Here is a 57,671-nt window from a genome sequence, read left to right as displayed (position 1 = left end):
TGGCAGATCTCCGGCGGCAATGGTCAATCGCTGGTCGCCCAGTTTGCCCACGAACAGGCACGCGAAGTGGCCGACCTGGCGTACTTCGAAGCACTGGTGCACGGCGTGCTCGACAACCGTCGTGATATCGACCAGGCGCTCGCGCCGTACCTGGACCGCACCATCGAAGAAGTCGATGCGATCGAACGGGCGGTGCTGCGGCTGTCGGCTTACGAACTGCGTTTCCGCGCCGACGTACCGTACCGTGTGGTGATCAACGAGGCCATCGAATCGGCCAAGCGTTTCGGGTCCGAACACGGTCACACCTATGTCAACGGCGTGCTGGATCGTGCCGCCGTGGAATGGCGAAAGACCGAAAGCGGAAACTGAGCGCCGCTGACATCCGATGTCGTTCGCCGAATTCGCCCTGATCGATCGTATCCGCGCCCGCAGCAAGGGGCGCGATGACATCGTACTCGGCATCGGCGACGATGCGGCGCTGCTGCAGCCGCTGGCCGGCCACTGGCTGGCAGTGACTGCCGATACGCTCAACAGCGGCGTGCACTTTCCGCCTGAAACGCTGCCTGCCGACATCGGCTGGAAGACCCTGGCGGTGAATCTTTCCGATCTTGCCGCAATGGGCGCCACCCCGGCCTGGGGCACGCTGGCCTTGTCCCTGCCGGAAGCCAGCGAAGCATGGATCGATGCCTTCGCCGACGGGTTCTTCGCACTGGCCGATGCGCATGAGTGGCGGCTGATCGGCGGCGACACCACGCGTGGCCCGCTTTCGCTGTCGGTCACCGCCTTCGGGCAGGTCCCGCACGGGCAGGCGCTGCGCCGCGATGGCGCGCAGGGCGGCGATGACATCTGGGTCAGCGGCACGCTGGGTGATGCCGCCGCTGCGCTGCACCTGTGGCAACGCGGCGAACTCGATGTCACTGCAGTCGCGCAGGATGCTGATCGCGAGTTCCTGCGCCAGCGCCTGCTGCGGCCCACGCCGCGCGTCGGCGTGGGCCTGGCCCTGAGCGGCATTGCGACAGCCGCCGTGGATGTGTCGGATGGCCTGCTGGCCGATGTCGGCCATATTGCGGCACGCAGCAGCCTGCGGGCCTGTGTGGAGCCGGATCGGCTGCCCCTGTCACCTGCGCTGCAGCGCACGATGACGCTTGAACGTGCGCGTTCGAGCGCGCTTGCCGGTGGCGACGACTACGAACTGTGTTTCTGCGCACCTGCGGCGAACCGCTCGCGACTGCATGCCATGGCGGAGCAGCTGGGCACCCCGTTGACCCGCATCGGCCGGATGGTCGACGGTGCCGGCGTCGACTGTCCCGGCATGCCGGTCGCTCAGGGCTACGTGCACTTCAGCAACGCTCACGCGCAAGGCGTTCAGCGGTAATCGGCAGTCAGTATCGCCTGGCCCTGTACGGAGCCTGGCAGCAACGCACCGGCGGTGCGCAGGTAGCGCGCGGCCAGGTCGATGGTCTGTTCGCCGGCGTGTGGCAGCGGCGGTGTCCACGTGCTGCCCAAGCGTACCGGTGCGTTGTCACGCATCAACTGCACCGCAATGCCCGCGCTTGCATGCCCTGCCACCGGCGTGAGCGTGCTTCCCGTGTTGCTGCGGTCCACGGCATCGCGCAGCGTCAGATCGACCCTGATCCCATCGCGGGGGCACTGCATCTTCACACGCAAGGGCATTTCGCCCGCTGATTGTCCCACCCGGAGCAGCGCATCGGCCGGCACCGGCGCAAGCTGCAGGTCCGTGTCGGACAGTGTGCAGGTGCGGGCGGGAATGACCAGACTGAACGACAGGGAATGGTGCATGGGCCCATTGCCAGGGAAGCCCGGCGTCGTGGTGACGGCTGACAGCATCACCGGGTCGACGGGTGACATCGGGCCGCCGCGCGAGTAAATGGTGTAGCCGAGGCCCATATGCATTGCAAAGCCGCCGCCGTGTCCCGTCGTGACCTGAATCCTGTTCGCCTGATCCGCCCTGAAGGGTGTGTTGTCCGTACCCGGCGGAGCACCCGGACTGTACTTGTGCAGGTTGAACACAATGAGCGGCGAGGTCGGGTGCCAGCCGAAGGCTGGATAGTCTTGCCCGTCGTATCGGATATTCCTGACGTAGGTCAGGCCAGGCATGGCGGGAATACTTTCAATGTCTACCCGCTGCACCCGCGGGCAGTTGATGAACTCCAATCCGCTACGGTCGTTGCCTCCCTGATGCAGGATGATGTCGGGCCGCATTTCGTCGGGAATCAGAATCTGTCCTTCGGCAACCGCATCGGCACGTTTTGTCACGGCGCAGGCTGAAACGTCCGTGCTGAGCAGGCCCAGCAGCGTGCCGGCAATGAGAACGGCCGGTAAGGCTGCGGGGCGATCATCGCCTTGGGCGCAAGGAGGGAACGCACTGCTCACGGTGCGGGCGCCGCGTTGATGGGGCCGCGGCCCTCGCGTTGCGCACCGTAATCGTCCAGCCACGAGTACGTGACCGTGGCAGGCAGGCGCGGGGGCTGATGCATGGGTACATCCACCGTACTGAACGGGGCGATCATGTCCACCGGCGGTGACGTGCCGTCTTCCAGCGTGATGTGGTCCAGGCTGACGTGAAATGCCGACGCGTTGTGGATGCGCAGCGTGCCGCGGTCGGCGCCGACACTCCAGCGCAGGCTGGCTGGTGCGTCTTCTGCTTTGCCGGCCAGGCCCTGCGGGCGATGGAACAGCTTGATGCGCGTGCGTACCGCGAATTGCAGCAGGTTCGCCTGCTCCGCGCCGGCAGGCGCCGGCGGAATATCCAGCAGATTGAAATAGAACACCGACTCGCGATCGCGGGGCAACGCCGGGTCGGACGGGCGCGGTGCATAAGTGATGCGATAGGCCTGTCCTTGGTGGGGCTGCAGCAGGCGAGGGTCGGCCGGGGTCAGGCGGAACGGCGTGCGGATGTCTTCAGGACGCGCACGACCGTCACCGTCGTCGATCCACACTTGGGTCAGTGCGGGCTGGTCGCCGGTATTGGCGGCGCGGAGCGTCGCATCACGGCCTTTGCCGGCGTCATGCACGATACGGGTGGCCTGCAGTGTCACGGCGGCCGATACCGGCGCAATCGCCACGAGGGAGCAGAGCAGGATGCTGTAACGCAGGTCATTGAGTTTCATCGGGGGTGCCTCGTTGAGCGGCAGTGCGCGATGCCGGTAGCGGATCGCGGCAGGTAGGTCGGTGGGTTCATCGGTAGAGGACCACCACGCTGGCCTGCGCATTGGCAGTCCCTGCGGTGGCGTTCCTGAAGGGTGCGGCATACCACGCGCTGTAATCGAGGCGGCCCTGTCCATTGGCCGCGATCAGGACGGCGGTCGTGGGTGAGCCGTCGATTTTCTGGTGCCGGCCATCAACGTCGTAAAGCGCCACGCCCACGTTGGTCGCGGTGGATGACGGGGTCAGCGCCAGGTTGCCGGTCAGGCCGTGCGGGGCGCCGCTGAAGCGCACCGCGACCGTCTGCGCTGCGCCCGATCCCCTGCAGTCCAGATGCAGGCTGAAATTCTGCTGGCCGGCGCGTGCAAGGGTATTGACCGAAGCCAGATCGACCTTGCCCATCCGCACGCTGACGGTGCCGTCGATCACCTGCACCACGCAGGTGGAAGGAGTCAGTTCACCGGTAATCTCCAGGCGCTCGGCGAGCGCGGTGGGGATGCCGGTGATGAGCAGGGTGCAACAGAGAAAGGGGCGTTGAATAAGGGTCACAAGGTTCTCTTGAATCTGCAGGACGAATACGCAAGGGCGAACGGAAAAGCGCGATGCGCATAGCGTTACCGCGGATGATCCGTGTTGCCATGGGAGAAACTGTATTCGGTCATCATTCCATCTGATGGTTTTGTGCGCTGCACAAAATACAGTTTTCCCGATGGTGCGGACGCGGCTGGGCACCTAACGTCGCACTCCTTCCAACGCGACGGGCTGCGTGCCCGATACGTAATGTCCACCAAGTGCGCAGATTCAATTCAACAGTTAAATCGACTTGCCGTCGCAATTGCGTGGTTGCTGGCCGGGTCCCCCGTAAGCGCAGCAACCGTCCCCCCGCCGCAGTTCAGCGGAGGATTCATGCTGGGTGGGAAATCAATCGACACGCAGCATTATCTTGACCAAGCTCGATTTGCCGATGGCGTGCACGCACTCGACGTCGTGATCAATGGGAAATGGCATGCGACCGCTGACATCGCGTTTGAGAGCGGCGAACCCTGCATAGGCCTGTCCATCATCGAGAGTCTTGGATTGAAGGCCGATCAGTTGGAAAAGCTGATCGCACACCCTGAGGGGTGCAGTCCGCTGGGGCAGCTGATCGAGGGCGCCACCGTCGTCGTGGACCAGGCAGAGCTGGCGCTGCGCATCGGCATCCCGCAGGCGGCGCTCGCCTCCAGCGGGCGCGGCGACGTACCGGTGCGGCAGCGCGATCAGGGAATCACCGCGGGATTCATCGATTACAGTTTCAATGAAAGTCGCAGCCAGCGTCGCAGTGCACGCTATCTGGCGCTGCGGACCGGGGTGAATGCCGGCGCCTGGCGGCTGCGGCACAGGGTCGCGCTCAGCCGGGATCCCGCCTCCACGCGCTACGCCGTGCTGGGCACCGAGCTGCAGCGCGACCTGCCCGACTGGAACAGCCAGCTGGTGATCGGCCAGGCCCACACCGGCGGCGAACTGTTCGCTGCGGTTCGCTTCACCGGCGTGCGCTTAGCTACCGACGAACGCATGCTGCCGGACGCGCTCCGGGGCTATGCGCCGGCCGTTCGGGGCGTCGCCAACAGTAACGCGCGGGTCAGCATTCATCAGAATGGTCGGTTGATCCATGAAGTTCACGTCGCCCCGGGGCCGTTCCTGATCGACGATCTCTATCCAACCAGTTTCGGCGGTGACCTTCAGGTCACCGTTACCGAGACCGACGGACGCGAGCAGCGGTTCAACGTGGGATTTTCCGCGGCGGCGCAGGCGCTGCGACCCGGCGCGACGCGGCTCAGCGCGGCCGCCGGCACGCTGCGTGAAACGGGAGGTCGGGCACACCACTGGCGTTTCGTAGAGGCTACCTATGCACGCGGCATCAGCAATCCATTGACCCTGCTCGCCGGCACGCAGCTTGCTGATCACTATGGCGCGGCGCTGTTGGGTGCAGCGTTCGCGACACCGTTGGGTGCAGTGGGACTGGACCTGACCCGGTCACGGATGTCGTGGCCGGGGCATGGACCGGTTACCGGCAACAGCATCCGCCTGAACTATCAGCGCTATATCCGGGCTACCGCCAGCCATGTGGCGATGACGGCCTATCGCTACGGCCGCAGCGGCTTTGTGACGTTGGCTGAAGCGGCGCGTGCGGATGCCGACTGCGGGGCCGCGCGATCATGTCCGCGGCAGCGCTACCAGGCGACGCTGTCGCAGCAGCTGGGGTCACGGGGCTCGCTGTTCTTCAGCGGCGGGCGCTCCACCTACGGGAGCGAAGGACGTCCACGCAGCGATATGCAGCTTGGCTTCCAGAGTACGTTCGGCCACCTCACCTATGGCGTTTCGGTCATGCGCTACCTGGCTGCACAATCGCAGCAGACGACCCACTATGCGCTCACCGCCAGCCTGCCGCTGGGCAGCAGCGCCGGCGCACCGCATGCGCACGCCCTGCTGAACCCCGCGCAGCGGGGTTCACGGTTGCAGCTTGGGCTGAGCGGAACCGCCGGCGATACACACAACCTCAACTACAGCGCGTCTGCGCATGCCGCGAGCGGGCAGGCGCGCAGTTTCAGCAGCAACGCGGCCTACCGCACCAGCGCCGGCACGCTGTCGGCCGGTTACAGCCAGCAGGGGGACAGCCGCAGCGGCAACCTGGGGGTAGCGGGTAGCGTGGTCATCCATGACGGCGGTGTCACCGCAGGGCCATCAGTGGGCGACGGGTTCGCGTTGATCCAGGCCAAGGGTGCACGCGGTGCACGGGTCGGCAGCGCGGATGGCATCCGCGTCTCGCGCGACGGCTTCGCGGTGCTGCCGCATATCAGCCCCTACCGCTGGAACCAGATCGAGCTGGAGCCGGCCGACCTGCCACTGGACGTTGAACTGCAGCAGACCGCGCAGCGCGTCGCGCCGACCGCAGGCAGCATCGTGCGGGTGACCTTCACTACGCGCGCGGACCGCACGCTGTTCATCGATGCGACCGACGCCGCAGGCCAGCCGCTTCCCTTCGCCGCCGCGCTGCAGGACGAGTACGGGCACGCGAAGGGCGCAGTGGGGCAGGGCGGCGTCATCCAGCTGCGCGGTGCGTCGCACGCCGGCGTGCTGATCGTGGATCCACATGGACCGCATCGTTGCCGTCTGCAGTACCGCATCCCCACCACCGCCGATGCCTACGGACTGCTGTGGGATGCGGCGCAATGCCTGCCTTTTGCGTCTGCGGACACTTCAACCCCCAGCGCGTCCGCAGCGCGATGACCTTGATTTCTTTCAACCCACAATGGAGTTCTCCATGAATCGTTTCGCTCGATCCACCGCCTGTGCACTGCTGCCGTTCAGCCTGCTTGTCCTCGCTTCCGCCAGCCGTGCCGATACCGCCAAACTGAGCATTTCCGGCCGGGTGAACCCTGGCACCTGCACCCTGGTTGCAGCGCCGATCCAACTCGCCCCCTTGCGTGCAGACGAGTTGAACCAGGGCGACAATGCGATCAAGACGGGTGCGCTGGAACTGAAGAACTGTGTCGGCGTATCCACTGCAACCCTGAGCTTTGATGGCACGGCGGCTGATGGCGATGCAGAACGGTGGAAAAACACCGCGGGCAAGACACCTGCGGCGGGAGTGACCATTGCGCTGCTGTCCGGTACCACCGGCACCACCTATCTGAAAAAGGGCGACAGCGTTGCGGTGCCGGTCGCCGGGGCTGCCGGCAAGCTGGATATCCGCAGCGGCTACCATCTCGCCGGAGCCCCGGCGGGCTTGGCACCGGGGGCGGTCAGCACCGAAATCACCATCACCGCGGATTACAAATGAGCAGGAGCGCAGTGCTGGCACCTGGGCATCTGCCCAGGTCTGCCAGTGGATTGATGCTTGCTGCTGCCCTGCTGGTGGCGACCGGAGCAGCGTCTGCATGCAGCCGCGTAGTCCGCCACGATGCGTCGAGCGACGCTGTCACGATACGTAATGAGACCAATCCGGATGTAGAGCTGACCGGTTGGCGTGGTGCTCCCTCGTTGAGGTCGGGCGAGTTCGATGGGTGTCCTCACACGCGTGATGTTGAGGTCGAGTTCACCCCGAACTTTCCACGACTTGAACTGGTTCGTACGGTTCGAATAGACGGGGAGATATATCCGGCGTACGGATGGAGCAGAACCTCGCCACTGGTCGTTTTCAGATTGGTCTCGTTCGCTTGGGCTTCAGGAGTGAGCCGCCATGCCGCTGTCTGGATAGACCGGAAGCTGCGCATGCCGGCCAGAACCGGAGGGACGGGTCTGGGCAACAGCAACGATCTATTTGCCGGCCTTGGTTACAAACTGATTGCACGCGGTGGCCCCATGTCCGGCGGCGCCATGCCCGCGATGCAGGGCTCCACCCGTATCCTTGCCTACCCTGGCGCAGGGAACGTCCAGCACAGCCACACCGCCGACGTTCTGGTCCCGGCGCTGCCATGCGCGTTGTCGGACACCACGCTGGTGCTGCCGACGATCACTGCGGCTGATATCGTCCAGCCGGGCGCGACGGCAGCGACACGCCCGCTGGAGGTGACCATGCGCTGCCCCTCGGCGGGAAGCAACGTGCGCCTGACGTTGGAAGATGCAAATGGCAACAGCGCACGCATCGGTGAGCTGGTACCGGCCGCAGGTTCCAACGTAAAGGGGGTACGGCTGCGCATGCTGCGCAACGGCCAGCCAGTGGCATTCGGCGTGCCGTGGGATCACGGCACGCGGCAGGACGGTACCAATACGATCCGCTTGGAGGCGCAATACATACGCACCGACGGCGTGTTGCAACCCGGCGCACTGCGCGGCGAGGCGCGGCTGACCGCCGACTATCCCTGAAGCGATCAGACCCCCCACCGTGCCTCGCCTTGCGGGGGCGCGTTCAGTCCGGCCCGGGCAGCACCTTGCCTGGATTGAGGATGCCGTCCGGATCCAGCGCGGCCTTGATCGCGCGCATTGCTGTCAGGGTCTCCGGGGTGAAGGCCTGCGCCATGAAATCACGCTTGGCCAGGCCGATGCCATGCTCGCCGGACAGCGTGCCCTCCAGTGCAAGGGTCAGCGCGAAGATACGTGGCAGCGCGGCGTGGGCACGCGCGCTTTCGTGCGCATCGTCCGGGTGATACAGGATGTTCACGTGCAGGTTGCCGTTGCCGGCATGGCCGAAGGTCACGATGGTCAGGTCGAACTCGGCGGCCAGGGCCTGCACGCCGCTGACCAGTTCCGGAATGCGCGAAACCGGCACCACCACGTCTTCGTTGATCTTGCCCGGCGCGATGCTGCGCAGCGCCGGCGACAGCGCCTTGCGTGCCGCCCAGAGCTTCTCGCGCGCTGCGCCTTCCATCGCCACGTCCAGCGTGATCATGCCATCGCCTTCGGCGGCGTTGGCCAATGCCTGCAGCAGGTAGGGCAAGGTATCGTGGTCGCCGTCGGCTTCGATCAGCAGCATGGCCCCGGCGTCGGGTACATCGGCGCCATTGAGGCGCAGCAGCTGCAGGCTGCGCGCGTCCATGAACTCCAGTCGCGTCGGCACCACCGGCTGCCCCATCACCCGCGATACCGCCTGCGCGGCGGCATCGGCATCGCGGTACAGCACCCGCAGGCCGGCCTGGGCGACTGCCACCGGGGTCAGCTTCAGGGTGGCCTCCACGATGATCGCCAGCGTGCCCTCACTGCCCACCAGCAGATGGGTCAGGTCGTATCCGGTGGCATCCTTGGTGTAGGCGCCACCGCAGCGGATCAGGTCGCCGGTGCCGGTCACCGCCACCAGGCCGAGCACGTTGTCGCGGCTGGTGCCGTACTTCACCGCGCGCGGCCCACCGGCATTGCAGGCCAGGTTGCCGCCGATGCTGCAGATGTCGGCGCTGGACGGGTCCGGCGGCCAGAACAGGCCGTGCGGCGCAAGCACCTGCTGCAGGTCGCCATTGAGCACGCCCGGCTCCACCACCGCACAGCGATCGCCTGCATGTACTTCGAGGATCCGCGCCATGCGTGCCAGCGACAGCACCACGCTGCCCTGCAGCGGGACGGCGGCGCCGGTAGTGCCGGTGCCTGCGCCGCGTGCGACCACGGCCACCCGATGCCTGCGGCAGGCACGGACGATGGCCTGCACCTGCTCGCGGGTGGACGGCAGCGCGACCGCCAACGGCAACTGGCGGCGCCAGGAATTGTCCTGCGCGTTTGCATCCCGCGCAGCGGCGTCGGTTCGCCAGCCGTCCGTACCGAGCAGCAGGGACAGTTCGGCAACCAGCGCGGCGGGCAGTTCGGTGTTCATGTTGATTCCAGCAGAAGCAAGGGGAGGGGCGCTCAGCCGTCCAGCCGGAACGCGTCACGCAGCCACTGCAGGCGCGGCGGTTCACCGCTGGCCTGCACCACGTCGAAGCGGCACGGCTGGTTGCACAGCGCCGGGTGCGCCTGCAGGTACAGCTGCGCGGCCAGCACCAGCCGCTGCTGCTTGCGGCTGTCCACCGACGCGGCGGCGCCGCCGAAATCGGCGCGGGCGCGGTAGCGCACTTCGACGAACACCACGGTGCCACCGTCGTCCATTACCCGGTCCAGCTCACCGCCGCGGAAGTTCACGTTGCGGTCCAGCACCGTCAGGCCGGCCTCGCACAGCAGGCGCTCGGCGGCCGCTTCGACCGCCGCGCCACGCCGGGCCCTGTCAGTTGGCACTGGCGATCGGCATCGGCCGCCCGCCGCTGAAGGTCGACCACGCCGGCACGCGCAGGATGTTGCCACCGCCGTCCAGGTACAAGGTGCCGGTGGCGCCGGACAGTCCGCCCTGGGCGGCCAGCGATTCCATGTACGCGCTGATCTTCCACGCATCGAAACCGAAGGCGAACAGGCGACCGGCCGCACCACGTGCGCTGGGCAGCATCTGGCCGGCGGTGCCGGCGCTGGGCAGGCCGGCCACGCCGCGCACGTTCCAGGCCTCGTTCGGATAGATGATGCCATCCAGCGCCACGTCTTCTTCCGGCTTGCCGCTGCCCACGGTCAGCTGCGAAGTGCCTACGCGGGTGCCGCCGCCGACGCCGGCCAGGGCCAGCTGCGGGGCCAGCTGGCGGGCCTGCGGGGCACGCACCGCCAGCAGGACGCCGTCGGCCTGTCCGGCAGCGCGCAGGCGCGCGCTGATGTCGCCCACGGTGTCCGCCACGCCGATCGTGGCCAGCACCTGCCCGCCGCGCTGGGTGAAGCGTTCGGCGAACGCGGCGGCGGTGCGGCGGCCGGTGTCATCACCGCTGTGCAGCACGATCACCTTGGCGCGCTCACGGCCGCGCAGGTACTCGGCGGCCATCACGCCGTCGTCTTCCGGCGCCAGCGAGAAGCCGGCGCTGCCGGCTGGCGGTGCATCCTTGCCGCGGTTCAGCGCCAGCACCGGTACCGGCAACTGCGCGCGGCCGTAGACGGCATCCACTTCGTCGCGCCCCAGCGGGCCGACGATGAAGTCCGCACCGCTGCTCACGGCCCGGTCATAGGCCGACAGCGCGCCGGCCGCAGTACCGGCGGTATCGATGAAATCAATTTCCGGCTTGCGCCGGGTTTCGCCGTAGTAACCGGTCAGCAGGCCATCGCGCACCGGCTGCGCGGCGGTGGCCAGGCGGCCGGTCAGCGGCAGCAGCACGGCCAGCTTCACCGGCGGCCGGTAGCCATCGCTCATCGCCGGCGGGCGCTTGCTGGTGTCGAACTGCGCGGTGGCTGCATCGCGGTCGAACGGACGCGGCAGCGGCAGGCCGCGTGCGATCAACGCACGGCCGGCGAAGTTGTACAGCGGATCGTTGGCCGGCAGCGCGGCGGCGCGCGCCTGCAGGGTCGCGTCATCCAGCGTGCCGAGCAGGCCGATGATCGCCGACTGGTTGTCGGTGCGCGGCTTGCCGGACAGGCCGACATTGGCGCGGGCGCGTTCCTGCGCGGCACCGAAGGCGTCCCCGGTGGCCTGCAGGGCAGCGGCGCGGGCCAGCTGCCAGCGCGGTGCCAGTGCCGGCAACAGCTCGGTGGCCGGTTCGGACAGGGCGGCCAGCGCCTGCGCGGGTTGCTTGTCGGCCAGTGCCAGTTCGGCGGTGGTCAGCAGGTAGCGCTGGCGGCTGGCGGCGGACAACTGGCGCGGCTGCAGCTGGGACAGCAGGCTGCGCGCGCGCGTTGCATCGCCGGCTTCATGCCAGGCGAACGCGGCATCGGCCAGCGCATTGCTGCGTGCGGCGCCGCGCAGGGTGCCTGCCAGGCCTTCCAGCTGCATCGCCGCATCGCGCGGCCGGCCCTGTTCGATCAGCAGCAGGGCCTGCCCTTGGGCCGGTGACTCCGGTGCGCTGGTGAGGCTGGTCGTGGCGCAGCCAGCCAGCAGCAGCAGCGACAAGGACAGGGCGGAGATCCGGACGACAGGCTTGTTCATGATCAGGTCCATGCAGTAAGGGCAGCGGCCGTGGCCGGGTACACGCTAGGATTCTACCCTTGACCTTGGAGTGCCGCTGAAATGACCGTTGCCACGCTGTATGTCGTCGCCACCCCGATCGGCAACCTTGCCGACCTGAGCCCGCGCGGGCAGGAGGTGCTGCGCACGGTGGCGGCAATCTGTGCCGAAGACACCCGGCGTACCGGCCAGTTGCTGTCGCATTTCGGCATCTCCCAGCCGCTGGTGGCCCTGCACGACCACAATGAAGAGCTGCTGGCGCAGCGCATCGTGGCCCGCCTTCAGGCCGGCGAGTCGCTGGCGCTGGTCAGCGATGCCGGCACCCCGCTGGTCAGCGACCCGGGCTTCCGGCTGGTGCGCGCGGCGCGCCAGGCCGGGATACGGGTCAGCCCGATCCCCGGTGCGTGCGCGGCGATCGCCGCACTCAGCGTGGCCGGCCTGCCCAGTGATCGCTTCACGTTTGAAGGCTTCCTGCCGGCCAAGGCCAGTGGCCGTCGTGATCGGCTGCAGGGCCTGGCCGGGGAACTGCGCACGATGGTGTTCTACGAATCCTCGCACCGCATCACCGAGTCGCTGGCCGACATGGCCGCGGTATTCGGCGGGGAGCGCCCGGCGGTGCTGGCGCGTGAGCTGACCAAGCTGTTTGAAACCGTGCTCGACGGGGACCTGCGCAGCCTGCAGCAGCAGGTGGACGCCGACGAGAACCAGCGCAAGGGCGAGTTCGTGGTGATGGTGCAGGGCGCGGCCGATGACGAACAGGCACAGCTGGCCGAAGGCCGTCGGGTCTATGCCACGCTCAGCGAGCACCTGCCGCCGTCCACTGCGGCCAAGCTGGCGGCCGAACTGACCGGTGCCCCGCGCAAGGCGCTGTACGGCAGCTGATCATCGCCGCCCCCGGAAACGGGCGGATATGGGAGAATGCACGCGGCGGAGTCGGCCAGACAGTCGCGTCATCCTTCGGGATGCCGAGGAAAGTCCGGGCTCCACAGGGCAAGGTGCCAGGTAACGCCTGGGCGGCGCAAGCCGACGGAAAGTGCAACAGAGAGATACCGCCGAACGGCCTTCGGGCGCGTGGTAAGGGTGAAATGGTGCGGTAAGAGCGCACCGCGAGTCTGGCAACAGACCGGTACGGCAAACCCCACCTGGAGCAAGACCAAATAGGGACCTCATGGCGCGGCCCGCGTCGGGTCCGGGTAGGTTGCTTGAGCGTTGCGGTGACGTAACGCCTAGAGGAATGACTGTCCACGACAGAACCCGGCTTATCGGCCGGCTCCGCCACCTTTCATCGCATTGGCGATGAAGCGCCCCTGGTTTGCTGCGCAAGCCATGGGGCCCGGCGGCACCGTGCCCCCAATCCCCGCGCCTGTCGGCGCGCCCCCTTTTACCAAAGGCGGCTCTGGACCCAGATGCGTTATTGGAAACTGAGCTGATCCTGGCCCAAGGCGGCGCCCTGCGGCCCGAACCGTCGTTCGTGGATTGCACCCCGGCCGTCGTGGTCGATGAGGATCAGGGTACTGGCGCGGGTGCCGTAGTCGTCGCCGCGGATGAAGGCCGGGCTGAGCCAGCGTTCGCGTTCCAGTCCGATCCCGGTGTCCGGGAGGTCGGCATCGGCAGGCCGGTGTTCATCGGCCAATGCCGTCCACAAGGGCTCCAGCGACGACGTGCCGCTATCGATCCACGTGCCCAGCGCGTCCATCAGCCGTCGCGTCTTCGGCCACGGTGCGTCGAGCGCCCCATTGGAAAGGCCGTGGATGCCGGGTGCCAGCTGCTGCTGTTCGGATGGGTGGTTGCCGAGGAAGTGCAGGGCCTGCGCATCTGCCAGCAGCAGGTTGAACGGGGCGTACGTCGCGGCGACGCGCGACAGCCGGTCGGCGTGCACGCCAGCCGCTGCGCTGCCGCGCAGGTAATCGGCGACCAGCGCGCCGCGTGAGGGCCCGGTCTGCGAGGCCAGTGGATCGCGCACGTTGGTCACCACCGCCATCCGCGCGCCGGCACCGACGCCTGTCCACCCACCGCCTGAACGCAGGTCGCGCCCGCCCATCACCTGCGGCGCGTCGGTCCAGCGTGACAGCGGCGCGGTCGGCCGGGCGTGGAACTCATCGCGGTTGCCGGCCATCACCAGGCGCCAGCGCGGGTGGTGCAGCCAGGCCAAAGCAAGCAGGCACATGCGTTCCATTGTGCTGTTTTGCGCAGTTGCCCGCTACGCAATCCGCACGATCAATGAATGCGAGGCGAAGGTTTCACGCCCCCTACACACCCCTGAACTTCGACGAAATCTCAAAATTTGAGACGAAACAGCCACTTGTGGATAAGCCTTGAACAAGTCTCTAAAGATCGCTGCAAGCTATTGATGAGACAGGCGATTTCCTGTTCCAAAAGTTGTTGACAACCCTTTGACCGCTGATAAGGTGGGCAACAGAGGGAAAACCGGGTCTTTTGTGGTTTTTCGTGGTTCAATGTTTCATCACGCTGAAGGAAAGGTGCACGCGTCGTGTTTCAGGGCGAGACGGCCATCACAGTTGACGACAAAGGGCGCATGGCGGTTCCAACCGTTCATCGCGACCTGGTCGCGCGCGTGAGCAACAACCGCTTGGTCCTGACCTACAACCCCTTCGAATCCGGCTGCCTGTGGCTGTACGCCGAATCGGAGTGGGAGCGTGTCCGTGACGACGTCATGGCCAAGCCGAACACGCAGCGGGTAGTGCGCCTGCTGCAACAGAAACTGGTCGGTTCGGCCGCACATCTGGAGCTGGACGGCAATGGCCGCATCAGCATCCCCGCCAGCCACCGCGGCGCGGTGGGCATCGAAAAAAAGGCGGTATTGCTGGGCATGGGTGACAAATTTGAACTGTGGAGCGAGCAGGCACACCGCGCATTGATCCAGCAGACGTTGTCTGACGAGGATCTGGGCGATGGGCTTCTCGACCTGAAATTGTGAGCCGGGGTGCCCGGGTGCGCGGAGCAGCGCAGACCGGTCACCTCCCGGTGTCGCAGTCGCCGGCGGGTCATCTGCCGGTGCTGTACACCCAGGTCCTCGACGGCCTGAGGGTGATCGAAAACGGAACCTACCTGGACGGCACGTTCGGCCGCGGCGGTCATGCGCGTGGCGTGCTGGAGCAGCTCGGCGCGGGTGGCCGGCTGCTGGTCATGGACAAGGACCCGGACGCCATCGCGGTGGCCGAGCGCGACTTCGCGCCGGACCCGCGCGTGTCCATTTTCCGTGGCAGCTTCGCCCAGCTGCTGCAGTGGGAGGCAACCGCCGCCGGCCTGGATGGGGTGCTGTTCGATCTCGGGGTGTCTTCGCCGCAGCTGGACGTTGCCGAGCGCGGTTTCAGCTTCGGCAAGGACGGCCCGCTGGACATGCGGATGGACCCGGACAGCGGTGAAAGCGCGGCGCAGTGGCTGGCGCGCGCCGACGACACCGAAATCGCCGACGTGCTGTGGACCTATGGCGAAGAGCGCCAGAGCCGCCGCATCGCGCGCGCCCTGGTCGCCCGCCGGCAGAAGCAGGCCTTCACCCGCACCGCCGAACTGGCCGATGCCATCGCTTCGGTGATGCCGCGTGGCAAGGACAAGATTCATCCCGCGACCCGCAGCTTCCAGGCGATCCGCATCCACATCAACCGCGAACTGGCCGACCTCGAGGCCGGGCTGGATGCGGCGGTGGAACGGCTCAAGCCCGGTGGCCGGCTGGCCGTGATCAGCTTCCATTCGCTGGAAGACCGCATCGTCAAGCAATTCATGAACCGGTTGGCCAAAGCGCCTCCGAGCAATCGTCGCCTGCCCGAACAGCAGGTCTTCGTGCCTACGCTGGACCTGATCGGCGGTGCCATCAAGGCCAACGACGACGAACTGTCCGGCAACCCGCGCGCCCGCAGTGCAGTGCTGCGCGTGGCGCAGAAGCGTGAGGTCGCCGGATGAGCCGGTTGATTTTGATCGTGCTGCTGGCCTGCACGGTCGCTTCGGCGATCGGGGTGGTGTTCGTGCGCCATCGCCATCGCCAGACCTTCATCGAACTGGCCCGCGCCGAGCGCGTGCGCGATGAGCTGAACATCGAATTCGGCCGGTTGCAGCTGGAACAGGCGACCCTGGCCGAGGCCAACCGGGTCGACCAGGTGGCGCGTGAAAAACTCGGCATGAAGTTCCCGGAAGCCGCCGACGTGGTGGTGGTCCGTCCATGAACAAGACCGGCCGCAACCGTCCCCGCAACGCCTTCAACCTGCGCCAGCGCCTGCGCTGGGTGGCGCTGGCGCTTGGCCTGTGTTCGGTGTCGCTGGTCGGTCGTGCCGCCTACGTGCAGTTGATCAACAGCGATTTCTACCAGCGCCAGGGCGAGGCGCGCTACCTGCGCGAACTGCCGATCAAGACCTCGCGCGGGATGATCACCGACCGCAACGGCGAGCCGGTGGCGGTCTCCACCCCGGTCGCTTCGATCTGGGTCAACCCGCAGGAACTGCTGCGCACGCCGGATCGCATTCCGGAGCTGGCGACCGCGCTGGGCCTTTCGGTGGACGACCTGAGCAGCCGCCTGAGCCAGAAGGCGGACAAAGAGTTCATGTACCTGCGTCGGCGCATCAACCCGGACGATGCGGAAAAAGTGGTCGCGCTGAAGATTCCCGGCGTTGCCGCGCAGCGCGAGTTCCGCCGCTTCTACCCGCAGGGCGAAGCGATGGCGCACGTGCTCGGCTTCACCAACATCGACGACCGCGGCCAGGAAGGACTGGAGCTGGCCTTCGACGAATGGCTGCGCGGCGAAGCCGGTGCCAAGCGGGTGATCCGCAACCGCAAGGGCGAAACGGTGGAAAGCGATCTGCTGCGCGCCGCCACGCCGGGCAAGGACCTGACCCTGAGCATCGATCGCCGGATCCAGTTCCTGGCCTACCGCGAACTGCGCAATGCGCTGGTTGCCAACAAGGCGGCGGGCGGTTCGATCGTGATCATGGACGTGGCCACCGGCGAAGTGCTGGCGATGGTCAACCTGCCCACCTACAACCCGAACTCGCTCGATGGCGCGGTGCCGGACACGCGCCGCAACCGCGCGGTGACCGATCTGGTCGAGCCGGGCTCGACGATGAAGCCGCTGACGATTGCGTCCGCGCTGCAGGCCGGCGTGGTCACCAAGGACACCATCATCGACACCAACCCCGGCTACATGTCGCTGGGGCGGTACACCATCCGCGACGTGCCGCGTAACAACGGCGTGCTCAACGTCACCGGCGTGATCACCCGCAGTTCGAACGTCGGCGCGGCCAAGGTCGTGGCCAAGATGACCGACCAGGTGTTCTACGATTCGGTGCACAACTTCGGTTACGGCAGCCGTCCCGGCAGCGGCTTCCCCGGTGAATCCGGTGGCGTGCTGCCGCGCCCGGCGCGCTGGAGTGGCTCGTCCAAGACCACCATGTCCTACGGCTACGGCCTGTCGGTGACCCCGCTGCAGATCGCCACGGCGTATTCGGCGCTGGGCAACGGCGGAAAGCTGATCCCGCCGACCTTCGTCAAGGGCCAGCACAACGAAGCGCGCCAGGTGGTCGATGCGGAAGTCGCCAAGGAAGTGGTGGCGATGATGGAGACCGTGGTCACCCAGGGCGGCGCCAAGCAGGCGGCGGTGCTCGGTTACCACGTGGCCGGCAAGACCGGTACCGCACGCAAGGCCGGCCCCGGTGGTTACGAACGCGGCCATTACAACGCGCTGTTCGCCGGCGTGGTGCCGGCCAGCAATCCCCGCTTCGCCACGGTGATCGTCATCAACGATCCGCAGGCGGGCAAGTATTACGGCGGCCTGGTGTCGGCGCCGGTGTTCCACAACGTCATGGACGGCGCGCTGCGCCTGATGGACGTGCCGCCGGATGACATCCAGTCCTGGTTGACCGCGCAGCAGTCGGGCAAGACCGGGCATTCGGCCTCGGTGCTGCCGACGCCGCCGGCGGACGTGGTGTTGCCGGCCGATGCCGCCGCTGAATTCGACGCCGCGCTGCCGACCGCCGCGCAGGCCCCCGCGCCGGCCCCCGCACCGACGGGAGGCACGCAATGAGCCGTAGCATGCTGCTTTCGACCCTGCTTCCCGATGTCGCCCTGGGCGGCCGCGAGGTGACCATCACCGGCCTGGTGATGGACAGCCGCGCGGTGCGTGCCGGCGATGCGTTCGTGGCCATCGCCGGCTTCGGCGCGCATGGCCTCGGTTTCGTCGACCAGGCGCGTGGCGCTGGTGCGTCGGCGATCCTGTTCGAACCCCCTGCGCCACAGGAGCTGCCCGCACCGGCCGATGCCATCGCCGTGCCCGGGCTGCGCGCGCGCATGGGCGCGATGGCCGACCAGTTCCACGGCGCGCCATCGCGCGCGATGCGCATGGTCGGGGTGACCGGCACCAACGGCAAGACCTCCACCGTGCAGCTGCTGGCCCAGGCCTGGCACCTGCTGGGCACCCGCAGCGGCAGCATCGGCACGCTGGGCGCCGGGCTGTTCGGCGATGTGCAGCCGACCGGCTTCACCACCCCGCTGGTGCTGCAGATGCATGCGCTGCTGGCCGGGCTGCGTGACGCCGGCGCGCAGGCGGTGGCGATGGAAGTCAGCTCGCACGCATTGGACCAGGGCCGCGTCGATGCCGTGCACTATGACGTGGCGGTGTTCACCAACCTCACCCGCGACCACCTGGATTACCACGGCGACATGGACACCTATGGCGCGGCGAAGGAGCGGTTGTTCCACCGCCCGGGCCTGCGTGCATCGGTGGTCAACCTCGACGATGCCTTCGGCCGCGTGCTGCATGCGCGCCTGCCGGCCGGCCAGCAGGCGATCGGCGTGAGTTCGCGCGATGCCGCCGGCGCTGCCGTACGCGCGCGCGACATCGTGCTGGACGGGCAGGGCCTGGCGTTCACCCTGCAGATCGCGAACGACACCGCAGAGGTGCGCTCGCCGCTGCTGGGTCGCTTCAACGTGGACAACCTGCTGGCCGTGGCGGGCACCCTGCACGCGCTGGGCCATCCGCTGGCCACTATCGCGGCGGTGCTGGGCCAGCTGCAGCCGATCCACGGGCGGATGAACCGCCTCGGCGGCGCGGCGGGCCAGCCCACCGTGGTCATCGATTACGCGCATACCCCGGATGCCCTGGAACAAGCGTTGTCCAGCCTGCGCGGCCATGTCGCCGGCCAGTTGGCCTGCGTGTTCGGCTGCGGCGGCGAGCGTGATGCCGGCAAGCGCCCGCAGATGGCGGCGATCGCCGAACGCCTCGCCGACCGGGTGACGGTGACCGACGACAACCCGCGCGGTGAAGACGGTGACCGCATCGTGGCCGACATCCTGGCCGGTTTCAGTGATCTTTCGGCGGTGCACGTGCAGCGCGACCGCGCGCGTGCCATCGCTGCGGCCGTTGCCGCGGCAGGCGACGGCGACATCGTGCTGATTGCCGGCAAGGGCCATGAGCCCTACCAGGAGATCAACGGCGTCCGCCACGCCTTCGATGACACCGACGTGGCTGCGGCAGCGTTGGCGTCACGTGCGCACGTGGAGGGCGTGGCATGAGGCGCACCCTGCTTTCGCTGATCGCGCATTGGGCCGGTGGCGAAATCCATGGCGACGACGTCGCCATCGATGCCATCAGCAATGACACCCGGCAGATGAGCTCCGGCAGCCTGTACGTGGCGCTGCGCGGCGAGCGCTTCGACGGGCATGATTTCGGCACCGATGCGCAGGCGCGCGGCGCGAGTGCGCTGCTGGTCGAGCGCCTGCTGCCGCTGAACCTGCCGCAGGTGCTGGTCGCCGACAGCGAACTGGCGCTGGCCCGCATCGCCGCCGGCATGCAGCGCGATCGCAGCGCTGGCGTGTTCGCCATCACCGGCAGCAACGGCAAGACCAGCGTGAAGACCCTGCTGCTGGATATCCTGCGCCAGCATGCCCAGGCGGCACACAAGGTGGTGTATGCCAATCCGGGCAACTTCAACAACGAAATCGGCCTGCCGCTGGCGGTGATCGCCGCGCCGGAAGATGCGGATTTCGCTGTCTATGAAATGGGCGCCGGCAAGCCCGGCGACATCGCCTACCTGACCGACATCGTGCGTCCGCGCTGGTCGCTGGTGAACAACATCGCCGCCGCGCACCTGGAGCGGATGGGCAGCCTGCAGGGCGTGGCCAGCACCAAGGGTGCGATCTACGCCGCGCTGCCGGCCGATGGCGTAGCGGTGATCAACGCCGACGACGCCTTCGCGCCGTGGTTCGAACAGCATTTCATCGGTACCCCGCCGCGTTGCGGCGTGCTGCGTTTCGGCCTGGACTACAGCGCGGACGTGAGCGCATCGGCGATCCGCTTCGACGCTGCGGGCAGCCACTTCGTGCTGCACACGCCGGCCGGCGAGGCGTCGGTATCGCTGCCGTTGCCGGGCCGCCACAACATCGGCAATGCGCTGGCAGCCACTGCGCTGGCACTGGCGGCGGGCATCCCGCTGCAGCAGGTCGTGGCCGCGCTGGCCGTCACTGAACCGGTGCCGGGCCGCCAGATCGCCCATCGCCTGCCCAATGGCGCGGTGCTGGTGGATGACAGCTACAACGCCAATCCCGGCTCGCTGGCGGCGGCCATCGATGCCCTTGCCGGCAGCGGCCAGGACGGCTGGCTGGTGCTGGGCGACATGCGCGAACTCGGCCCGGACGCGGTGGCACTGCATGCGCAGGCCGGCCAGCGCGCGCGCCAGGGCGGCATCAAGCGCCTGTATACGCTGGGTCCGCTCAGCGCTGCCGCGTCGGCTGCATTCGGCGACGGTGGACGACATTTCGAAACCCATGACGCCCTGGCGCGCGCGCTGCAGGACGACCTGCAGGCCGGCGTGCGCTGCCTGGTCAAGGGATCCCGTGGCAGCGCCATGGACAAGATCGTGAAAGCGCTGCTCGCGCAAGGAGAGGAAGCCCCCCATGTTGTATGAACTGGCTCGATGGTTGCAGCAGCTGGAGAGCTCGTTCGGGCTGTTCAACTACCAGACGTTCCGCGCCATCCTGGCGGCGCTGACGGCGCTGTTCCTGTCGCTGTGGATGGGCCCTGCGGTGATCCGCCGGCTGGCCCAGTTCAAGGGCGGCCAGCCGATCCGCACCGATGGCCCGCAGACCCACTTCGCCAAGGCCGGCACGCCGACCATGGGCGGCTCGCTGATCCTGCTCACCGTCACCTTGGCCGTGCTGGCCTGGGCCGACCTGAGCAACCGCTACGTGTGGCTGGTGCTGGCGGTGATGATCTGCTTCGGTGCCATCGGCTGGTACGACGACTGGATCAAGATCGTGCGCCGCGACCCGAACGGCCTGAAGTCGCGCTACAAATACCTGCTGCAGTCGATCTTCGGCCTGGCGGCGGGCCTGTTCCTGTACTTCACCGCCGACGTGCCGTCCGCGCTCACCTTCTACATCCCGATGTTCAAGTCGGTGGCGCTTCCGCTGGCCGGCATCAGCTTCGTGGCCATCGCCTATTTCTGGATCGTCGGCTTCTCCAACGCGGTCAACCTGACCGACGGCCTGGATGGCCTGGCGATCATGCCGACCGTGCTGGTGGCGTGCGCGCTGGGTGTGTTCGCCTATGCATCGGGCAACGTGGTGTTCTCCAACTACCTGCAGATCCCGCAGATCCCGGGTGCGGGCGAGCTGGTGATCATCTGCGCGGCGATCGCCGGCGCCGGTCTGGGCTTCCTGTGGTTCAACACCTATCCGGCCATGGTGTTCATGGGTGACATCGGCGCGCTGGCGCTGGGTGCGGTGCTGGGCACCATCGCGGTGATCGTGCGCCAGGAACTGGTGCTGGTGATCATGGGCGGCGTGTTCGTGGTCGAGACGCTGTCGGTGATGATCCAGGTCGCCTCGTTCAAGCTTACCGGCAAGCGGGTGTTCCGCATGGCCCCCATCCACCACCACTTCGAACTGAAGGGCTGGCCGGAGCCGCGCGTGATCGTGCGCTTCTGGATCATCTCGGTGGTGCTGGTGCTGGTCGGCCTGGCCACGTTGAAGGTGCGCTGATGAATGACCTGTCGCGCCAGGCAACACGCCTTGAAGCCATCGGAGGCCACTTCGACAAGTGGCTGCTCGGCGCGATCATCGCGCTGACCGGGCTGGGCGTGGTGATGGTCGCGTCCAGTTCGATCGCGCTGATGAGCAGCCCGTTCTACTACCTCAACCGCCACCTGATCTTCCTGGCGGTGGGCATCGTGCTGGCCGGGCTGGCCATGCGCACCGAACTGAAAACCATCGAGCAGTACAACCAGTTGCTGCTGCTGGGCTGCTTCGCGCTGCTGATCGTGGTGTTCATCCCCGGCCTCGGCAGCAGCGTCAACGGCGCCCGGCGCTGGATCAACCTCGGCGTTTCCAAGTTCCAGACCGTCGAAGCGGTCAAGGTGCTGTACATCGTGTGGCTGTCCAGCTACCTGGTGCGCTTCCGCGATGAGGTCAACGCCACGTGGCCGGCGATGCTCAAGCCGCTCGGCGTGGCCGGTGCGCTGGTGGTGCTGATGCTGCTGCAGCCGGACTTCGGCTCGTCCACCCTGCTGCTGGCGATCACCGCCGGCATGCTGGTGCTGGGCGGTGTGAACATGCCGCGCATGTCCATGCCGATCATCTTCGGCATGATCGGCATGACCGCGCTGGCGATCTTCGAACCCTACCGCATGCGCCGCATCACCTCGTTCCTGGATCCGTGGGCCGACCAGCAGGGCGACGGCTACCAGCTGTCCAACGCGCTGATGGCCGTGGGCCGCGGCGAATGGACCGGCGTCGGCCTGGGCAATTCGGTGCAGAAGCTGTACTACCTGCCTGAAGCCCATACGGACTTCATCTTTTCGGTGACCGCCGAAGAGCTGGGCTTCATCGGCACCTGCCTGATCGTGGCGCTGTATGCGCTGCTGGTGGGGCGCACGATGTGGCTGGGCATGCGCTGCGTGGAAATGAAGCGGCACTTCTCCGGCTACATCGCCTTCGGCATCGGGCTGTGGATCAGCATGCAGAGCTTCGTGTCGATCGGCGTCAACCTGGGCATCCTGCCGACCAAGGGCCTGACCCTGCCGTTGATCTCGTCGGGCGGTTCCAGCGTGCTGATGACCTGCGTGGCAATGGGCCTGCTGCTGCGCGTGTCCTATGAACTGGACCGCGCCGAGCGCCGCCACGCGGTGCGCATGGGCGGTGGCGACGATGCCAGCGAGGACGTGGTGCGCGCACCGGCCGGCGCCGCGCCTGCCGCCGTTCCCGGGCGCGTGGCCAACGTCGCCGGCCGCCAGCAGACGAGCACGCACGCACCGGCGCAGGACACCGCTCCGCGTGGCACCAGCCGCCTGCAGACGCGTATCGAGCCGACCTTCGGGAGGCTGTCATGAGCGCGCGCGCTTCTGCCGATCGCCCGGTGATGATCCTGGCCGGTGGCACCGGCGGCCACATCTTCCCGGGACTGGCCGTGGCCCGCGTGCTGCGCGAACGCGGCATCCCGGTGACCTGGCTGGGGGCCGTGGGCCAGATGGAAACGCGCCTGGTGCCGCAGCATGACGTGCCGATCGACACGCTGGACATCGCCGGCCTGCGCGGCAAGGGCAAGCTGGCCCTGCTGGGCGCGCCGTGGCGACTGCTGCGCGCAATCCGCCAGGCTGGCTTCATCCTGCGTGACCGCCATCCGCGCGCGGTGATCGCATTCGGCGGTTATGCCTCCGGACCCGGCGGTCTCGCCGCGCGGCTGCATGGCCTGCCACTGCTGGTACACGAACAGAACCGTGCCCCCGGCATGACCAACCGCTTCCTGTCGCGCTTCGCGCAGCGCGTGCTGACCGGTTTTCCCGGCAGCTTCGCCGCACGCGAAGAAGCCGTGGGCAACCCGGTGCGTGCCGAGATCGCTGCCATCGCGCCGCCCGAACAGCGCTTCGCCGGCCGCAGCGGTCCGCTGCGCGTGCTGGTGGTGGGCGGCAGCCAGGGCGCGCGCGCACTCAACACCGGCGTGCCGCAGGCGATCGCCGCGCTGGGTGCAGCGTATCCGGTGACGGTGCGTCACCAGAGCGGCGAAAAAATGCACGGCGAAGCCGTGGATGCGTACGCCAAGGCTGCCGTCGAGGCAGAGATCACCCCCTTCATCGCCGACATGGCCGATGCCTTCGCATGGGCGGACGTGGTGGTCTGCCGTTCCGGTGCTTCCACCCTGGCCGAACTGTGCGCGGTCGGCGTGGGCAGTGTGCTGGTGCCGTTCCCGGCCGCCGTCGACGACCACCAGACCCGCAATGCCGAGTACCTGGTCGAGCGCGATGCCGCCGTGCTGTTGAAGCAGGGCGACGCGCTGGTGACCGGCATCACGTCACTGTTGCGTGAACTATCCGAAAATCCCGCCCGCCGCATGCAGATGGCGAAAGCCGCACGTGCGCTGGCCAAGGTCGATGCCGCAGAGCGCATCGCCGATATCATCCTCGAGGAAGCTGTATGAACAACGTGCCGCGCCACCGCGCCGACACCACGCGGAGCTGCGCATGATCCGCCGCCTGCACGACACCAACGACCTGGTGCGCGCGTTCCCGCGCGTGCATTTCGTCGGCATCGGTGGCACCGGCATGAGCGGCATCGCCGAAGTGATGCTGACGCTGGGCTATGAAGTGTCCGGTTCGGACAACGCCGACAACACCGCGACCCGTCGCCTGGCCGGCCTCGGCGCGCGCATCATGCGCGGGCACTCCGCTGCCAACGTGCTCGGCACCGACTGCGTGGTGGTGTCCAGCGCGATCCGCGAAGACAACCCGGAACTGATGGAAGCGCGCAGCCAGCGCATCCCGATCATGCCGCGCGCGGCCATGCTGGCCGAACTGATGCGCTTCCGCCGCGGCATCGCGGTGGCCGGCACGCACGGCAAGACCACCACCACCAGCCTCACCGCGGCGGTGCTGAGCGAAGGTGGACTGGATCCGACCTTCGTCATCGGTGGCCAGCTGCTGGCGGCCGGAGCAAACGCCAAGCTGGGCAGTGGCCAGTGGCTGGTGGCCGAGGCCGACGAAAGCGATGGCAGCTTCCTGCGCCTGAATCCGCTGATGTCGATCATCACCAACATCGATGCCGACCACTTGGAAAACTACGGCAACGACTTTGCCCGGGTGCAGGCAGCGTTCGCCGAATTCCTGCAGCGGCTGCCGTTCTACGGCCTGGCCGTGCTTTGCATCGATGACCCGGAAGTGGCCGCGCTGGCGGCGAAGACACCGCGCCACGTGATGAGCTACGGCCTCAGCGACCACGCCGACGTGCGCGCCGAAAACGTGGTGCAGGAAGGGGCGCGGATGCGCTTCACCCTGCGCCTGCCGCAGGGCACCAGCCAGGAAGTGCTGCTGGCGCTGCCGGGCAGGCACAACGTGCTCAACGCGCTGGCCGCCGCCGCGGTCGGCTGGCAGCTGGGCGTGGCCCCGGATGCCATCGCGCGCGCGCTGGAAAGCTTCGCCGGCGTCGGTCGCCGCTTCAACGACCTGGGTGAAGTCACCACCGCCAGCGGCGCCAGGGTCCAGGTCATCGATGATTACGGACACCATCCCAGCGAGCTGGAGGCGGTGTTCGCCGCCGCCCGCGGCGGCTGGGCCGACAAGCGCCTGGTGGTGGCCTTCCAGCCGCACCGCTACAGCCGTACCCGCGACCAGTTCGACAAGTTCGCCGCGGTGCTGTCCAGCGTCGATGCGCTGGTGCTGAGCGAGGTCTACCCGGCCGGTGAAGAACCGATCGCCGGCGCCGACTCCGAAGCGCTGGCGCGCGCCATCCGCGCACGCGGCCGTGGTGAACCGGTGGTGGTCGGCAAGGCCGCCGAGCTGGCACACGTGCTGCCCGATGTACTGCAGGACGGTGACCTGCTGCTGATGATGGGCGCAGGTGACATCGGCGCGGTGGCACAGCAGATCGCCACCGAAGGCTTCAGCGTGGAGGGCCAGGCATGAGCGGCTTTACTTTCCCGGCGCCGCGCAGCAGCGATCCGGCCGACTTCGGTCGGGTCGGCGTGCTGCTCGGCGGCACCTCCAGCGAGCGTGAAGTGTCGCTTGATTCCGGCCGCAACGTGCTCGAGGCGCTGCAGGCGCGCGGGGTGAACGCGTTCGCCATCGATGGCATCCCGGCGCTGTCCAGGGCGCTGGTCGCCGGCGAGGTCGATCGTGTGTTCAACATCCTGCACGGCCACAACGGCGGGGGCGAGGACGGCATCGTGCAGGGCCTGCTGGAAGCCTTCGGCGTGCCGTACACCGGCTCTGACGTGCTGGGTTCGGCGTTGAGCATGGACAAGATCCGCACCAAGCAGGTGTGGCTGTCGGTCGGACTGCCGACCCCGCAGTACCGCAAGGTGACCGCAGCGGACGTGCATGCGCAGGCCGCCGAGCTGGGCCTGCCGGTGGTGGTCAAGCCGGCCAACGAAGGCTCCAGCGTCGGCATCAGCCGGGTCTTCGACGACGCCGGCCTGGACGAAGCGGTGGCGCTGGCCACCCGCTACGACGGCCAGCTGCTGATGGAACAGATGGTGGTCGGCGACGAGCTCACCGTCGGCATCCTCGGCGATGTCGCGCTGCCGTCGATTCGTATCGTGCCGAAAGGCCAGTGGTACGACTACGACGCCAAGTACAAGGCCGACGACACCCAGTACCTGTGCCCCGGCCTGGACGGTGCGGACGAAGAGGCCATCCGGCAGCTCGCGCTGGCCGCCTTCCGCGCCGCCGGCTGCCGCGGCTGGGGCCGGGTGGACGTGATGCGTGACCGCAGCACCGGCCGCCTGTTCCTGCTGGAAGTGAACACCGCCCCGGGCATGACCAGCCACTCGCTGGTGCCCAAGGCGGCCGGGCAGGCTGGTATTGGTTTCGAAGAGCTGGTCTGGCGCGTGCTGGAACAGACCCTGGCCGACCCGTCGCAGGAGAATCGCCACGCATGAACGCGGTGCTGCGCATCTTCGTCTGGCTGATCGCCCTGTCCGTGGTGGCACTGCCCGTGGTGGCCGTGCTCAACGGCTGGGTGGGCGCCGAACGCTGGCCGCTGGCCAAGCTGCGCGTGCACGGTGAGTTCAAGCGGGTGCCGGCCGAACAGCTGCAGAAGGTACTGCTGCCGTATGCGCACGCCGGCTTCTTCGCGGTGCGCCTGCAGGACGCCCAGGACAGCATCGAGCGCCTGCCGTGGGTGGAAAGCGCCCGCGTGCGCAAGCAGTGGCCGGACGTGCTGGAAGTGACGCTGGTCGAACACAAGCCGTTCGCGCGCTGGGGCAACGACCGCCTGCTGTCCGAGCAGGGCAAGCTGTTCCCCACGCCGAAGAAGCTGGCCGACCTGCAGCTGCCGCAGCTGGATGGCCCGGACAGCCAGACCGAAGAAGTGGTGACGCTGTACAACGAGGCGCGTTCGATGTTCGCCCCGTCCGGGCTGGACGTGACCCGGCTGAGCATGGACGCGCGTGGCAGCTGGTCGCTGCTGCTGAGCAACGGCACCGAAGTGGTGGTGGGGCGCGATGATGCGCGTTCGCGCCTGCAGCGCTATGTACGTGTGTTGCCGCAGTTGGCCAGCCAGGCCGCGCCGATCGAGCGCGCCGACCTCCGATACACCAATGGCTTCACCCTCAGCTGGGGTGAACCGCCGGCCGCAGCGCCGAAGAAAACGCAGGACAGGACATGAATCGCAAGGGTGACAAATCGTTGATCGTCGGCCTCGACATCGGCACCTCCAAGGTGGTGGCGCTGGTGGGTGAGTACTCGCCGGGCAACCCGATCGAGGTGATCGGCATCGGATCGCACGAATCGCGTGGCCTCAAGCGCGGCGTGGTGGTGGACATCGAATCGACGGTGCAGTCGATCCAGCGGGCGGTGGAAGAAGCCGAGCTGATGGCCGGCTGCGAGATCCGTTCGGTGTATGCCTCGATCTCCGGCAACCACGTGCAGTGCAAGAACTCGCCCGGCATCGTGCCGATCCGCGATGGCGAAGTGACCTGGGGCGACCTGGACCGGGTGCTCGACGCGGCCAAGGCCGTGGCGATCCCGGCCGACCAGAAGATCCTGCATGCCATCCCGCGCGAATACGTGCTGGACGATTCGCAGGAAGGCATCCGCAATCCGGTCGGCATGACCGGCGTGCGCCTGGAAGTACACGCCCACCTGGTGGTCTGCGCGCAGTCCGCTGCGGCCAACATCAGCAAGTGCGTGCAGCGCTGCGGCCTGCAGGTGGACGACCTGGTGCTGTCTTCGCTGGCCTCCAGCGTGGCGGTGTTGACCGCCGACGAGCGCGAACTGGGCGTGGTGCTGGTGGACATGGGCGCTGGCACCACCGACATCGCGGTGTTCGTGCAGGGTGCGATCTGCCACACCGCCTCGCTGCCGATCGCCGGTGACCACGTCACCAATGACATCGCCCACATGCTGCGCACGCCGACCCCGGAAGCGGAGCAGATCAAGGTGCGTTACGCCTGTGCGCTGGCCCAGCTGGCCACCGCCGAGGAAAGCATCCAGGTGCCGAGCGTCGGTGACCGCCCGCCGCGCCGCATGCCGCGCCATGCACTCGCCCAGGCCGTGCAGGGGCGTTACGAGGAAATCTTTGAAATGGTGCAGGCCGAACTGCGCCGTTCCGGCTTCGAAGAACTGGTGCGCGCCGGCATGGTGCTCACCGGCGGTGCTTCGAAGATGGAAGGCGTGGTCGAACTGGCCGAGGAAATGCTGCAGATGCCGGTACGCGTGGGCATTCCGCAGCACGTCACCGGGCTGGGCGAAGTGGTCGGCAACCCCGTCCACGCGACCGGCGTCGGCCTGCTGCTGATGGGCAGCCAGATCGAGCATCCGCGCCGGCCGTCACTGCCGGCCGGGCGCGCGGGAAGCATGTTCAAGAAACTGAAAACGTGGTTCCGCGGCGAGTTCTGACCGCGGCAATGCCGGCCCCGGCCGGCTGCTTTGAGACGCAACACCGCAACACCGCAACACATCGCAACAACACACCACTACAGCCGCAACGGCGGCATGCAGCGGAAGGCAGGATGCCTCCCCCGCAACATGCCAAAGGAAGCGGATACAACCGAGGACACGGACATGGCGCATTTTGAACTGATCGAAAAGATGGCACCCAATGCGGTGATCAAGGTCGTTGGCGTGGGCGGCGGCGGCGGCAACGCCGTGGCGCACATGGTCAACTCTGCGGTGGACGGGGTGGAATTCATCACCGCCAACACCGATTCGCAGGCCATCAAGAACTGCGGTGCGAAGCTGCAGCTGCAGCTGGGCACCAACGTCACCAAGGGCCTGGGCGCTGGCGCCAATCCGGAAGTCGGCCGCCAGGCCGCGCTGGAAGACCGCGAACGCATCATGGACGCGCTGCAGGGTGCGGACATGGTCTTCATCACCGCCGGCATGGGCGGCGGCACCGGTACCGGCGCTGCGCCGGTGGTGGCACAGCTGGCAAAGGAAATGGGCATCCTGACCGTGGCCGTGGTCACCAAGCCGTTCCCGTTCGAAGGCCGTCGCCGCATGCAGGTCGCGCTGAAGGGCATCGAGGAGCTGAGCCAGCATTGCGACTCGCTGATCACCATCCCGAACGAAAAGCTGATCACCGTGCTGGGCCGCAACGCCACCATGATCCAGGCCTTCCGTGCCGCCAACGACGTGCTGCAGGGCGCCGTGCAGGGCATCGCCGACCTGATCGTGCGTCCGGGCCTGATCAACGTCGACTTCGCCGACGTGCGCACCGTGATGTCGGAAATGGGCCTGGCGATGATGGGCACCGGCACCGCCCGCGGCGATGACCGCGCGCAGGCCGCGGCCGAATCGGCCATCCAGAACCCGCTGCTGGACGATGTGAACCTGGCCGGCGCCAACGGCATCCTGGTCAACATCACCGCCGGCGCGGACTTCACCATGGCCGAATTCGACGAGATCGGCCGCACCATCGACGGCTTCGCATCGGAAGACGCCACCGTCGTGGTCGGCACCGTGCTGGATCCGGACATGCAGGACGAAGTACGCGTCACCGTGGTCGCCACTGGCCTGAACCGCGTCGTTGCCGGCAAGACCCAGCGTCCGGGCGAGCGTGCGCCGATCAAGCTGGTCCGCAACGCCACCACCGGCCAGCCGGAGTTCTCCGACTTCGACAACGGCGGCGACGCCGTATCCAAGGCCGTCGGCGGCGTGGGCCTGGGCCTGCGTCGGGCAAGCAGCGACAGCGTTGCGACCTCCTCGGCTCCCTCGTCGTCGGCGTCCAGCAGCGCCACCACGCCGACCGCCGAACTGCCCAACGACTACCTGGACATCCCGGCGTTCCTGCGCCGCCAGGCGGACTGATCGCCGACGCCGGGGTTGTCCTCCCCGGCGGCAAGCACCATGTCCTGCATTGCAGGCGCCGGGCCAGGATGGGCCCGGCCGCCCTGTCATGCGTGAGCTGCACCTGCATCGCGCCGTGACCCGCCTGGCTTCAGCCGGGGTAGGGGCGGTCGCGTGTTAATCTGTCCCACCCCCTGGGCAGGCCATCGCGGCCCGCCGCATGCACCTGGCCACACCCCATGATCCCGCAACGTACCCTCAAGAACACGATCCGTGCCACCGGCGTTGGCCTGCACAGTGGTGACAAGGTCTACATGACCCTGCGCCCGGCACCGGTCAACCATGGCATCGTGTTCCGTCGCGTGGACCTGGACCCGGTGGTCGACGTGCCGGCCAAGGCGGAGCTGGTCACCGAGGTCACCCTGTGCACCGGCCTGACCTGCAACGATGCCAAGATCCAGACCGTCGAACACCTGATGTCGGCGTTGGCCGGCCTCGGTGTGGACAACATCATCGTCGAACTGTCGTCGGCCGAACTGCCGATCATGGACGGTTCGTCCGGTCCGTTCGTGTTCCTGCTGCAGTCGGCGGGCATCATCGAACAGGACGCGGCCAAGCGCTTCATCCGCGTGCTGAAGACCGTCGAAGTCACCGAAGGCGACAAGGTCGCGCGCTTCGACCCGTATGAAGGCTACAAGCTGGGCTTCACCATCCAGTTCGACCACCCGATGATCCCGGCCAAGCAGTCGCGGCAGGAAATCGAGTTCTCGACCATGGCCTACACCAAGGAAATCTCCCGGGCGCGCACGTTCGGCTTCATGCGCGACCTGGAATACATGCGCGAGCGCAACCTCGGCCTTGGCGGGTCGATGGACAACGCCATCGTGCTGGACGAGTTCCGCGTGCTGAACGAAGACGGCCTGCGCTACGCCGATGAGTTCGTCCGTCACAAGATCCTTGACGCGATCGGCGATCTCTACCTGGCCGGTGGCCAGGTACTGGGCGCCTATGAAGGGTTCAAGTCGGGGCACGCACTGAACAACAAGCTGGTGCGGGCCCTGATGGCCGATGCCACCGCCTGGGAGTGGGTGAGCTACGAGTCGCCTGCCGCAGCCGAACCTGTCGCTTACGGCGCCCCGGCATACGCCTGATAAAAGGCTTGATATTCAACACGTTGACGCCGCCTTCGGGCGGCGTTTGCATTTGCGGCGCGGCAATGAGTGACGCGCCGCGTCCAAGCGCTCAGCGCGTCACAGTTTGTGAACCTGTTCCGCCGGAAGCCTGAACTTAACGTTTAAATAACAAAACCCTAACGACTGATCGGCCATCCGCCGTTAGGATGCCCCACGGTCCTCGCAAATGTTTCACGCCACTTCCACGGAATGTTGGCATCGCGGGGAAGCGGAGCCGGATGCTCCGCCGTCATCAGGACCTGGACGGTTTCGTGTCCTGGAGGCTAGCCAAGGCGTCGCGTAGCCCTTTGTGCGTGGCGGCTGAAACTGCGTGGGGTCCATTCCGGTTGTCGATCGCTGGGGAGCGTGGTGGAGCGGGGGACGCAGTCTTGATGGTCACTTTGGTGGCCTTCAGCCCGATGGACCGGGCCGCGTTGATCAACTGTGCTTCGGCAAGCCGCACCTTGGCATGCCACACGGGAGATTCAACGAGAAAAACGAGGTGCTCGTCGTTCACGTTGGCCAGCCGGCAATGGCTGCGCAGGCTGGGCGGCAGATGGGGGCGCAACTGCAGGTCCAACGCATCGAGCCACAAGGCACGACGCAGCGGGTTCCCGCTCTTGTCACCCATGACTGCATCCAGTGCCGGTTTCGGTGCTGAGGCAGGACGGGTACTGGATTTCGGCTCAGACATGAAAACTCACTGATGGCATTTAAAAAGATCGTAATCAAAACGCGTGATGGAAAGGCAAAAACGCCCCTTGCGCGTCTTCGCTTCTATTTCGAAGACCGCCCCCGCGCCCTGTTGGGCAGCGTGCTGGGCATGGGCTGCATTATCGGCTTCGCCGGTGGAATGGGCGCCAACCTGCTCGGCGACTCCCGCCTGCAGGCCAAGGTCGACCGCCAGGAACGCGAACTGGCGCAGGTACGCCTGCAGTCGCAGACCGAAGTCAACGCGCTGGCGGCCCGCCTCGGCGAGCTGCAGGCGCAGGCCACCCGGCTCAACGCCCTGGGTGAGCGCCTGACCCAGATGGGCAAGCTGGAAGACGGTGAGTTCGACTTCCAGGAAACCCCCGGCCTGGGTGATGGCGATGCCGGCGGTCCCACCGTGGACATCCCGGTCAAGGACATCAACGCCGACTTACAGGTGCTGGAGCAGCGTTTCGCTGCTTCAGGCAGCCAGCTTTCGGTGATGGAATCGCTGATGTTCGACCACCAGCTGCAGCAGAACGCGGTGCCCTCGCGCATGCCGATCCGCAACAGCTACGTCACCTCCGGCTTCGGCACCCGCGCCGATCCGTTCGGTCGCGGTGCCGGCAACCACAAGGGCATCGATTTCCATGCCAAGGTCGGTGACCCGGTGATGTCGGTGGCCGACGGCGTGGTGAGCTTCTCCGGCGTGAAGGGCGGCTACGGCAACGTGGTCGATGTCGACCATGGCAACGGCTATGTCACCCGTTACGCGCACAACTCGCGCCTGGTGGTGAAGGTCGGTGACCTGGTCCGTGCCGGGCAGGAAGTGGCCAAGGCCGGTTCCACCGGTCGTTCCACCGGTGCCCACGTGCACTTCGAAGTCTGGGAAAGCGGCCGGGTGGTCAATCCCCGCAAGTTCCTCGGCGATGGCGGCAACACGCCGGTGGGGCGCGTTTCCCGCGGCTGATCGTCCTGCGGCAGCGCCGGGCCATGCCCGGCGAGCGCAGCGGCAGCCTCAGCGCCCCGCAGTGGTGGGTGGCGACCGTTGGTCGTCACATGCGCTACCGCGACCGCCGAACATGGCGATGCCGGCCCCCCGGCCCGCGAACCGCCAAGCGCTTGAAACCCCCGACCTCCATCCCAAGTTACAATGGGTGATGCCATCGACGGGGCGCTGGGCGCCCCGTTTCGTTTGCGGCGGGCGGATTCCTGAAGGGAGCCGTGCCGGCGTTCACCTGACAACCGGTTCCCTCAATGATCAACAGCCTGCTTACCCGCGTTTTCGGCAGTCGTAATGAACGACAGCTGCGCCAGCTCAACCGCATCGTCGCCAAGGTCAATGCGCTGGAGCCGGACATGGAGAAGCTCAGCGATGCGCAGCTCCAGGCCAAGACGCCGGAGTTCAAGCAGCGCATCGCCGAAGGCGAGGCCCTGGACAAGGTGCTGCCGGAAGCGTTCGCGGTGTGCCGCGAAGCCAGCCGCCGCGTCCTCGGCATGCGTCACTACGATGTGCAGCTGATCGGCGGCATGGTGCTGCACCTGGGCAAGATCGCCGAGATGCGCACCGGTGAAGGCAAGACCCTGGTGGCGACCCTGCCGGTGTACCTGAACGCACTGGAAGGCAAGGGCGTCCACGTGGTCACGGTGAACGACTACCTGGCCCGCCGTGACTCGGCGCAGATGGGCAAGCTGTACAACTGGCTGGGCCTGAGCGTGGGCGTGGTCTACCCGGGCATGCCGCACGGCGACAAGCGCGAAGCCTACGGCAGCGACATCACCTACGGTACCAACAACGAATTCGGCTTCGACTACCTGCGCGACAACATGGCGCTGTCCAAGGCCGACCGCTACCAGCGCGGCCTGCACTACGCCATCGTCGATGAAGTCGACTCCATCCTGATCGACGAAGCGCGTACCCCGCTGATCATCTCCGGTCCGGCCGATGATTCCCCGGAGCTGTACATCCGCGTCAACCGCATCGTGCCGAACCTGGTCAAGCAGGAAAGCGAAGAGGGCGACGGCGATTTCTGGATCGACGAGAAGGGCAAGCAGGTGCACCTGTCCGAAGCGGGCATGGAACACGCCGAGCGCCTGCTGGTGGAAGCCGGCATCCTCGATGCGGAAACCGAAGGCCTGTACGCCGCGCAGAACCTGACCGTGGTGCACCACCTCAACGCCGCCCTGCGCGCGCACGCCATCTACCAGCGCGACGTGGATTACATCGTGCGCGATGGCGAAGTGGTCATCGTCGATGAGTTCACCGGCCGCACCCTGGCCGGTCGCCGCTGGTCCGACGGGCTGCACCAGGCCGTGGAAGCGAAGGAAGGCGTACCGGTCCAGCGTGAAAACCAGACCCTGGCCAGCATCACCTTCCAGAACCTGTTCCGCATGTACGGCAAGCTGTCCGGCATGACCGGCACCGCCGATACCGAAGCGTTCGAGTTCCAGAGCATCTACAACCTGGAAGTGGTGGTCATCCCGACCAACCGCCCGACCATCCGCAAGGACTCGCCGGACCAGGTGTTCCTCAACCGCCAGGGCAAGTTCAACGCGGTGCTGGCCGACATCCAGGAATGCAACAAGCGCGGCCAGCCGGTGCTGGTCGGCACCACCTCGATCGAAACCTCGGAGATGCTGTCCGAGCACCTGCGCAAGGCCGGCGTGCACCACGAAGTGCTCAACGCCAAGCAGCATGACCGCGAAGCGACCATCGTCGCCAATGCCGGTCGTCCGGGCGCGGTGACCATCGCCACCAACATGGCCGGCCGCGGTACCGACATCGTGCTGGGTGGTTCGCTGGAAACCGAACTGCATGAAATGGGCGAAGAAGCCAGCGACGCGCAGCGCGCCAGCGCCAAGGCCGAATGGCAGGTCCGCCATGACGCGGTCAAGGCCGCCGGTGGCCTGCACATCGTCGGCACCGAGCGCCACGAATCGCGTCGTATCGACAACCAGCTGCGTGGCCGTTCCGGCCGCCAGGGTGACCCGGGTTCGTCCCGTTTCTACCTGTCGCTGGAAGACAACCTGATGCGCATCTTCGCCTCGGACTGGGTGCAGAAGGCGATGCGCATGATGGGCATGAAGGAAGACGACGTCATCGAAGACCGCTTGGTCAGCCGCCAGATCGAAAAGGCGCAGCGCAAGGTGGAAGCGCACAACTTCGACATCCGCAAGAACCTGCTGGACTTCGACGACGTCAACAACGACCAGCGCAAGGTGATCTACGCCCAGCGCGATGAGCTGCTGGACGCCGAGTCGGTGAAGGACAACGTCGATGGCATCCGCGACGACGTGGTGTTCGACATCGTGGCGCGCTTCGTGCCGCCGAACTCGATCGACGAACAGTGGGACCTGCCGGGCCTGGAAGCCACGCTGCTGTCTGATTTCGGCCTGGAGATGTCGGTCACCGACCTGGTCAAGGCCCACGAAGAACTGGACGCCGAAGGCATCGCGCAGAAGGTGCAGGAGCGCGTCAACGCGCACTTCGAAGCGAAGGAAACCGGCGTCGGCCCGGAGACCATGCGCGCGCTGGAAAAGCACGTCATGCTGACCGTGCTCGACCAGAGCTGGAAGGAGCACCTGGCGCGCATGGATTACCTGCGCCAGGGCATCTACCTGCGTGGTTACGCGCAGAAGCAGCCCAAGCAGGAATACAAGAAGGAAGCGTTCGAGCTGTTCTCCGGCATGCTGGAAGACGTCAAGCGCGAAGTGGTGACCATGCTCTCGCGCGTGCGCATCCGCAGCGACGAGGAAGTGGCGGCACTGGAAGCGGCCGAACGCCAGCAGGTGCAGGCGCGCCTGAGCCAGTCGCAGTTCCAGCACCAGGATGCCGGCGGCTATGGCGCCGACGAAGAAGCCGCGCAGGTGCAGGCCGCGCAGCAGGACGGCCTGGCGCAGGGCGGCGAGCCGAAGATCGGTCGCAATGATCCGTGCCCGTGCGGTAGCGGCAAGAAGTACAAGCACTGCCACGGCCAGCTGAGCTGAGTCATCGTCGCTGACGCTGATTGAAAAGACCCCGCGCAAGCGGGGTTTTTTTTTGCGTGGATTCCCGTTTTTCGGCGTCGTGATCGCATCGTTTCCACCGCGAGCACGTCATGCGCGGCCTGAAACAAGCTGGAAATCAACGAAATTCCGCGACCACAAACACATCACATGCGATGTGCCTCGTGTGATTGATGTCACCGATTGAAGCTAATCGGAATTCTCTGACCAAGAAGTAGGGCATATCCCCACACGAAAGTAGGGAGCACCCCCTCGGATTAACCTGACACGCCCCTTAGGGTCACAGGCCCCGCGCGTTCTTCCACACGCAGGGTCCCTCGCGCATCCCCCGCGCGCGACGCGGTCCGCCGCGTCCTGATCGTCATCCCAAGGAGCTTCATGAACAGGATTTACCGCTTGGTCTTCAATCGCGCCACCGGCGCCATGCAGGTCGCCTCCGAACTCGCCTCCGGCCTCTCCTCGCCGGGTCGTGCGGTCGGTGCAACGCGCCGCCGTTCGACGCTGGGCGCCGCCGTGGTCGCCGCATTGGGCCTGGGTGCCGCCTCGGCACCGGCCTTCGCCGTGCCCTACGACTTCACCGCCGATGAAGTGATCGGCGACACCCGTGCGTACGCCGACGGCTTCTTCATCGGCAACACCGGCACGGTGGCGATCGACCTCATCGGCAGCGGCCGGCTGACCTCCAATGGCCTGGTGTCGCTGGGCACGGTTGCCGGCGCCAATGGCACCCTGCGGGTGATCGGCCCGACCGCCTACCTGCAGATGACCGGCGCGGCGCTGCGCGTCGGCGAGGCCGGCACCGGCACCCTGCAGCTGATCGACGGTGGCACGGCCACGTCGAACAACACCGTATCGCTGGGGTATGGCGCAGGCGGCACCGGCAACGCGCTGGTCAGCGGCGCCGGCTCCAGCCTGACCGCACGCCAGTTGCTGGTCGGCCGCCAGGGCACCGGCACGCTGGACATCGATGGCGGGCGCGTCGCCAGCACCATGGCGTATACGGTGGTGAACAACTTCGGCATCAGCCTGGGTTCGGATACGGCGGGCAGCGGCACGATCAACGTCCGCAACGGCGGCGAGCTGATCGTCACCGACAACAACCTGCTGGTCGGCCAGGTGGGCCAGGGTCGCCTCAACGTGGACGGCGGCCGGGTCGAAGCCGGTCGCGGCATCTATGTCGGCGCCGGCACCCAGTCCGGTGCCACCCAAGGGGGCCGCGGTGAGATCACCGTCAGCGGCGGCGGCCAGCTGGTATCGCAGGATCTGGTGCTCGGCACTTCCAACAACGCCACCGGCGCGCTGACCGTCAGCGGGGCGGGATCGGTGGTCGACGCCACCATCGTGCGGGTAGGCCAGAACGGTGACGGCACGCTGCGCGTCGAAGGCGGCGGCGTGGTCACCGCCGACGAGGTCAATGCGGAAAAGTACGACGCACTGGGCAGTGGTGATTTCGGCCAGACCGGCAGCATCGTGGTGACCGGTGCAGGCTCGGCGATCCGCGCCGCGCGCGTGGACGCAAGCAACCACCTGCTGTTGGAAGCCGGTGGCGTGATCGAATCCGATCGCGCGGCGATCAAGGACAGCTACGGCCCGACCGCGAGCACGGCGCGCATCACCGGGGCGGACACGCGCTGGACCAACACCGGTGTCATGGCGATCAGCACCAATCTGGACGTGCTCGATGGTGCGGTCATCCGCAGTGATTCAGTGAACATCAGCGGCGGCCTCAACGACGTCACCATGTCGCCGGCATTGCTGGACGAACAGACGCGTGTCAGTGGCGCCGGCTCGGCGATCGAAGCGGTGAACGGCCTGACCGTGGGCGCGGTGCTGATGCGCGGTCCCTACGGCATGCTGAGCGTGAACAACGGTGGGCGGGTGGCCGGTGGCAGCGGCATCCTGCTGGACCAGAGCGGCTACCTGGTGCTCGGCGGCGGCATGGCCACGTGGTCGGTCGCCGATGGCGGCCCGCAGTGGCTGGCCGCCGAGCAGGCCGGCACGCTCGACGGTGCGGCGATCTCGATGGACAGCAACGCGGGCGGGCTGGTGTTCAACCACACCGGTGACATCACCCTGGGCAACACCATCCAGACCGTCTCCACGGGAACGTCCAATGGCCACCTGCATGGCGGCGCGCTGACCCAGGTCGCCGGCAACACCACGCTGGACGGTGACCTGCGCGCCTTCGGTGGCGACATTACCGTCAACGGCGGCAGCTTGGTGATCAACTCGGACATGTACACCGGTGCGGGCTACGCAGGCCCCAGCCAGGCCGTGCAGCAGCTGATCGACGTGCGCGGCGGCACCCTGGTGCTGAACGGTGCGGCGGGCTTCCAGCAGAACATCGATTTCGGCCCGGGGCTGGGCAGCGAAGTGCGGCGCAGTTCGCTGGCTGAAGTCAGCGGCAGCGGCGTGCTGGCCGGCAACGCCACGGTGGGCACCACCTATGTGCGCAACGGTGGCGCGCTGTCGCCGGGCAATGCCGGCGTCGGTACGATGACCATCGACGGTGACCTGTTCTACAACGCCAACGGGTTGCTGCCTGAGCAGGTCGCCAACAAGGCCTTCTTCGACGTGGACGTGCTGGGCAACGGGCAGGCCGACCTGCTGACCGTGAGCGGCAAGGCCTATATCGGGCGGGGTGCAAACGTCGGCCAGATGGGCGACACCGGCGTGCGCGTCACCGCACTGGATCCGGCCACCAGCTACCAGGACGGGCAGACCTACACGATCCTGAGCGCAGCACAGGGCGTGACCGGTACCTTCGACGATGTGATCTCGCGTTCGGCGTTCCTGGATACTTCGCTGAGCTACACCGCCAACGATGTGCGGCTGAACATCGCCGTGAAGGGCACCGGCCCGGTTGATCCACCGGTGGACCCGCCGGTGGATCCGGTCGACCCGCCGGTCGAACCGCCGGTGGATCCGATCACCCCGCCGGTCGATCCGGTCACCCCGCCGCCGCCGCTGGAGGTGTTCGTCACCGCCGCAGCGACCGGCAACCAGCTGGCCACGGCGGCCGCGCTGGATACGCTGCAGCAGTCCGGTGAGGCGCTTGCGCTGTACAACCGCCTGCTGATGCTGGACGCGGACAGTGCCCGCCTGGCGTTTGATGACCTGTCCGGTGAAATCCACGCCAGCAACCGCGCCCTGCTGCTGGAAGACCGCTTCCTGCGCGATGGCATCAGCCAGCGCCTGCGCAGCGGCATGCCGGCCGGCGACGGCCCGTCTGCCTGGATCGGCGGCAGCGGTGCCTCCAGCCAGCGCGATGGCAACGGCAGTGCAGCACGCACCCGCGACCACCGCCAGGGCCTGATGGCCGGTGCTGACTGGAGCATCGGCGAGCGCTGGATCGTCGGCGTGGCCGGTGGCCCGGAGTCCCTGCGCCAGCAGGTCAATGCACGCAACGCAACAACCGACGTGGATGCCGTGCACGGTGGCCTGTATGCCGGTTTCCGGGGCGACAATGCCTACCTCAACGGCGGCGCCAGCTATGCCGATTACCAGCTGGATACCCGGCGTACCGTCGGTGCCGGCACGGCATGGGGGCAGAGCCTGGCCAACCGCCGTGACGCGCATGCGGTCAGTGGTTTCGCCGAAGGCGGCTGGGATTTCCAGATCGATGATGCGTTGACGCTGACTCCGTACGTGGCCGTGGCCTACACCCGCCTGTCCACCGATGCCGGCGTCGAAACCGGGGGCAATGCCGCCCTGGCGATCGCTGCCAGCAAGGACGAAGCGTGGACCACCACGGCCGGCGTGCGCGCCGCGTGGGACATCAGCGGCGGCCAGCAGGACGGTGCGCGACTGGAAGCCGGCCTGGCCTGGCAGAACGCGGCCGGTGAGCTGCGCGCGGACTCGACGCACCGCTTCGTGGCCGGCAGCAACGGCTTCACCGTGCAGGGCCTGCCGCTGGCGCGCAACGTCGGCATCGCCGAGCTGGGCGTGTCGGTCAATACCTCCAGCCGCAGCCGACTGTCCTTCGCCGCGCAGGGCCGCGCCGGTGATGGCCAGCGCGAAGTCGGTGCACAGCTGAACTGGAACGTGGCGTTCTGATCCATCGCTGAGCAGTAGCAGGACGGCAACGGGCTCCTTCGGGAGCCCGTTTTCGTTTTCGCCGAGCGGCCGCGCAGGACGCTCTGCCCCCCCGTTGCTCCGGTAGTGACGGCCGCTGGCCGTCAAGCTCCTGCTCCGGTGAGTGACGACCGCTGGTCGTCACGGCCTATCCATGCAGCTTGCGTCATCTCCGCCGTTTTCGGCATGCTGCCTCCATGTCTTCTCCCAAACGATCCATCCATGTGGTGGCGGGCGTCATCACCGACGCACGCGGTCGCGTGCTGCTCAACCGTCGCACTGAACACAGCGATCTGGCCGGCCTGTGGGAATTCCCGGGCGGCAAACGCGAACCCGGCGAAAGCTCCGAACAGGCGCTGGCCCGCGAACTGCATGAAGAACTCGGCATCGAGGCCGACGTCGGCGACTGGCTGATGGACGTGCCGCAGTGTTACCCGGACAAGGACCTGGTGCTGGAGGTGCGGCATATCCGCAGCTGGAGGGGCACTCCGCGTGGCCGCGAAGGCCAGGCGATCACCTGGGTGGCGCCGGAAAAGCTGGGACGCTATTCCATGCCGCCGGCCGACCTGCCGGTAGTGGCCGCGCTGCGCCAGCCCGACCGCTACCTGATCACCCCGCCGCCGGCCGACGACGACAGCGACCAGCTGCGCTGGAGCGAGCAGCTGCGACGTGCCCTGGCGGACGGGAACCAGCGCATCCAGCTGCGCCTGCCGCCCGACCATCCGCGGCGCGTGGCGCTGTGCGAAGCAGTGGTACGCGGCCACCGCCGTGCAGGACAGTGGCTGCTCAACCGCGATATCGACCTGGCCCGCACGCTCGGTGTCGGCGTGCACCTGGGGGCCGAGCAACTGGCCACGCTGCGGGAGCGGCCGCTGCCGGCCGACCAGCTGGTCGCGGCCTCATGCCATGACCTGGCGCAGCTGCACGCAGCACAGCAACTGGGCTGTGATTTCGTGGTGCTGGGGCCGGTGCAGGCCACAGCCAGCCATCCCGGTGCCGATCCGATGGGCTGGGAGCGCTTCGCCGCGCTGCGCGCGCAGGTGGCCCTGCCGATCTACGCGCTGGGCGGCCTGGGGCCCGATGACATCGTCACCGCCCGCCGCCACGGCGCCCAGGGCATCGCCGCCATCCGCGGCCTGTGGCCTGCCTGACCTGACTACCGTGCGACTGCGCGAACAGTAGCGCCGCGCCATGCTCGGCGAGCGCGGAGCGCGGCCTGCGTCCGCCATCGCATTGCCGGACCGGAACCCCGCGGGCCGTCGCAAGCGCCGCGCGGCAACACAGCGCTTACAGCGTGATCCAGAAACACCCGTACTGCCGGCGCAGCCCCAGCACGCTGCGTGCCGGCGTGGCGGTGCCCGGCAGCACCTGTTCCAATCGCAGTGCGATCGGATTGGGTCGGTCGTCTCCGGCTTCGACCATGTCGCCGGCTTCGACCATGCCATCGGCCGCGGGCAGCAGCGGTTCCTGCCGTTGCGGGTAGACCGGCACGATATCCACCAGCGGACGCCGCGCGATGGACTCCAGCTGGCCCAGGATGCGCTGGGCACCGGCGTCGGATACTGCTCCCCACAGGTACAGCGTGGAAAGCCGATTGACGTCGTTGGCGGCCATCGCGCCACGCAGCGCGCCCACCAGTTCACTCAGCCGACGCGGGCAGCTGGCCCCGAGCGTATTGCGCTGCTGGGTGTTGCCGGCCGCTGCGGTGGCGGGTTCAGGCAGCCGCGAACGGGCGCCGAGGCTTTCGCAGGGGCGATCGGTGTAGACACTTTGTCCGCCGGCATCGGTGCAGCGGTTCAAGCGCGGCGCCTGCTGCGCGTGGGCCGGTGCAGGCAGGGCGGACAGCAGCAGGAGCAACGGCAGGCAGGCAAGGATTCTCATTGCCAGCAGGGTAGCGCCCAGCGCCGGCCTGCGCGATGAAAACGCGTCAGCTGCGCAGCAGTTTCAGCACCGACGTCGTCGGCTTGGCCAGGTTCAAGGTGTAGAAATGCAGCCCCGGCGCGCCGCCTTCCAGCAATCGCTGGCACAGCTGCGCCACCACCTCCGCGCCGAACGCGCGGATCGATTCGCTGTCATCGCCGTAAGCCTGCATCTTGCGCCCGATCCAGCGCGGGATTTCCGCGCCGCACTGTTCAGAAAAACGACGCAGCTGGCTGAAGTTGGAGATCGGCATGATGCCCGGCACGATCGGCACGCTGACGCCGAGCGCGCGTACCGCATCGACGAAATGGAAGTAGGCGTCTGCGTTGTAGAAATACTGGGTGATCGCTGCATCGGCGCCGGCATCCACCTTGGCCTTGAAGTGCTTCAGGTCGGCCAGTGCATCGCTGGCCTGCGGATGGGTTTCTGGATACGCGCCGACTTCGATGCGGAACGCGTTGCCGTGCTCGGCACGGATGAAATCGATCAGCTCGACGGCGTAGCGCAGGTCACCGGGGTGTCCCATGCCCGAAGGCAGGTCGCCGCGCAGGGCGACGATGCGGGTGCAGCCGATGGCGCGGTACAGCTTGAGCAGCTCGCGGATTTCCTGCCGGCTGCCGCCGACGCAGGAAAGATGCGGGGCGGCCTCGAAGCGGTGGTGCTGCTTGAGGTGGCGCACCGTTTCGGAGGTATAGCTGAGCGTGGAGCCGCCGGCGCCGAAGGTACACGACACGTACTCCGGGCCGAAACCACGCAGCTTGGCAGCGGTGCGATCCAGCTGGCTGCGCTGCTCGTCGGTCTTGGGCGGGTAGAACTCGAAGCTGAGAGAGGTCATGGCGATGGCGGCAGCGGGTTCGTCGCCAGTATATCTCTTCATCGCGATGAATGTGCAATCTGTGCAGCCGTCCTGCCTGTCTGACGCTGACCCCGTTCGCGTGATTGCAGTTTTCCTGATGGATCCGGAGGGGGCTGGCTGCGCAGGATGTCCGGGCCGCTGACGCAGAAGCACCGGCCGGGATTGGAGTCCTGGAACTTTTCGAAATTGGCTCTGTTTTGCCCCCTGGGCACGGCGGAGAATGCATCACCACGCCAGCTCTCTGGCGGGCGATGCGTGGGGATTTCATCCGCCGGTTTTTTCGAAAGGTCCGGTACTCCAACCCGCATCGTCCGCCGCCTTGCGCCCTGGCGCAGGCGGCCTCAACGGCCTGCGAGGTTCCCCATGCCATCCCACCCACGCCACGCCGCCCGCCTGCACTCGCTGATCGGCGAAGGCCTGCATGATCTGCCGCCGGAAACGATCCACAAGCTGGAACGCATGCTGCAGTGTTACGGCGTGCCGCATCCACGCGATGAACCGGCATGGGGCAGCGGCGGTAGCCTGCTGCGCACCCCGCACGAGGTCGCCCGGCACCTGGACGGCTGCCTGGTCGAAAGCGGCGGGGACGCCGCGATTCTTGCCGAAGCCCTGCTCAGCCTGGTGGAAGGTTCCGACCTGCGCCGCGTCGCGCGGGTCTGCGGCCTGCCGTGCGAGGTGCTGCACCGCCAGCTGGCGGGCAGGCGCACGCTGACCTTCGCCACCGTGGCGGGCTCGCTGCGCGCCTTGGGCGTGGGGCTGCGGGTACGGGTGGCGGCGCGTTGAGCGGCGATGACCGGTATCTGCCAGTACGCCGGCGGCATGCTTCGCTGACTTCGTTTCGTCGCCAACCGCAGGTTCCCCATGCCCCTCCATCCGTCTGCTGGCTGCAGCATGTCCGGTTCCATCAACATCATGGGCGTCGTCGGTTCCATCCTGCCCGCCACCCGCCCCATGCGGTTGCATCAGGTAGTCAACCGCACACCGCAGCAGGGGACCTGCCGGTTGCCTTCTTCCGCGGTCTGCCGCGAACTGGTCAGCTGGGGCGGTGACATCCTGGTCCGCCGCGCCGCGCAGGCCGGGGCACGGACATGGCCGGAGCTGACGCACGTGCATGCAGCAAGCCGCGTCGTGCTTGCGCTGGGTGCCGTGCGTCGCGGTGAATACGCCGCAGCGACCGCACAGTTGCCGTGGGCGGCACTCGCGCCGCCCCAGGTGCTTGCCTGGGCACGGGCAACGCTGCACGCGCTGCTGCCGGAATGGGTGGTCCACGGGCTGGACAATGATCCGACGCTGGCGTTGTTGGCCGCCGTGGCGCTGCTGCATGAGCTGCATGCAACCCCGGATGGGAACCAACTGCCGGCACCGCCCTCGTCTGCCGCCGCTATGGTGAGAGGGCTGCGGGCGGCGTATGAGAGCCTGCGCGGCGTGCTGCATGCGGACGCGGCGATGGACCGCCTGCGCCTTGCCGGCTCAACCGATCGGCGATCGGGCATCGGCTACAGCACGCAGGCAGCCGGCCACGCTGCGCTGGGCACCGCCCTCCAGCTAGAGCGCCGTGGCGCCGGCCCGGTCGGCGATGCTGCGTCGTATGCCGCCAGCATCGGCGCGCCGCCGACGGCTGCAGGTGCCTGGTTGTTCGCGGGGGCATCGGCATCCCCCAGAGCAGGCGATGGCGCCAGCCACCCACACCCGCGGAAGCATGCCGCTCCCGCTCCCGCTCCCGCTGGCGCGCGGCCGGCCAGCGGCGGTGGGAAACGCCGCAGTGGGCCGCTGCGCAGACCGATGACGGGCGGCAGCCTGCGTGGAAGTGGCAGGCGGCACGGCGACAGCAGCCAGCGCGACCCCCTGCATGCCTATGCGCCTGCCGCAATGGCCGGCTACGCAGACGGGCCCAAGGAGCTGCTCATGGGTCCGGTCTACCCGTCCACCGATGAGAAGACCGGCGGCGCTCCCCCCGGAATCCGGCTTGATCCGGCAGTGCAGCCCCGTTCGGGCGCTGAGCCCCGCGGCGTGGCGGCCGTGGGGTCAACGCACCAGCGGGCCGGGTCCAGCCCTGTCGGCGTCCTCCCGCAGACACGGGCGGATCACCCCTCTTTCGCGCGCGAGGCGCTGTCTGTGCCCCAGGGCACAGTGAACTGCCTGCAGGTGGACGACGAGCGTGTCGCCCTGCTGCTGGTCAGGCAGCAGCGCTATCGTCCGCCCCTGATGCGGTTCTGCATTCCTTCCAGTGACACGCCCTGGTTCAAGGGCCTGTTCGGTGGCTCGATGTCCACTTCCCGCGGCATGGGGCGCTGGATGGTGAGCGAACTGGTGCACGAACGCGTGCCGCACACCCTTCGCCCCCTGAGCATACGCCGCCATGGTGGCGCGGACGATATGCTGCTCGATACACCCTCGCCCTGGCGGTGGCTGGGCGATGAGCGCATCTTCTCCCTGCTGACGGTGTCGCTGCTCGATGACCAGCTGCGACCCGAGGCCAGTGGATGGAACCCGCAGTTCATGCCGCGCAACAGCTTTACGGTGATGCAGCACACCGGAGTGGATGGCGATGATCGGTTGTATCTTGCCTACTTCCTGCACCGCGAGCACCCAGGAAACAGTGGCGTCAACGCAGGTTTCCTGGAAGTGGAGGTGAGCGCGGCAGGCCAGTTGAGTATCACCGACACGGCGCACGGGGAAGCCATCGTCGGCGACACCCTCGCTCTGCTCGTGGCCAGCATCGAGAAGCTGACCGGCCTGCGCTGCACCGACTCGGCCGATCACGTGCTGGCCGGCGACGTGGCCCCGCGGGCGCGCAATCTGTTCGTCGATATCGACGAAACGCGGTCACTGCATGCGGATCATCCCTTGCCGTTGAACCGATCACTGGACCCGTTCTCCCCGGTCCTGGTGCAGGCTGTCGGCCACCCTCGGCCCTTCACGCTGTATCTGCGAAGCTTCCTGGCATTGGATGACACGATCCTGTTCGCCGATGCCAAGGGGCGCAGCGGAGCGCTGCACTACATGGCCGACGCGTCCGCAGGCGGGGCCCGCGCACTGCGCTGCGATACGCTCGAGGCGTGCACGTTCGCCGCCTTGCACGGCCTGCAGTCGGGCCGCCGCTACACCGTGGACGAGGTGGCCCAGACGTTGCAGGAAAATGGCCTGCTACCGATGCCGCAGAAGGCGCGGGCGGTCCCCGAAGGTGATGATCACCTCCACGTGCAGGCGCCGAGTCCACGGCGGTGAGGGCACCAACGTGGACAGGTCGCTGACTATCCCTGTGCCGCCCGCGCGGCTAGTCTGGCGGAGTTGATCGCCCTGATGCCGCCATGTCCATTGTCCTGACCGAATTCGCCCGCCCCCGCCTGTTCCCGCGCACGCCGCGCGCCAACACCATCCAGGACTGTTCGGCCGAACAGTTCGTACAGCACCTCAACACCCATGCACCCTTCAAGGTGCTGGACGGCTATGCGCCGTTCTGCAAGCTGCATGTGTATGAAAACTGGACCAGCACCCGCTGCCTGACCGTGCCGATCACCGCAGCCAACCGGCACCAGCTGCGCAGTGGCTACGAAGCACGCAACCGCGATGAGCTACCGGTGCTGGTGCGGTGGTTCGAAGGCGTGGAATCACCGGTGGCGAACTACCTGGTGGTGATCCTGTACAGCGCAGAGCAGCTGGCGAAGGAAGGCACCGACATCGTGGCCGACTGGGGCATCGTCGGCTGCATCTACACCGCCGAACCCGAAGAAGTACCGATGGCCCCGATCACCATGATGCGCAACGCGCTGGGCGTGGAGGAGGGAGGTTCCGGCGTGCCGCTGGACCGCGAAGCCTACGCGCGCGCTGTGGCGTTCTGGGAAGCCAACGCCAACTGGCGGGGGTAGGGAGCGCACCGGTAATGACGGCCGCTGGCCGTCTGCTTCTGCTGTCGGTGGGGGGACGACCGTTGGCCGTCACGCTCGCCGGGCGTCGCTACCGCCGAAGCAGGTTCAACGCCGGATCGTGGCGAACACCGCACCCGTCAACCGCGCCAGGTCGGCCGGCTCCAGCTCCACTTCCAGCCCCCGGCGTCCGGCACTGACATGCAGCGTCGGCAGTCCCTGCGCGCTGGCATCGATGAACGTGCGCAGCCGCTTCTTCTGGCCCAGCGGGCTGATGCCACCGACCAGGTAGCCGGTCGCGCGTTGCGCCGCATCCACCGGTGCCATCGCGCATTTGCGGCAGCCGGCAACATCGGCCAGCGCCTTCAAATCCAACTGCCCGGCCACCGGGACGACGGCCACCAGCAGCTCATGCGTTTCCGTGCTGGCGAGCAGGGTCTTGAACACCTGTTCCGCCTTCAGCCCCAGCTTCTGGACGGCTTCGCCGCCATAGGAACCGGCCTGCGCGTCGTGCACGTAGCTGCGCACGGTATGGGCGATTTTTTCGCGTTGGAGCAGGTTGATGGCCGGAGTCATGGCGGGATCGTAGCGCTGTAGCCTCCGGCGTGGCTTGACCCAGGCTACGGACTCGCCATTCCAGGCATGCCGGCCAGCGGCCGGCACTACCGGGCATCAAACAAAAACGGGCGCCCGAAGGCGCCCGTCCAGACGATCTGCGAGGTTACCCGCGAATCAGTAGCGGTAATGCTCCGGCTTGAACGGACCTTCCACCGGCACGCCGATGTAATCGGCCTGTTCCTGGCTCAGGGTGGTCAGCTTCACGCCGATCTTTTCCAGGTGCAGGCGGGCCACTTCCTCGTCCAGCTTCTTCGGCAGCAGGTACACCTTCTTCTCGTAGCTGTCCTTGTTCGCCCACAGGTCGATCTGGGCCAGGGTCTGGTTGGCGAACGAGTTGGACATCACGAAGCTCGGGTGGCCGGTGGCGCAGCCCAGGTTCACCAGGCGGCCGTCGGCCAGCAGGAAGATCGCATTGCCGTTGTCGAACACGTACTTGTCGACCTGCGGCTTGATGTTGATCTTCTGCACGCCGGCCAGCGCGTTCAGCGCATCGACCTGGATCTCGTTGTCGAAGTGGCCGATGTTGCAGACGATGGCCTGGTCCTTCATCGCGCTCAGGTGTTCGATGCGGATGATGTCCTTGTTGCCGGTGGTGGTGACATAGATGTCGCCACGACCCAGGGTGGATTCGATGGTGTTGACCTCGAAGCCTTCCATCGCCGCCTGCAGGGCGCAGATCGGGTCGATTTCGGTGACCACCACGCGCGCGCCGTAGGCACGCAGAGAAGCGGCGCAGCCCTTGCCGACGTCACCGTAGCCGCAGACCACGGCAACCTTGCCAGCCAGCATCACGTCCATCGCGCGCTTCAGGCCATCGGCCAGCGACTCGCGGCAGCCGTACAGGTTGTCGAACTTGCTCTTGGTGACCGAGTCGTTGACGTTGATCGCCGGGATCAGCAGGGTGCCGGCCTGGGCCAGCTGGTACAGGCGGTGCACGCCGGTGGTGGTCTCTTCGGAGACGCCCTTCCAGTCCTTGACCACGCGGCCCCAGTAGCCCGGACGCTCGCTGGCCACGCGCTTGAGCAGGTTCTTGATGACCTGCTCTTCGTGCGAAGCCGCCGGCTCGTCGACCCAGGTGCTGCCGTTTTCCAGCTCGTAGCCCTTGTGGATCAGCAGGGTGACATCGCCGCCATCGTCGACCACCAGCTCCGGACCGGTCAGGGTGCCGTCGGCCAGGGTGAAGGTCAGCGCGTCCAGGGTGCAGTCCCAGTACTCTTCCAGCGTCTCACCCTTCCAGGCGAACACCGGCGTGCCGGAGGCGGCGATCGCCGCGGCGGCATGGTCCTGGGTGGAGAAGATGTTGCACGAGGCCCAGCGCACGTCGGCGCCGATGTCCTTCAGCGTTTCGATCAGCACCGCGGTCTGGATGGTCATGTGCAGCGAGCCGGTCACGCGCACGCCCTTCAGCGGCAGGTCGGCCTGGTGCTTGCGACGGATCGACATCAGGCCCGGCATCTCGTGCTCGGCGATGTCCAGTTCCTTGCGGCCCCAGTCGGCCAGCGAGATATCGGCGATCTTGTAGTCACCTTCGGTGGAGAAGGTCTTGGCAACAGCGTTCATTCATTGCTCCGGTTGTGGACGAGCGGGTGCTCGTATCTAGCCGGGCGCCGTTTTACATTGCCACCCTCCGAGCCTGGCCGGTTGACCGGTCGCAGCGCCCCTCGGCAGGGGAAGGCGCCCATTATATCGCGGGCCGGGGGGTGCCCAACCATCGGCAGGGGGTGAACGGCGCGGCGGCTGTTAAGGTCGGGTATTCACCAGCATCGAAAGGATGGTCATGAGCAAGCGCGTGCGTCGCACTGGGCGTTGGAACGGAGTGGTGCTGTCGATGGCCCTGCTGGCGATGACGCCGGCCGTGTGGGCCGCCCCGTCGGCCACTGCTGCATCCACCGCCGTGGGCGGCTATGAGCTGCCTTCGGCCGCGCTGCAGGCGGTGGTGGACCAGCCGCGCGCGCCGGGCCTGTTCCTGTCCCCGCAGCGCGATCTGGCCGCCATGCTGCAGATGCCGCCGCTGCCGTCGATCGAGGTGGTGGCGCAGCCGGAACTGAAGTTGGCCGGCCGCCGGATCAACCCGCGCACGTTCTCCGACAGCCGCTTCAGCTACGGCGCCAAGCTGTGGCTGATGGGCATCAACGAAGGCAAGGAACGGCAGATCACCGGCCTGCCCTCGGCGCTTTCGGTGGCCAGCCTGGCGTGGTCGCCGGACCAGAAGTGGCTGGCCTTCAACCAGGTCGATCCGGCCAGCGGTGCCAACGAGCTGTGGCTGGTGGACGTCGCCAACGCCAGCGCGCGCCGGCTGCGCGGTGAGCTGAACACCGTGCTCGGCGATGGCTACCAGTGGCTTCCCGACAGCCGCGGCCTGCTGGTGATGAGCCGCCTTGGCAACGCCGGCAGCCCGCCATCGCGCGAGGTGGCGCCAACCGGCCCGGCCGTCCAGCAGACCAGCGAAGGCAGCGGCGTGGTGTCCATCCGCACCTACCAGGACCTGCTGAAAAACGAGGCTGACGCGCGCCTGTTCGATTACTACGCCACCAGCCAGCCCACCGAAATCGGCCTGGACGGCCAGGCCAGGGCCGTCGGCGCGGCCGGTGTGTATCTCGGCCTGAGCCTTTCGCCCGATGGCGGCTACCTGCTCAGCCAGCGCGTGCAACGGCCGTACTCCTACGTGGTGCCGGTGGGCAGCTTCCCGCGCCGCATCGACGTGCTCGACCGCGCCGGCAAGCTGGTGCATACCGTGGCCACGCGGCCGCTGGTGGAAGGCCTGCCGACCGGCAACGATGCCGAAGTGACCGGCGTGCGTGACATCAGCTGGCGTGCCGATACGCCGGCCACCCTGGTATGGGCCGAAGCGCAGGACGGCGGGGATCCGAACCGCGAGGCCAGCATCCGCGATGCGGTGCTGATGCAGGCCGCCCCGTTCGACAGGCCGCCGGTGACCCTGGCCCGGCTTGGCAGCCGTTATGCCGGCATCACCTGGGCGCGCGGCGACCTGGCCCTGCTCAACGAGTCGTGGTGGAAGACCCGCCGCACCAAGACCTGGTTGATCGCCCCGGATGAGGCGGCGACCGATCCGAAGCTGCTGTTCGACCGCGATGCGCAGGACCGTTACAGCGATCCCGGCAAGCCGGGCACGCTGCGCGATGACAACGGCCGCGCGCTGCTGCAGACCAGCGCCGATGGCAACAGCATCTACTTCTACGGTGCAGGTGCATCGGCCGAAGGCGACCGCCCGTTCCTGGACCGCTACGAGCTGGCGACCGGCAAGACCACCCGCCTGTTCCATTCGCAGGCGCCGACCTATTCGGTGCCGATCGCGCTGCTGGGGGCGGATGCCGCCTCGCTGCTGTTCACCCGCGAAAGCCCTGAGCAGCCGGCGAACTACTTCGTGCAGCCGCTGGGCGATGCGGCCGCTGCACCGCGTGCGCTCACCACCTTCGCCCATCCGCTGCCGCAGCTGCGCGGGGTCAGCAAGGAACAGATCCGTTACAAGCGCAGGGACGGCGTGGACCTGACCGCGACCCTGCTGCTGCCGCCCGGTTATGACCCCAAGCGTGATGGCCCGCGCCCGCTGCTGATGTGGGCCTACCCCGGCGAGTACAAAAGCGCGGCGGCCGCCAGCCAGGTCACCGGTTCGCCGTACCTGTTCAATGCGGTCAGCTACTGGGGCCCGCAGGCGTTCCTGGCCAAGGGCTATGCGGTGCTGGCCAGCCCGACCATGCCGATCATCGGCGAGGGCGACAAGGAGCCCAACGACACCTATCTGGAACAGCTGGTGTCCAACGCGCAGGCCGCGGTGGATGAGGTGGTGCGCCGCGGTGTCACCGATCGCGATCACATCGCCATCGGCGGGCATTCCTACGGTGCATTCATGACCGCCAACCTGCTGGCGCACAGCCGCCTGTTCAAGGCCGGCATCGCGCGCAGCGGCGCTTACAACCGCACGCTGACGCCGTTTGGTTTCCAGGCCGAAGAGCGCAACTACTGGCAGGCGCAGGACACCTATCTGAAGATGTCGCCGTTCAACTACGCCGGCAACATCAAGGACCCGATCCTCTTCATCCACGGCGTGGACGACAACAACTCCGGTACCTTCCCGATGCAGAGCGAGCGCATGTTCGCAGCGGTGAAGGGGCTGGGAGGCACGTCGCGCTTGGTGATGCTGCCCAACGAATCGCACGCCTACCGCGCGCGCGAATCGATCATGACGATGCTGGCCGAGAGCGAGCGCTGGCTGGAGCAGACCATCGGCAAGGGCGAACGTATCGGCGGCAAGGCGGAAAGGTAGCGCCCAAGGCGGCGGCAGGAGCCGCTGCCAACGTCGCTCGCGACGGCCCGCAGGGTGCCGGTCAGGACGACCGGCATCGCCATGCTCGGCGAGCGCAGCGGTGAACGGGAACGGCGTGACGACCCACGGTCGTCACCCACCGACGCAGAAGACGGCCAGCGGCCGTCACTACTGAAACCAACCGTCGGCAGGCAATTGAACTGCGCTAGGCTTGGCGAGGGATCCTTGCTTGAGGTTCGTGCGTCGCCGATGAACGAGTTCCGCAGCAGCATCATGTTCGCCAACCCCGATATTCCCCTGCGTGACGACGTGCGCCGACTCGGCGCACTGGTCGGCGACCTGCTGGTCGAGCAGGTATCGGACGCTTTCTTCGACGATGTGGAAAGCGTGCGCACCCGCGCCATCGCACGGCGCGAGAACGCCTCGCCCCTGTCCGACCTGGCCGAGGGACTGGCCGGCCGTTCACCGCAGCAGGCCGAAGCGATGGTGCGTGCCTTCAGCACCTACTTCCAGGTGGTCAACATCGCCGAGCGCGTGCACCGCATCCGCCGCCGCCGCGACTACCAGCGCGCCGGCACGCGCGCCCCGCAGCCGGACGGCCTGCAGGATGCCCTGCAGCAGCTCAAGGCGCAGGGCGTGACCCTGCAGGAACTGCAGGACTGGTTGCCGCGCATCGACATCGAACCGGTGTTCACTGCCCATCCCACCGAGGCGGTGCGCCGCGCGCTGCTGGAGAAAGAGCAGCTGATGGTGGCCAGCCTGGTGGACAACCTGGATGGCCAGCGCACCCCCGGTGAGGCCGCCGCCGACGATGCGCGCTTCCGCATGGCACTGACCGCGTCCTGGCAGACCACCGATTCGTCGCCGGTGCGTCCCACCGTGGATGATGAGCGCGAGCACGTGGGTTTCTACCTGGTGCAGGTGCTGTACCGCGTGATCCCGGTGCTGTATGAATCGCTGCAGCAGGCGCTGGTCGATACCTTCGGCGAAGGCCTGGCCTTGCCACGGCTGCTGCGCTTCGGCACGTGGGTGGGCGGGGACATGGACGGCAACCCCAACGTGGACGCCGGCACCATCCGCAACACCCTGGATGCACAGCGCCGCGCGGTGCTGGCGCAGTACCAGAAGGAGCTGCTGCAGCTGGCCAGCCTGCTCAGCCAATCCACCGAACGGGTCGGCGTCAGCGATGCGCTGCAGGCGCGGCTGGCCGATTATCAGCAGCGGCTGCCGGACGTGCAGTCGCGCCCGCGCCACGGCGACATGCCGTACCGGCTGTTGAACGACCGCATGCGCGCGCGACTGCAGGCGACGCTGGATGATGGGCAGGGTGCGTATGCCGGGCCGGAAGAACTGATCGATGACCTGCAGCTGATCTTCGACAGCCTGCGCGCCAACCGCGGCGAGCACGCCGGTGGTTTCGCGGTGCAGCGGCTGTTGTGGCGGGTGAAGACCTTCGGCTTCCACCTGGCGCGGCTGGACGTGCGCCAGGAATCCAGCGTGCACGCACGCGCGCTGGCCACCGCATTGGATGGCGAGGCCGCATGGGATGCCCGCGATGCAAGCGCACGCGCAGCCTTGCTGGGGCCCTACGCCAGTGGCGAACAGGCACTGCCGCAGGCCGACGAGGAAGGCAACCAGCGGCTGGATGCGGTATTCGCGGCGCTGGCCGATGCGCGCCGCCGGCATGGCGCCGATGCGCTGGGCAGTTACATCATTTCGATGGCGCATGACCGCGGCGACGTGCTGGCGGTGCTGGCGTTGGCGCGCCGTGGTGGGCTGGTGGACGAGGCCGGCGGCGTGCCGCTGGATATCGCGCCGTTGTTCGAAACGGTGGATGACCTCAAGCACGGCACCGCGACCCTGCGCGACCTGCTGGCCGATCCGGTGTACCGCGCGCACCTGCAGGCCCGCAACGAAGTGCAGATGGTGATGCTGGGGTACTCGGACAGCAGCAAGGACGGCGGCATCGCGGCCTCGCGCTGGGGCCTGCAGCGTGCCCAGGTGGAACTGCTCGAGGTGGCCGTCGAAAGCGGTATCGCGCTGACCTTCTTCCATGGCCGCGGTGGTTCGATCAGCCGTGGCGGTGGCAAGACCACCCATGCGGTGGACGCGTCGCCGCGCGGCAGCATCGACGGTCGGCTGCGGGTCACCGAGCAGGGCGAAGTGATCCACCGCAAGTACGGCATCCGCGCGCTGGCGGTGCGCTCGCTGGAACAGGCCACCGGCGCGGTGCTCCGTTCCAGCCTGCGTCCGCGCGCGCCCGAGCCGCGCGAGGAGGCGTGGCGGCCGGTGATGGACGTGGTGGCCGATGCGAGCAGCACCGCCTACCGCGCGTTCGTCGGCCAGCCGCGTTTCATGGATTATTTCCGCACCGCGACGCCGATCGATGTGATCGAGCGGATGACGCTGGGGTCGCGCCCCTCGCGCCGGCTGGGCCAGGACGCGGCGCTGACCAACCTGCGCGCGATTCCGTGGGTGTTCGCCTGGAGCCAGGCGCGCGCGGTGATCCCGGGCTGGTATGGCGTGGGCAGCGGCCTGCAGGCGGCGGTGGATGCCGGCCATGAGGACACCCTGCGGCAGATGGCGCAGGACTGGCCGTTCTTCCGGACCTTCCTGGATGACATTGCCATGGTGCTGTCGAAGGGCGACATCACCATCGCCGAACAGTTCTCGCGGTTGTCCGGCGAACTGCACGGCAGCTTCTTCCCGAAGGTGGAAGAGGAGTGGGCGCTGACCGAACGCTGGGTGCAGGCGCTGACCGGCCAGCAGTCGCTGCTGGAACACGACCAGCGGCTGGCGCTGTCGATCCGCCTGCGCAATCCTTACGTGGACCCGATCAGCGTGCTGCAGGTCGACCTGCTGCAGCGCTGGCGTGCCAGTGGCGGTGAGGACGAGGACCTGCTGCGCGCGCTGGTGGCCTGCGTCAACGGCGTGTCGCAGGGCGTGCAGAACACCGGCTGAGGGCGCTGGCGGCTGACGCGCGTCTCGGTGGGTCACGCCTGTTGGTCGTCACGCTCCTGGCGGTGAAGCGTGACCAGCAACGGTGGTCACCCACCCCAGCAACGTCGTCACCTGCCAAAGCAGGGTCGTCACCCACCAGCTCAAGGTCGTCCCCCGTCCTGGCAGGATCGTTATTCCGGCGCTGGCGGATTGGATGCGAGCAGTTCCAGATGGCGTTGTTCCATCTCCTGCCGCAGCTGGCGTCGCAGCAGGGCCGCGGCGTGCCGGCGCTTTTCATCGGAGGAGGTGGGCTGCAGCGCCGGTACGGCAGTCGGCCGGCCATCCTCGTCCACCGCCACCATGGTGAAGAAGCAGCTGTTGGCGTGGCGCACGCTGCGTTCCAGGATGTCTTCAGCCACCACCTTGACGCCGATCTCCATCGACGAGGTGCCGGTGTAGTTGACCGAGGCCAGGAAGGTGACCAGTTCACCGACCGCGATCGGCTGGCGGAACATCACCTGGTCCACCGACAGAGTGACCACGTAGCGCCCGGCATAGCGGCTGGCACAGGCGTAGGCCACCTGGTCGAGCAGGCGCAACACGGCACCGCCGTGGACTTTGCCGGAGAAGTTGGCCATGTCCGGTGTCATCAACACGGTCATGGTGAGCTGGTGGGATTTCAGTTCAGTCGACATGCGGCCATCTTCGCATGGAGCAGCGGTTGCCTAATCGAAGGACACCGGCGTCAATTGCGCCTGCAGCTCGCGATTGGGGCATTCATACGCGCGGTACCGGGGTGGGTGGATATGACGGTGATCCTGCTCGAGGAGGTGACCGATGACCGGCATCGCCGCCTCCCACTCGACCATCATCGGCTCGGTGTCCGTATCGAGGGCCGCCAGCACGATGCAGTCGGTCTTGGGGAGGGAAACCTCCACTCCCTCGGCCCAGTAGCAGAAGGATCGCTCTGCCTTCATGTTGACGCCGTACGAGGCGACGAAGACCTGATGACCCTTGAGCTTGTGCAAGTGCTCCAGCAATTCCTTCTGGACTGCGTAGGTGTCGTCCTCAAACTGTAGTCGCAGCCTGCGTTGCAGGAAGCGAAGCTGCGGCGTAGCAGGCTCCACTGGCTGCATCTCACCATCCACGTAGTGGAACAGTTCCCATGACACGGCGTAGCCATCCTGCATGCCCTCTTCGGCCAGCCTGAAGAGGGTGGCTTGGGCGTGCAGGTCACAATCACCGGCAACCAGCAGCAGATCGCGGGTGGGGATCATGAAGACCGGCAGGCCGCGCAGGGGGATGCGGTGCAGCATGTCGGGCAGCAACGCGCGACTGCTGTTGTAACCGTCGCCCCAGGCGGCCTTGAATACCCCATCGGCGGCTTGTTCGAAGGGCAGGTCCGGCTGCTCACGCAGGTTGCCGCGCGCAACGGCCAGGGCATGCTCAAGATCGATTCCCCACGATGCGTCAGGCCCTTCCGGTTTGATGAGGGTGTGCTCTTCACTGTCGACGGCCAGCAGGACGACACATTCGGCACTCACTCTGCGGTACTGAAACGAAGCGTCTTCTTCCCAGCCGGCTTTTTCCGCAGCCGCCAGCTTCGTCTGGTCCAGCAGCGAGGCATTGCGCAGGACAGGACGCAGCTCGTTCCTGGCCGCCTGCCGTGGATTGTGTACCTCGTGATCACCGACCAACCAGGCCAAATGGCGGGCAACCACCTCCTCCTGCAGGTGTCTAGGACTGGACAGGTATTGGTGGTAGGCATTATGTAGATTGACGTGGCCACCTTTCTCCCACTCGATGCGGAAAAGTGCGCGGTTGTAATGCAAGGAAAGGGGGGGGGGGCTGTGCGCCGCGCAGCGCGCATGAAGTGCCGGGCGAAAGCATCCTTGTCGGGACGCCTGCGCGGCAGCCAGTGGAACAGTGTGGAAAGCATGGTGTCCCCCTTCGTGGATCCATGCTCGCGCAGGCTGCCGCTCCCATCAAGGAAACAGTCAGCAAAAAAGAAGGGCCGCTTGCGCGGCCCCTCGGGTAGTACGTGTTGCGTTCGGCTTACTTCAGCTTCGCATCGGCGCGCAGTGCGGCGGCGCGATCGGTCTTCTCCCAGGAGAAGGCCGTGGCGTTGACGGTCTCGCCTTCACCGTTGAGGTAACTGAACTCCTTCGGCTTGCGGCCGAAGTGGCCGTAGGCCGCGGTCTGCTGGTACATCGGGTGGATCAGGTCGAGCATCTTGATGATGCCGTACGGGCGCAGGTCGAAGTGCTTGCGGATCAGCTTCTCGATCTGCTCGTCCGGAATCCGTCCGGTGCCGAAGGTGGTGACCGAAATCGAGGTCGGCTCGGCCACGCCGATGGCGTAGGAGACCTGCACTTCGCAGCGGTCGGCCAGGCCGGCGGCGACCACGTTCTTGGCCACGTAGCGGGCCGCGTAGGCCGCCGAACGATCGACCTTGGACGGATCCTTGCCGGAGAACGCACCACCACCGTGACGGGCCCAGCCGCCGTAGGTGTCGACGATGATCTTGCGGCCGGTCAGGCCGCAGTCGCCCACCGGGCCGCCGATCTCGAACTTGCCGGTCGGGTTGATGTGGAACTTGGTGCCCTTGTGCAGCCACTTGGCCGGCAGCACCGGCTTGATGATCTCTTCGCGGACGGCTTCGATCAGGTCCTTCTGCTTGATGCCCGGGGCATGCTGGGTGGACAGCACGATGGCATCGATGGCCGACACCTGGCCGTCTTCATAGCGCAGGGTGACCTGGCTCTTGGCGTCCGGGCGCAGCCAGGACAGCGGCGAGTTCTTCTTCTTGCGGATCTTGGCCTGCTGCTCGACCAGGCGGTGCGACAGGTGGATCGCGGCCGGCATGTAGCTGTCGGTCTCGTTGGTGGCATAGCCGAACATCAGGCCCTGGTCGCCGGCGCCCATTTCTTCGGGCTTCTTGCGGTCAACGCCCTGGGCGATGTGCGGGGACTGCTTGCCGATCAGGTTCAGCACGCCACAGGTGGCGCCGTCGAAGCCGACGTCGGAGCTGTTGTAGCCGATATCCAGGATCACCTGGCGGGTCAGGGCTTCCAGGTCGATCCACGCGCTGGTGGTGATCTCGCCGGCCACGATGGCCACGCCGGTCTTGACCATGGTCTCGCAGGCCACGCGGGCGCGCTGGTCCTTGGCCAGGATCGCGTCCAGGACCGCATCGGAAATCTGGTCGGCGATCTTGTCCGGATGGCCTTCGGAGACCGATTCGGAAGTGAACAGGTAGCTGGTCATCAGGCGTTATATCCTTTAATTCGGATGGAAAGATGGGCGCGAATGATACACGGCGCGCGTCGCAAGTGCATTGTGGACTGCGACAGGTTGCCGGTGGTTAAGGTCATGTGCCCAGGTGTGAGGGTAGCCGGGAAGCATGACCGGACCGTGGTGGGGCCGGGGCCTGCCCGGTGGCGTTGGCAGCGACG

45 protein-coding genes, 1 other RNA gene and 1 riboswitch (1 of these 47 running past the window's edge) are annotated in these 57,671 nt (G+C 67.2%); of the genes, 31 read left to right on the top strand and 15 right to left on the bottom strand.

Annotation, left to right across the window (positions count from 1 at the left end; genetic code table 11):
• A protein-coding gene (gene nusB / locus RTX79_RS14330; protein WP_312684475.1) for a transcription antitermination factor NusB crosses the window boundary here: on the top strand, window positions 1-369 show its 3' portion. Its footprint begins 111 nt before the window's first position; 369 of the gene's 480 nt are visible here — the last part of the coding sequence; the start codon falls outside the window, past its left edge; it ends in the stop codon at window positions 367-369.
• Window positions 370-385: 16 nt separating this feature from the next.
• The gene (gene thiL, locus RTX79_RS14325) at window positions 386-1,375 is read left to right on the top strand and encodes a thiamine-phosphate kinase (protein ID WP_312684474.1); all 990 of its coding nucleotides are present in this window, start codon (window positions 386-388) and stop codon (window positions 1,373-1,375) included.
• On the opposite strand, the gene RTX79_RS14320 is transcribed toward thiL, so the two are convergent.
• The 3 genes from RTX79_RS14320 to RTX79_RS14310 all read right to left on the bottom strand — a co-directional run bounded on the left by RTX79_RS14320 (window position 1,366) and on the right by RTX79_RS14310 (window position 3,705).
• Window positions 1,366-2,394 (bottom strand): fimbrial protein, encoded by a 1,029-nt coding sequence (locus tag RTX79_RS14320; RefSeq protein ID WP_312684472.1) that lies wholly within the window; start codon window positions 2,392-2,394, stop codon window positions 1,366-1,368. The genes thiL and RTX79_RS14320 overlap by 10 nt on opposite strands.
• On the bottom strand, window positions 2,391-3,131 hold the full coding sequence (locus tag RTX79_RS14315; RefSeq protein ID WP_312684471.1) for a fimbrial biogenesis chaperone: 741 nt from the start codon (window positions 3,129-3,131) through the stop codon (window positions 2,391-2,393). Before RTX79_RS14315 ends, RTX79_RS14320 begins: the two co-directional genes overlap by 4 nt.
• Before the next feature lie 67 nt (window positions 3,132-3,198).
• Window positions 3,199-3,705: a fimbrial protein gene (locus RTX79_RS14310; RefSeq protein WP_428696013.1), complete on the bottom strand. Its 507-nt coding sequence runs from the start codon at window positions 3,703-3,705 to the stop codon at window positions 3,199-3,201.
• Window positions 3,706-3,795: 90 nt separating this feature from the next.
• Between RTX79_RS14310 and RTX79_RS14305 the strand changes: the two genes are divergently transcribed.
• The 3 genes from RTX79_RS14305 to RTX79_RS14295 all read left to right on the top strand — a co-directional run bounded on the left by RTX79_RS14305 (window position 3,796) and on the right by RTX79_RS14295 (window position 8,010).
• Complete coding sequence (locus RTX79_RS14305; RefSeq protein WP_312684469.1) at window positions 3,796-6,432, top strand: fimbria/pilus outer membrane usher protein; 2,637 nt, start codon at window positions 3,796-3,798, stop codon at window positions 6,430-6,432.
• A gap of 34 nt (window positions 6,433-6,466) precedes the next feature.
• The gene (locus RTX79_RS14300) at window positions 6,467-6,985 is read left to right on the top strand and encodes a fimbrial protein (RefSeq protein ID WP_312684468.1); all 519 of its coding nucleotides are present in this window, start codon (window positions 6,467-6,469) and stop codon (window positions 6,983-6,985) included.
• Window positions 6,986-7,416: 431 nt separating this feature from the next.
• Complete coding sequence (locus RTX79_RS14295) at window positions 7,417-8,010, top strand: fimbrial protein (protein WP_312684467.1); 594 nt, start codon at window positions 7,417-7,419, stop codon at window positions 8,008-8,010.
• 43 nt (window positions 8,011-8,053) lie between these two features.
• Here the strand turns inward: RTX79_RS14295 and RTX79_RS14290 are convergent, their stop codons facing one another.
• From RTX79_RS14290 to RTX79_RS14280, 3 genes are read right to left on the bottom strand one after another with little or no spacing between them, the layout of a single operon-like run.
• Complete coding sequence (locus RTX79_RS14290) at window positions 8,054-9,442, bottom strand: FAD-binding oxidoreductase (RefSeq protein WP_312684465.1); 1,389 nt, start codon at window positions 9,440-9,442, stop codon at window positions 8,054-8,056.
• Between the two features lie 32 nt (window positions 9,443-9,474).
• Window positions 9,475-9,840: a YraN family protein gene (locus RTX79_RS14285; protein ID WP_312684464.1), complete on the bottom strand. Its 366-nt coding sequence runs from the start codon at window positions 9,838-9,840 to the stop codon at window positions 9,475-9,477.
• Window positions 9,830-11,554 (bottom strand): penicillin-binding protein activator, encoded by a 1,725-nt coding sequence (locus tag RTX79_RS14280; protein WP_312684463.1) that lies wholly within the window; start codon window positions 11,552-11,554, stop codon window positions 9,830-9,832. Before RTX79_RS14280 ends, RTX79_RS14285 begins: the two co-directional genes overlap by 11 nt.
• Before the next feature lie 81 nt (window positions 11,555-11,635).
• On the opposite strand from RTX79_RS14280, the gene rsmI reads away from it, so the two are divergent.
• Together rsmI and rnpB are read left to right on the top strand one after the other, a co-directional pair.
• The gene (rsmI, locus tag RTX79_RS14275; RefSeq protein ID WP_312684461.1) at window positions 11,636-12,454 is read left to right on the top strand and encodes a 16S rRNA (cytidine(1402)-2'-O)-methyltransferase; all 819 of its coding nucleotides are present in this window, start codon (window positions 11,636-11,638) and stop codon (window positions 12,452-12,454) included.
• Between the two features lie 47 nt (window positions 12,455-12,501).
• Window positions 12,502-12,850: RNase P RNA component class A (rnpB, locus tag RTX79_RS14270), an RNA gene on the top strand.
• Window positions 12,851-12,983: 133 nt separating this feature from the next.
• Here the strand turns inward: rnpB and RTX79_RS14265 are convergent.
• Complete coding sequence (locus tag RTX79_RS14265; RefSeq protein WP_312684460.1) at window positions 12,984-13,739, bottom strand: NRDE family protein; 756 nt, start codon at window positions 13,737-13,739, stop codon at window positions 12,984-12,986.
• 324 nt (window positions 13,740-14,063) lie between these two features.
• Here RTX79_RS14265 and mraZ point away from each other — a divergent pair, with 324 nt between their 5' ends.
• The 15 genes from mraZ to lpxC all read left to right on the top strand — a co-directional run bounded on the left by mraZ (window position 14,064) and on the right by lpxC (window position 30,941).
• Complete coding sequence (gene mraZ, locus RTX79_RS14260; protein ID WP_042613641.1) at window positions 14,064-14,510, top strand: division/cell wall cluster transcriptional repressor MraZ; 447 nt, start codon at window positions 14,064-14,066, stop codon at window positions 14,508-14,510.
• A gap of 14 nt (window positions 14,511-14,524) precedes the next feature.
• Window positions 14,525-15,493, top strand: coding sequence for a 16S rRNA (cytosine(1402)-N(4))-methyltransferase RsmH (rsmH, locus tag RTX79_RS14255; RefSeq protein WP_312684516.1), 969 nt, complete (start codon window positions 14,525-14,527; stop codon window positions 15,491-15,493).
• Entirely contained in the window at window positions 15,490-15,753 is a 264-nt protein-coding gene (gene ftsL, locus RTX79_RS14250; RefSeq protein WP_042613642.1) for a cell division protein FtsL, read from the top strand. Before rsmH ends, ftsL begins: the two co-directional genes overlap by 4 nt.
• A complete protein-coding gene (locus RTX79_RS14245) occupies window positions 15,750-17,603 on the top strand; it encodes a peptidoglycan D,D-transpeptidase FtsI family protein (RefSeq protein ID WP_312684459.1) in 1,854 nt (617 codons plus the stop codon). The genes ftsL and RTX79_RS14245 overlap by 4 nt, the downstream gene beginning before the upstream one ends.
• Window positions 17,600-19,090 (top strand): UDP-N-acetylmuramoyl-L-alanyl-D-glutamate--2,6-diaminopimelate ligase, encoded by a 1,491-nt coding sequence (locus RTX79_RS14240; RefSeq protein WP_312684458.1) that lies wholly within the window; start codon window positions 17,600-17,602, stop codon window positions 19,088-19,090. The genes RTX79_RS14245 and RTX79_RS14240 overlap by 4 nt, the downstream gene beginning before the upstream one ends.
• Window positions 19,087-20,481: a UDP-N-acetylmuramoyl-tripeptide--D-alanyl-D-alanine ligase gene (locus RTX79_RS14235; protein ID WP_312684457.1), complete on the top strand. Its 1,395-nt coding sequence runs from the start codon at window positions 19,087-19,089 to the stop codon at window positions 20,479-20,481. The genes RTX79_RS14240 and RTX79_RS14235 overlap by 4 nt, the downstream gene beginning before the upstream one ends.
• A complete protein-coding gene (mraY, locus tag RTX79_RS14230) occupies window positions 20,471-21,556 on the top strand; it encodes a phospho-N-acetylmuramoyl-pentapeptide-transferase (protein ID WP_057507808.1) in 1,086 nt (361 codons plus the stop codon). The genes RTX79_RS14235 and mraY overlap by 11 nt, the downstream gene beginning before the upstream one ends.
• On the top strand, window positions 21,556-22,902 hold the full coding sequence (gene ftsW, locus RTX79_RS14225) for a putative lipid II flippase FtsW (protein ID WP_312684455.1): 1,347 nt from the start codon (window positions 21,556-21,558) through the stop codon (window positions 22,900-22,902). Before mraY ends, ftsW begins: the two co-directional genes overlap by 1 nt.
• Complete coding sequence (gene murG / locus RTX79_RS14220; protein ID WP_312684454.1) at window positions 22,899-23,987, top strand: undecaprenyldiphospho-muramoylpentapeptide beta-N-acetylglucosaminyltransferase; 1,089 nt, start codon at window positions 22,899-22,901, stop codon at window positions 23,985-23,987. Before ftsW ends, murG begins: the two co-directional genes overlap by 4 nt.
• A gap of 43 nt (window positions 23,988-24,030) precedes the next feature.
• The gene (gene murC, locus RTX79_RS14215; RefSeq protein ID WP_057507811.1) at window positions 24,031-25,467 is read left to right on the top strand and encodes a UDP-N-acetylmuramate--L-alanine ligase; all 1,437 of its coding nucleotides are present in this window, start codon (window positions 24,031-24,033) and stop codon (window positions 25,465-25,467) included.
• Entirely contained in the window at window positions 25,464-26,441 is a 978-nt protein-coding gene (locus tag RTX79_RS14210) for a D-alanine--D-alanine ligase (protein ID WP_312684453.1), read from the top strand. The genes murC and RTX79_RS14210 overlap by 4 nt, the downstream gene beginning before the upstream one ends.
• Window positions 26,438-27,169, top strand: a complete 732-nt coding sequence (locus tag RTX79_RS14205; RefSeq protein ID WP_057507813.1) for a cell division protein FtsQ/DivIB — start codon at window positions 26,438-26,440, stop codon at window positions 27,167-27,169. Before RTX79_RS14210 ends, RTX79_RS14205 begins: the two co-directional genes overlap by 4 nt.
• Complete coding sequence (gene ftsA / locus RTX79_RS14200) at window positions 27,166-28,401, top strand: cell division protein FtsA (protein WP_042613652.1); 1,236 nt, start codon at window positions 27,166-27,168, stop codon at window positions 28,399-28,401. The genes RTX79_RS14205 and ftsA overlap by 4 nt, the downstream gene beginning before the upstream one ends.
• A 165-nt stretch (window positions 28,402-28,566) precedes the next feature.
• Window positions 28,567-29,811 carry a cell division protein FtsZ gene (gene ftsZ, locus RTX79_RS14195; RefSeq protein WP_057507814.1) on the top strand — a complete coding sequence of 415 codons (1,245 nt, stop codon included), beginning with the start codon at window positions 28,567-28,569 and terminating at the stop codon, window positions 29,809-29,811.
• 218 nt (window positions 29,812-30,029) lie between these two features.
• Window positions 30,030-30,941, top strand: a complete 912-nt coding sequence (lpxC, locus tag RTX79_RS14190; RefSeq protein ID WP_309688111.1) for a UDP-3-O-acyl-N-acetylglucosamine deacetylase — start codon at window positions 30,030-30,032, stop codon at window positions 30,939-30,941.
• Between the two features lie 274 nt (window positions 30,942-31,215).
• Here lpxC and RTX79_RS14185 read toward each other — a convergent pair whose 3' ends face one another.
• On the bottom strand, window positions 31,216-31,656 hold the full coding sequence (locus RTX79_RS14185) for a DUF721 domain-containing protein (protein WP_042613655.1): 441 nt from the start codon (window positions 31,654-31,656) through the stop codon (window positions 31,216-31,218).
• A gap of 12 nt (window positions 31,657-31,668) precedes the next feature.
• Here RTX79_RS14185 and RTX79_RS14180 point away from each other — a divergent pair, with 12 nt between their 5' ends.
• From RTX79_RS14180 to RTX79_RS14165, 4 genes are all read left to right on the top strand, one after another.
• Window positions 31,669-32,622 (top strand): M23 family metallopeptidase, encoded by a 954-nt coding sequence (locus tag RTX79_RS14180; RefSeq protein ID WP_057507816.1) that lies wholly within the window; start codon window positions 31,669-31,671, stop codon window positions 32,620-32,622.
• Between the two features lie 287 nt (window positions 32,623-32,909).
• Window positions 32,910-35,639 (top strand): preprotein translocase subunit SecA, encoded by a 2,730-nt coding sequence (gene secA, locus RTX79_RS14175; RefSeq protein WP_312684451.1) that lies wholly within the window; start codon window positions 32,910-32,912, stop codon window positions 35,637-35,639.
• Between the two features lie 396 nt (window positions 35,640-36,035).
• On the top strand, window positions 36,036-39,713 hold the full coding sequence (locus RTX79_RS14170; protein ID WP_312684450.1) for an autotransporter outer membrane beta-barrel domain-containing protein: 3,678 nt from the start codon (window positions 36,036-36,038) through the stop codon (window positions 39,711-39,713).
• Between the two features lie 215 nt (window positions 39,714-39,928).
• Window positions 39,929-40,882, top strand: a complete 954-nt coding sequence (locus RTX79_RS14165) for a Nudix family hydrolase (RefSeq protein ID WP_312684449.1) — start codon at window positions 39,929-39,931, stop codon at window positions 40,880-40,882.
• A 136-nt stretch (window positions 40,883-41,018) separates the two neighbouring features.
• Here RTX79_RS14165 and RTX79_RS14160 read toward each other — a convergent pair whose 3' ends face one another.
• The gene (locus tag RTX79_RS14160) at window positions 41,019-41,612 is read right to left on the bottom strand and encodes a DUF4124 domain-containing protein (protein ID WP_312684448.1); all 594 of its coding nucleotides are present in this window, start codon (window positions 41,610-41,612) and stop codon (window positions 41,019-41,021) included.
• Between the two features lie 46 nt (window positions 41,613-41,658).
• Window positions 41,659-42,486 (bottom strand): methylenetetrahydrofolate reductase [NAD(P)H], encoded by an 828-nt coding sequence (gene metF, locus RTX79_RS14155; RefSeq protein ID WP_312684515.1) that lies wholly within the window; start codon window positions 42,484-42,486, stop codon window positions 41,659-41,661.
• A 384-nt stretch (window positions 42,487-42,870) separates the two neighbouring features.
• Here metF and RTX79_RS14150 point away from each other — a divergent pair, with 384 nt between their 5' ends.
• From RTX79_RS14150 to RTX79_RS14140, 3 genes are all read left to right on the top strand, one after another.
• Window positions 42,871-43,290: a DNA-binding protein gene (locus tag RTX79_RS14150; RefSeq protein ID WP_312684447.1), complete on the top strand. Its 420-nt coding sequence runs from the start codon at window positions 42,871-42,873 to the stop codon at window positions 43,288-43,290.
• A 108-nt stretch (window positions 43,291-43,398) separates the two neighbouring features.
• On the top strand, window positions 43,399-45,735 hold the full coding sequence (locus RTX79_RS14145; protein ID WP_312684446.1) for a hypothetical protein: 2,337 nt from the start codon (window positions 43,399-43,401) through the stop codon (window positions 45,733-45,735).
• 83 nt (window positions 45,736-45,818) lie between these two features.
• On the top strand, window positions 45,819-46,376 hold the full coding sequence (locus RTX79_RS14140; RefSeq protein WP_057507825.1) for a DUF3228 family protein: 558 nt from the start codon (window positions 45,819-45,821) through the stop codon (window positions 46,374-46,376).
• A 105-nt stretch (window positions 46,377-46,481) separates the two neighbouring features.
• On the opposite strand, the gene ybaK is transcribed toward RTX79_RS14140, so the two are convergent.
• Together ybaK and ahcY are read right to left on the bottom strand one after the other, a co-directional pair.
• Window positions 46,482-46,949 carry a Cys-tRNA(Pro) deacylase gene (gene ybaK, locus RTX79_RS14135; protein ID WP_312684445.1) on the bottom strand — a complete coding sequence of 156 codons (468 nt, stop codon included), beginning with the start codon at window positions 46,947-46,949 and terminating at the stop codon, window positions 46,482-46,484.
• A 156-nt stretch (window positions 46,950-47,105) separates the two neighbouring features.
• The gene (gene ahcY / locus RTX79_RS14130) at window positions 47,106-48,551 is read right to left on the bottom strand and encodes an adenosylhomocysteinase (RefSeq protein ID WP_042613665.1); all 1,446 of its coding nucleotides are present in this window, start codon (window positions 48,549-48,551) and stop codon (window positions 47,106-47,108) included.
• A gap of 35 nt (window positions 48,552-48,586) precedes the next feature.
• Window positions 48,587-48,660, bottom strand: a riboswitch (S-adenosyl-L-homocysteine riboswitch).
• A gap of 108 nt (window positions 48,661-48,768) precedes the next feature.
• Here ahcY and RTX79_RS14125 point away from each other — a divergent pair.
• Window positions 48,769-51,276: a S9 family peptidase gene (locus RTX79_RS14125; protein WP_312684442.1), complete on the top strand. Its 2,508-nt coding sequence runs from the start codon at window positions 48,769-48,771 to the stop codon at window positions 51,274-51,276.
• A gap of 249 nt (window positions 51,277-51,525) precedes the next feature.
• Window positions 51,526-54,237 carry a phosphoenolpyruvate carboxylase gene (gene ppc / locus RTX79_RS14120; protein ID WP_312684441.1) on the top strand — a complete coding sequence of 904 codons (2,712 nt, stop codon included), beginning with the start codon at window positions 51,526-51,528 and terminating at the stop codon, window positions 54,235-54,237.
• A 170-nt stretch (window positions 54,238-54,407) separates the two neighbouring features.
• On the opposite strand, the gene RTX79_RS14115 is transcribed toward ppc, so the two are convergent.
• From RTX79_RS14115 to metK, 3 genes are all read right to left on the bottom strand, one after another.
• A complete protein-coding gene (locus RTX79_RS14115) occupies window positions 54,408-54,911 on the bottom strand; it encodes an acyl-CoA thioesterase (RefSeq protein ID WP_057507832.1) in 504 nt (167 codons plus the stop codon).
• A gap of 30 nt (window positions 54,912-54,941) precedes the next feature.
• The gene (locus RTX79_RS14110) at window positions 54,942-56,048 is read right to left on the bottom strand and encodes a hypothetical protein (RefSeq protein ID WP_312684440.1); all 1,107 of its coding nucleotides are present in this window, start codon (window positions 56,046-56,048) and stop codon (window positions 54,942-54,944) included.
• 223 nt (window positions 56,049-56,271) lie between these two features.
• Window positions 56,272-57,483 carry a methionine adenosyltransferase gene (metK, locus tag RTX79_RS14105; protein WP_312684439.1) on the bottom strand — a complete coding sequence of 404 codons (1,212 nt, stop codon included), beginning with the start codon at window positions 57,481-57,483 and terminating at the stop codon, window positions 56,272-56,274.
• Between the last annotated feature and the right edge of the window lie 188 nt (window positions 57,484-57,671).

Source organism: Stenotrophomonas chelatiphaga (assembly GCF_032054965.1).
Taxonomy (GTDB): Bacteria; Pseudomonadota; Gammaproteobacteria; order Xanthomonadales; family Xanthomonadaceae; genus Stenotrophomonas; species Stenotrophomonas chelatiphaga.
The sequence above is the reverse complement of the archived record's forward strand: the minus strand, read 5'-3'. Positions and strand labels throughout refer to the sequence as shown.

Bases quoted from the DNA above. Each gene is read 5' to 3' on its own strand.
- thiL (WP_312684474.1), top strand. From the start codon at position 386: ATGTCGTTCGCCGAATTCGCCCTGATCGATCGTATCCGCGCCCGCAGC.
- RTX79_RS14315 (WP_312684471.1), bottom strand. From the start codon at position 3,131: ATGAAACTCAATGACCTGCGTTACAGCATCCTGCTCTGCTCCCTCGTG.
- RTX79_RS14300 (WP_312684468.1), top strand. From the start codon at position 6,467: ATGAATCGTTTCGCTCGATCCACCGCCTGTGCACTGCTGCCGTTCAGC.
- RTX79_RS14295 (WP_312684467.1), top strand. From the start codon at position 7,417: ATGCCGGCCAGAACCGGAGGGACGGGTCTGGGCAACAGCAACGATCTA.
- RTX79_RS14290 (WP_312684465.1), bottom strand. From the start codon at position 9,442: ATGAACACCGAACTGCCCGCCGCGCTGGTTGCCGAACTGTCCCTGCTG.
- RTX79_RS14280 (WP_312684463.1), bottom strand. From the start codon at position 11,554: ATGAACAAGCCTGTCGTCCGGATCTCCGCCCTGTCCTTGTCGCTGCTG.
- rsmI (WP_312684461.1), top strand. From the start codon at position 11,636: ATGACCGTTGCCACGCTGTATGTCGTCGCCACCCCGATCGGCAACCTT.
- RTX79_RS14265 (WP_312684460.1), bottom strand. From the start codon at position 13,739: ATGTGCCTGCTTGCTTTGGCCTGGCTGCACCACCCGCGCTGGCGCCTG.
- ftsL (WP_042613642.1), top strand. From the start codon at position 15,490: ATGAGCCGGTTGATTTTGATCGTGCTGCTGGCCTGCACGGTCGCTTCG.
- RTX79_RS14245 (WP_312684459.1), top strand. From the start codon at position 15,750: ATGAACAAGACCGGCCGCAACCGTCCCCGCAACGCCTTCAACCTGCGC.
- RTX79_RS14240 (WP_312684458.1), top strand. From the start codon at position 17,600: ATGAGCCGTAGCATGCTGCTTTCGACCCTGCTTCCCGATGTCGCCCTG.
- RTX79_RS14235 (WP_312684457.1), top strand. From the start codon at position 19,087: ATGAGGCGCACCCTGCTTTCGCTGATCGCGCATTGGGCCGGTGGCGAA.
- mraY (WP_057507808.1), top strand. From the start codon at position 20,471: ATGTTGTATGAACTGGCTCGATGGTTGCAGCAGCTGGAGAGCTCGTTC.
- ftsW (WP_312684455.1), top strand. From the start codon at position 21,556: ATGAATGACCTGTCGCGCCAGGCAACACGCCTTGAAGCCATCGGAGGC.
- murG (WP_312684454.1), top strand. From the start codon at position 22,899: ATGAGCGCGCGCGCTTCTGCCGATCGCCCGGTGATGATCCTGGCCGGT.
- murC (WP_057507811.1), top strand. From the start codon at position 24,031: ATGATCCGCCGCCTGCACGACACCAACGACCTGGTGCGCGCGTTCCCG.
- RTX79_RS14210 (WP_312684453.1), top strand. From the start codon at position 25,464: ATGAGCGGCTTTACTTTCCCGGCGCCGCGCAGCAGCGATCCGGCCGAC.
- RTX79_RS14205 (WP_057507813.1), top strand. From the start codon at position 26,438: ATGAACGCGGTGCTGCGCATCTTCGTCTGGCTGATCGCCCTGTCCGTG.
- ftsA (WP_042613652.1), top strand. From the start codon at position 27,166: ATGAATCGCAAGGGTGACAAATCGTTGATCGTCGGCCTCGACATCGGC.
- ftsZ (WP_057507814.1), top strand. From the start codon at position 28,567: ATGGCGCATTTTGAACTGATCGAAAAGATGGCACCCAATGCGGTGATC.
- lpxC (WP_309688111.1), top strand. From the start codon at position 30,030: ATGATCCCGCAACGTACCCTCAAGAACACGATCCGTGCCACCGGCGTT.
- RTX79_RS14185 (WP_042613655.1), bottom strand. From the start codon at position 31,656: ATGTCTGAGCCGAAATCCAGTACCCGTCCTGCCTCAGCACCGAAACCG.
- RTX79_RS14180 (WP_057507816.1), top strand. From the start codon at position 31,669: ATGGCATTTAAAAAGATCGTAATCAAAACGCGTGATGGAAAGGCAAAA.
- secA (WP_312684451.1), top strand. From the start codon at position 32,910: ATGATCAACAGCCTGCTTACCCGCGTTTTCGGCAGTCGTAATGAACGA.
- RTX79_RS14170 (WP_312684450.1), top strand. From the start codon at position 36,036: ATGAACAGGATTTACCGCTTGGTCTTCAATCGCGCCACCGGCGCCATG.
- RTX79_RS14165 (WP_312684449.1), top strand. From the start codon at position 39,929: ATGTCTTCTCCCAAACGATCCATCCATGTGGTGGCGGGCGTCATCACC.
- RTX79_RS14160 (WP_312684448.1), bottom strand. From the start codon at position 41,612: ATGAGAATCCTTGCCTGCCTGCCGTTGCTCCTGCTGCTGTCCGCCCTG.
- metF (WP_312684515.1), bottom strand. From the start codon at position 42,486: ATGACCTCTCTCAGCTTCGAGTTCTACCCGCCCAAGACCGACGAGCAG.
- RTX79_RS14150 (WP_312684447.1), top strand. From the start codon at position 42,871: ATGCCATCCCACCCACGCCACGCCGCCCGCCTGCACTCGCTGATCGGC.
- RTX79_RS14145 (WP_312684446.1), top strand. From the start codon at position 43,399: ATGTCCGGTTCCATCAACATCATGGGCGTCGTCGGTTCCATCCTGCCC.
- RTX79_RS14140 (WP_057507825.1), top strand. From the start codon at position 45,819: ATGTCCATTGTCCTGACCGAATTCGCCCGCCCCCGCCTGTTCCCGCGC.
- ybaK (WP_312684445.1), bottom strand. From the start codon at position 46,949: ATGACTCCGGCCATCAACCTGCTCCAACGCGAAAAAATCGCCCATACC.
- ahcY (WP_042613665.1), bottom strand. From the start codon at position 48,551: ATGAACGCTGTTGCCAAGACCTTCTCCACCGAAGGTGACTACAAGATC.
- RTX79_RS14125 (WP_312684442.1), top strand. From the start codon at position 48,769: ATGAGCAAGCGCGTGCGTCGCACTGGGCGTTGGAACGGAGTGGTGCTG.
- ppc (WP_312684441.1), top strand. From the start codon at position 51,526: ATGAACGAGTTCCGCAGCAGCATCATGTTCGCCAACCCCGATATTCCC.
- RTX79_RS14115 (WP_057507832.1), bottom strand. From the start codon at position 54,911: ATGTCGACTGAACTGAAATCCCACCAGCTCACCATGACCGTGTTGATG.
- metK (WP_312684439.1), bottom strand. From the start codon at position 57,483: ATGACCAGCTACCTGTTCACTTCCGAATCGGTCTCCGAAGGCCATCCG.